At 68.2% G+C, this 57671-nt stretch carries 53 protein-coding genes and 1 tRNA gene (1 of these 54 running past the window's edge); 19 read left to right on the top strand and 35 right to left on the bottom strand.

Annotated features, from left to right (window positions below; translation table 11 throughout):
* The 4 genes from Aph01nite_RS07665 to Aph01nite_RS07650 all read right to left on the bottom strand — a co-directional run.
* Positions 1-163, bottom strand: partial view of a hydrogenase maturation protease gene (locus Aph01nite_RS07665; RefSeq protein WP_239161474.1) — the start only. Its footprint begins 563 nt before the window's first position; the window shows 163 of its 726 coding nt (coding positions 1-163); it begins with the start codon at positions 161-163; the stop codon falls past the left edge of the window.
* Complete coding sequence (locus Aph01nite_RS07660; protein ID WP_204040058.1) at positions 160-1770, bottom strand: hypothetical protein; 1611 nt, start codon at positions 1768-1770, stop codon at positions 160-162. Before Aph01nite_RS07660 ends, Aph01nite_RS07665 begins: the two co-directional genes overlap by 4 nt.
* 316 nt (positions 1771-2086) lie before the next feature.
* Entirely contained in the window at positions 2087-3046 is a 960-nt protein-coding gene (locus Aph01nite_RS07655; protein ID WP_204040057.1) for a pentapeptide repeat-containing protein, read from the bottom strand.
* A 228-nt stretch (positions 3047-3274) separates the two neighbouring features.
* The gene (locus Aph01nite_RS07650; protein WP_204040056.1) at positions 3275-3928 is read right to left on the bottom strand and encodes a class I SAM-dependent methyltransferase; all 654 of its coding nucleotides are present in this window, start codon (positions 3926-3928) and stop codon (positions 3275-3277) included.
* A gap of 110 nt (positions 3929-4038) precedes the next feature.
* Between Aph01nite_RS07650 and Aph01nite_RS07645 the strand changes: the two genes are divergently transcribed.
* Positions 4039-4671 carry a class I SAM-dependent methyltransferase gene (locus Aph01nite_RS07645; RefSeq protein ID WP_204040055.1) on the top strand — a complete coding sequence of 211 codons (633 nt, stop codon included), beginning with the start codon at positions 4039-4041 and terminating at the stop codon, positions 4669-4671.
* Positions 4672-4708: 37 nt separating this feature from the next.
* Here the strand turns inward: Aph01nite_RS07645 and Aph01nite_RS07640 are convergent, their stop codons facing one another.
* The 6 genes from Aph01nite_RS07640 to Aph01nite_RS07615 form a co-directional block, all read right to left on the bottom strand.
* Positions 4709-5260 (bottom strand): dihydrofolate reductase family protein, encoded by a 552-nt coding sequence (locus Aph01nite_RS07640; protein WP_204040054.1) that lies wholly within the window; start codon positions 5258-5260, stop codon positions 4709-4711.
* A gap of 73 nt (positions 5261-5333) precedes the next feature.
* Entirely contained in the window at positions 5334-6290 is a 957-nt protein-coding gene (locus Aph01nite_RS07635; RefSeq protein ID WP_204040053.1) for a nucleoside hydrolase, read from the bottom strand.
* Complete coding sequence (locus tag Aph01nite_RS07630) at positions 6287-7186, bottom strand: ABC transporter permease (protein WP_204040052.1); 900 nt, start codon at positions 7184-7186, stop codon at positions 6287-6289. Before Aph01nite_RS07630 ends, Aph01nite_RS07635 begins: the two co-directional genes overlap by 4 nt.
* Entirely contained in the window at positions 7183-8196 is a 1014-nt protein-coding gene (locus Aph01nite_RS07625; protein ID WP_204040051.1) for an ABC transporter permease, read from the bottom strand. Before Aph01nite_RS07625 ends, Aph01nite_RS07630 begins: the two co-directional genes overlap by 4 nt.
* Positions 8193-9677, bottom strand: a complete 1485-nt coding sequence (locus Aph01nite_RS07620) for an ABC transporter ATP-binding protein (RefSeq protein WP_204040050.1) — start codon at positions 9675-9677, stop codon at positions 8193-8195. Before Aph01nite_RS07620 ends, Aph01nite_RS07625 begins: the two co-directional genes overlap by 4 nt.
* Before the next feature lie 3 nt (positions 9678-9680).
* Positions 9681-10709, bottom strand: a complete 1029-nt coding sequence (locus tag Aph01nite_RS07615; protein WP_204040049.1) for a BMP family ABC transporter substrate-binding protein — start codon at positions 10707-10709, stop codon at positions 9681-9683.
* 259 nt (positions 10710-10968) lie between these two features.
* Here Aph01nite_RS07615 and Aph01nite_RS07610 point away from each other — a divergent pair, with 259 nt between their 5' ends.
* Together Aph01nite_RS07610 and Aph01nite_RS07605 are read left to right on the top strand one after the other, a co-directional pair.
* Complete coding sequence (locus Aph01nite_RS07610; RefSeq protein WP_204040048.1) at positions 10969-12174, top strand: glycosyltransferase; 1206 nt, start codon at positions 10969-10971, stop codon at positions 12172-12174.
* An 83-nt stretch (positions 12175-12257) separates the two neighbouring features.
* Positions 12258-12569, top strand: a complete 312-nt coding sequence (locus tag Aph01nite_RS07605; protein WP_204040047.1) for a hypothetical protein — start codon at positions 12258-12260, stop codon at positions 12567-12569.
* A 52-nt stretch (positions 12570-12621) separates the two neighbouring features.
* Here the strand turns inward: Aph01nite_RS07605 and Aph01nite_RS07600 are convergent, their stop codons facing one another.
* On the bottom strand, positions 12622-12915 hold the full coding sequence (locus Aph01nite_RS07600) for a hypothetical protein (RefSeq protein WP_204040046.1): 294 nt from the start codon (positions 12913-12915) through the stop codon (positions 12622-12624).
* Positions 12916-13963: 1048 nt separating this feature from the next.
* Between Aph01nite_RS07600 and Aph01nite_RS07595 the strand changes: the two genes are divergently transcribed.
* Positions 13964-14263, top strand: coding sequence for a hypothetical protein (locus tag Aph01nite_RS07595; RefSeq protein WP_204040045.1), 300 nt, complete (start codon positions 13964-13966; stop codon positions 14261-14263).
* Between the two features lie 192 nt (positions 14264-14455).
* Positions 14456-14887 carry a tyrosine-type recombinase/integrase gene (locus Aph01nite_RS07590; protein WP_239161473.1) on the top strand — a complete coding sequence of 144 codons (432 nt, stop codon included), beginning with the start codon at positions 14456-14458 and terminating at the stop codon, positions 14885-14887.
* 6 nt (positions 14888-14893) lie between these two features.
* On the opposite strand, the gene Aph01nite_RS07585 is transcribed toward Aph01nite_RS07590, so the two are convergent.
* The 10 genes from Aph01nite_RS07585 to dnaA form a co-directional block, all read right to left on the bottom strand.
* Complete coding sequence (locus tag Aph01nite_RS07585; RefSeq protein ID WP_204040043.1) at positions 14894-15316, bottom strand: hypothetical protein; 423 nt, start codon at positions 15314-15316, stop codon at positions 14894-14896.
* Between the two features lie 208 nt (positions 15317-15524).
* Positions 15525-15598 (bottom strand) — tRNA-Ile (locus Aph01nite_RS07580).
* Positions 15599-15721: 123 nt separating this feature from the next.
* The gene (locus tag Aph01nite_RS07575) at positions 15722-16444 is read right to left on the bottom strand and encodes a DUF3566 domain-containing protein (protein ID WP_239161472.1); all 723 of its coding nucleotides are present in this window, start codon (positions 16442-16444) and stop codon (positions 15722-15724) included.
* Positions 16441-18960 carry a DNA gyrase subunit A gene (gene gyrA / locus Aph01nite_RS07570; RefSeq protein WP_204040042.1) on the bottom strand — a complete coding sequence of 840 codons (2520 nt, stop codon included), beginning with the start codon at positions 18958-18960 and terminating at the stop codon, positions 16441-16443. The genes Aph01nite_RS07575 and gyrA overlap by 4 nt, the downstream gene beginning before the upstream one ends.
* A 33-nt stretch (positions 18961-18993) precedes the next feature.
* Positions 18994-20937, bottom strand: coding sequence for a DNA topoisomerase (ATP-hydrolyzing) subunit B (gene gyrB / locus Aph01nite_RS07565; RefSeq protein ID WP_204040041.1), 1944 nt, complete (start codon positions 20935-20937; stop codon positions 18994-18996).
* Positions 20938-21280: 343 nt separating this feature from the next.
* Positions 21281-21802 (bottom strand): DciA family protein, encoded by a 522-nt coding sequence (locus Aph01nite_RS07560; protein WP_239161471.1) that lies wholly within the window; start codon positions 21800-21802, stop codon positions 21281-21283.
* Positions 21795-22958, bottom strand: a complete 1164-nt coding sequence (gene recF, locus Aph01nite_RS07555) for a DNA replication/repair protein RecF (RefSeq protein WP_204040040.1) — start codon at positions 22956-22958, stop codon at positions 21795-21797. Before recF ends, Aph01nite_RS07560 begins: the two co-directional genes overlap by 8 nt.
* A gap of 49 nt (positions 22959-23007) precedes the next feature.
* Positions 23008-23952, bottom strand: a complete 945-nt coding sequence (gnd, locus tag Aph01nite_RS07550; RefSeq protein WP_204040039.1) for a phosphogluconate dehydrogenase (NAD(+)-dependent, decarboxylating) — start codon at positions 23950-23952, stop codon at positions 23008-23010.
* A gap of 82 nt (positions 23953-24034) precedes the next feature.
* Entirely contained in the window at positions 24035-25171 is a 1137-nt protein-coding gene (gene dnaN, locus Aph01nite_RS07545; RefSeq protein ID WP_204040038.1) for a DNA polymerase III subunit beta, read from the bottom strand.
* Positions 25172-25842: 671 nt separating this feature from the next.
* Positions 25843-27489 carry a chromosomal replication initiator protein DnaA gene (gene dnaA, locus Aph01nite_RS07540; RefSeq protein WP_204040037.1) on the bottom strand — a complete coding sequence of 549 codons (1647 nt, stop codon included), beginning with the start codon at positions 27487-27489 and terminating at the stop codon, positions 25843-25845.
* A gap of 531 nt (positions 27490-28020) precedes the next feature.
* Between dnaA and rpmH the strand changes: the two genes are divergently transcribed.
* The 8 genes from rpmH to Aph01nite_RS07500 all read left to right on the top strand — a co-directional run bounded on the left by rpmH (position 28021) and on the right by Aph01nite_RS07500 (position 33607).
* A complete protein-coding gene (gene rpmH / locus Aph01nite_RS07535; protein ID WP_155353559.1) occupies positions 28021-28158 on the top strand; it encodes a 50S ribosomal protein L34 in 138 nt (45 codons plus the stop codon).
* 112 nt (positions 28159-28270) lie between these two features.
* Positions 28271-28612 carry a ribonuclease P protein component gene (gene rnpA / locus Aph01nite_RS07530; RefSeq protein ID WP_204040036.1) on the top strand — a complete coding sequence of 114 codons (342 nt, stop codon included), beginning with the start codon at positions 28271-28273 and terminating at the stop codon, positions 28610-28612.
* Positions 28613-28623: 11 nt separating this feature from the next.
* On the top strand, positions 28624-28929 hold the full coding sequence (yidD, locus tag Aph01nite_RS07525) for a membrane protein insertion efficiency factor YidD (protein WP_204040035.1): 306 nt from the start codon (positions 28624-28626) through the stop codon (positions 28927-28929).
* 49 nt (positions 28930-28978) lie between these two features.
* Positions 28979-29887, top strand: a complete 909-nt coding sequence (yidC, locus tag Aph01nite_RS07520; RefSeq protein WP_373872271.1) for a membrane protein insertase YidC — start codon at positions 28979-28981, stop codon at positions 29885-29887.
* A gap of 52 nt (positions 29888-29939) precedes the next feature.
* Positions 29940-30434 carry a Jag family protein gene (locus tag Aph01nite_RS07515; protein WP_239161469.1) on the top strand — a complete coding sequence of 165 codons (495 nt, stop codon included), beginning with the start codon at positions 29940-29942 and terminating at the stop codon, positions 30432-30434.
* Between the two features lie 172 nt (positions 30435-30606).
* A complete protein-coding gene (gene rsmG / locus Aph01nite_RS07510) occupies positions 30607-31344 on the top strand; it encodes a 16S rRNA (guanine(527)-N(7))-methyltransferase RsmG (RefSeq protein WP_204040172.1) in 738 nt (245 codons plus the stop codon).
* Positions 31345-31736: 392 nt separating this feature from the next.
* A complete protein-coding gene (locus Aph01nite_RS07505) occupies positions 31737-32513 on the top strand; it encodes a ParA family protein (protein ID WP_204040032.1) in 777 nt (258 codons plus the stop codon).
* Between the two features lie 47 nt (positions 32514-32560).
* On the top strand, positions 32561-33607 hold the full coding sequence (locus tag Aph01nite_RS07500) for a ParB/RepB/Spo0J family partition protein (RefSeq protein ID WP_204040031.1): 1047 nt from the start codon (positions 32561-32563) through the stop codon (positions 33605-33607).
* A gap of 335 nt (positions 33608-33942) precedes the next feature.
* Here the strand turns inward: Aph01nite_RS07500 and Aph01nite_RS07495 are convergent, their stop codons facing one another.
* From Aph01nite_RS07495 to Aph01nite_RS07485, 3 genes are all read right to left on the bottom strand, one after another.
* Positions 33943-34968 carry a threonine aldolase family protein gene (locus Aph01nite_RS07495; RefSeq protein ID WP_239161467.1) on the bottom strand — a complete coding sequence of 342 codons (1026 nt, stop codon included), beginning with the start codon at positions 34966-34968 and terminating at the stop codon, positions 33943-33945.
* A gap of 71 nt (positions 34969-35039) precedes the next feature.
* Positions 35040-35990, bottom strand: coding sequence for a D-alanine--D-alanine ligase family protein (locus tag Aph01nite_RS07490; RefSeq protein ID WP_204040030.1), 951 nt, complete (start codon positions 35988-35990; stop codon positions 35040-35042).
* 61 nt (positions 35991-36051) lie between these two features.
* Positions 36052-37284, bottom strand: a complete 1233-nt coding sequence (locus tag Aph01nite_RS07485) for an aminotransferase-like domain-containing protein (RefSeq protein ID WP_204040029.1) — start codon at positions 37282-37284, stop codon at positions 36052-36054.
* A 431-nt stretch (positions 37285-37715) separates the two neighbouring features.
* Between Aph01nite_RS07485 and Aph01nite_RS07480 the strand changes: the two genes are divergently transcribed.
* Positions 37716-38264, top strand: a complete 549-nt coding sequence (locus Aph01nite_RS07480; RefSeq protein ID WP_239161466.1) for a GNAT family N-acetyltransferase — start codon at positions 37716-37718, stop codon at positions 38262-38264.
* A 103-nt stretch (positions 38265-38367) separates the two neighbouring features.
* Here the strand turns inward: Aph01nite_RS07480 and trxA are convergent, their stop codons facing one another.
* From trxA to Aph01nite_RS07440, 8 genes are all read right to left on the bottom strand, one after another.
* Entirely contained in the window at positions 38368-38691 is a 324-nt protein-coding gene (gene trxA, locus Aph01nite_RS07475) for a thioredoxin (RefSeq protein WP_275418756.1), read from the bottom strand.
* Positions 38692-38722: 31 nt separating this feature from the next.
* Entirely contained in the window at positions 38723-39655 is a 933-nt protein-coding gene (trxB, locus tag Aph01nite_RS07470) for a thioredoxin-disulfide reductase (RefSeq protein ID WP_204040027.1), read from the bottom strand.
* A gap of 319 nt (positions 39656-39974) precedes the next feature.
* Positions 39975-40796, bottom strand: coding sequence for an anti-sigma factor family protein (locus Aph01nite_RS07465; RefSeq protein WP_204040026.1), 822 nt, complete (start codon positions 40794-40796; stop codon positions 39975-39977).
* The gene (gene sigM / locus Aph01nite_RS07460) at positions 40786-41442 is read right to left on the bottom strand and encodes an RNA polymerase sigma factor SigM (RefSeq protein ID WP_373872270.1); all 657 of its coding nucleotides are present in this window, start codon (positions 41440-41442) and stop codon (positions 40786-40788) included. The genes Aph01nite_RS07465 and sigM overlap by 11 nt, the downstream gene beginning before the upstream one ends.
* A gap of 118 nt (positions 41443-41560) precedes the next feature.
* A complete protein-coding gene (locus Aph01nite_RS07455) occupies positions 41561-43075 on the bottom strand; it encodes a protein kinase family protein (RefSeq protein WP_239161465.1) in 1515 nt (504 codons plus the stop codon).
* Between the two features lie 113 nt (positions 43076-43188).
* Complete coding sequence (murJ, locus tag Aph01nite_RS07450) at positions 43189-44802, bottom strand: murein biosynthesis integral membrane protein MurJ (protein ID WP_204040025.1); 1614 nt, start codon at positions 44800-44802, stop codon at positions 43189-43191.
* A 106-nt stretch (positions 44803-44908) separates the two neighbouring features.
* Complete coding sequence (locus Aph01nite_RS07445; RefSeq protein ID WP_204040024.1) at positions 44909-46969, bottom strand: DUF6049 family protein; 2061 nt, start codon at positions 46967-46969, stop codon at positions 44909-44911.
* 37 nt (positions 46970-47006) lie between these two features.
* Entirely contained in the window at positions 47007-47510 is a 504-nt protein-coding gene (locus Aph01nite_RS07440; protein WP_204040023.1) for an aminoacyl-tRNA deacylase, read from the bottom strand.
* 95 nt (positions 47511-47605) lie between these two features.
* On the opposite strand from Aph01nite_RS07440, the gene Aph01nite_RS07435 reads away from it, so the two are divergent.
* Both Aph01nite_RS07435 and Aph01nite_RS07430 read left to right on the top strand, forming a co-directional pair.
* Positions 47606-49042 (top strand): CCA tRNA nucleotidyltransferase, encoded by a 1437-nt coding sequence (locus Aph01nite_RS07435; protein ID WP_204040167.1) that lies wholly within the window; start codon positions 47606-47608, stop codon positions 49040-49042.
* Positions 49035-50273, top strand: a complete 1239-nt coding sequence (locus Aph01nite_RS07430) for an adenosylmethionine--8-amino-7-oxononanoate transaminase (RefSeq protein WP_204040022.1) — start codon at positions 49035-49037, stop codon at positions 50271-50273. Before Aph01nite_RS07435 ends, Aph01nite_RS07430 begins: the two co-directional genes overlap by 8 nt.
* On the opposite strand, the gene Aph01nite_RS07425 is transcribed toward Aph01nite_RS07430, so the two are convergent.
* Positions 50260-51546 (bottom strand): MFS transporter, encoded by a 1287-nt coding sequence (locus Aph01nite_RS07425; protein WP_204040021.1) that lies wholly within the window; start codon positions 51544-51546, stop codon positions 50260-50262. The two genes, Aph01nite_RS07430 and Aph01nite_RS07425, sit on opposite strands and share 14 nt — an antisense overlap.
* A gap of 105 nt (positions 51547-51651) precedes the next feature.
* Between Aph01nite_RS07425 and idi the strand changes: the two genes are divergently transcribed.
* Positions 51652-52236, top strand: coding sequence for an isopentenyl-diphosphate Delta-isomerase (idi, locus tag Aph01nite_RS07420; RefSeq protein WP_204040020.1), 585 nt, complete (start codon positions 51652-51654; stop codon positions 52234-52236).
* A gap of 84 nt (positions 52237-52320) precedes the next feature.
* Here idi and Aph01nite_RS07415 read toward each other — a convergent pair whose 3' ends face one another.
* Complete coding sequence (locus Aph01nite_RS07415) at positions 52321-53400, bottom strand: inositol-3-phosphate synthase (RefSeq protein ID WP_204040019.1); 1080 nt, start codon at positions 53398-53400, stop codon at positions 52321-52323.
* Positions 53401-53416: 16 nt separating this feature from the next.
* Positions 53417-54007 carry a PadR family transcriptional regulator gene (locus Aph01nite_RS07410; protein ID WP_239161464.1) on the bottom strand — a complete coding sequence of 197 codons (591 nt, stop codon included), beginning with the start codon at positions 54005-54007 and terminating at the stop codon, positions 53417-53419.
* A 38-nt stretch (positions 54008-54045) separates the two neighbouring features.
* Here Aph01nite_RS07410 and Aph01nite_RS07405 point away from each other — a divergent pair, with 38 nt between their 5' ends.
* On the top strand, positions 54046-54570 hold the full coding sequence (locus tag Aph01nite_RS07405) for a DUF5318 family protein (protein WP_307836765.1): 525 nt from the start codon (positions 54046-54048) through the stop codon (positions 54568-54570).
* Positions 54571-55023: 453 nt separating this feature from the next.
* Positions 55024-57516: a transglycosylase domain-containing protein gene (locus tag Aph01nite_RS07400; protein ID WP_204040017.1), complete on the top strand. Its 2493-nt coding sequence runs from the start codon at positions 55024-55026 to the stop codon at positions 57514-57516.
* The last annotated feature ends 155 nt before the right edge of the window (positions 57517-57671 follow it).

Below are 57671 nucleotides of genomic sequence, written 5' to 3'. Positions count from 1 at the left end.
GTTCGTAGGCCAGGTGTACGCCGCGGATGCCGTAGTCGGTGACGTCGACGGATGGTGGCAAAGCGGACGCGTTGATCCGGTTGACCACCTCGACGCCGAAGCCGTCGTCGCCGAGGAAGATGTTGCCGATGCCGGCCACGAGGACCCGCTGGATGTCGGTCATGCCGTTTCCCCTTCGGCCAGGGGTTCGGCCTCTTCCGGGGAGAAGTAGCGGAATCGTCCGTACCACTGGTGGAGGTCGGCTCCTGGGTCGTCTTCGATGACCACGGCAAGGTGGTGGGAACCGTCGACGTCCAGCAGGACCGCTTCGACCCGGGCGGCTTTGCCGTCGAGGAACATGTCCTGGGGGTCGGTTCCGCGCAGCCGAGGGCGCAGGCGTACGCGACTGCCCCGGCGCACCAGCTCACCGCCGACCATGACGCTGTTGTTCTCCGGAGCCACCGCCGCATCCGCCTCGGGATTCCACCACGGAACCTGAGCCGCGGAAGCCCGGGAGGTTCGCCCACCTGCTCCCGTTTCACGAGCCCGCTCGCGGGCTGGATCCTCGGGCCCTTGCTCATCGGCGGGAGTCGCGGACGTCGGGTCGCTGGCCAGCAGCACGCGCGTCTGCTCGCTGACTGGAGTCGTGCGAGATGCTGGTCCGGGCACGCGGGTGGTTCCGTGGAGGCGGGCCAGCACGTCTGGTGGCATCGACTCGATGCGGTCCAGGATCGCGGCGGCACGGGGATCGGTGGCGCGTGCTTCTCTCTTTTCGGCGTCGGTCAGGGTCAGCGTGCGCAGTGAAAGGATCTCGTCGATTTCGGCCGCGTCGTGCAGGTCTCCCGGGCTCTCCGGAGCGACCCGGGGGTGGTCGTAGAGCAGGATCGGCGAGGACAGAACCACTTCGGTCCCACCCTGAACACCAATCTGGGCACCGGTCTCAGCACCAACCTGAGCGCCGGGCTGACCACCGATTTGGGCACCCGCGAGTACGGGGAAGGCGCGGACGTTTGCGCAGGTGCGGGCGGCTGCCTCGGCTTCTTCTGGGGGTTCGAGTAGGGAGACGAAGCAGCCGCCGGGGACGGCCAGCAGGAGGTGGGTTGCGATTAGGGCGTGCCGGAGAGCCTCGTCACGGGGGGCTTCTGGTGGCGGTGTGAGTCCGGCGTTCTCGACTCGCGTACGCAATTTGAAGAGGGGACCCGGGACATCGCAGGGGGCCATCGACAGCGTGAGCGACGCGTGCAGGGGCCATGCCTCCCATCGGATACGGCCAATGGGAGAGCCCTGGTCGTCGAGGAGCGGTTCCATGTCGGAATCGCCGGGCAGTTCGACCTCGAATCGCCGTCCGCCGGACAGCAATTCGCCGACGGACACCTGGACGTCGAACTCGCGGGGAATCGCCTCGTCGAAGCTGAGCGCGGTCCGCGCGCCCGTCTCGACCTGATCGACCGCCCGATGCCCGCCGTCGGGAAGACGTTCCTCCACCGACCTGTGGCGCAGGTGCAGAAACCGCAGCCGACAGTGCACGATCACCTCAGACGAGGCTCTGAGCAGGCATTCGGTCTGCTGCCACCACGATTCAGCCGACCCCGCAACGCCCTTGTCGGTGTCGCCCAGCCCATGCGCCCGCGCCCACGGCTCCGGCAGAAGCACGCCGAACTGCCACCGGACCCGGTTCTTGGCCGAGGATCGGCGGTACGGGTACAGCAGGTAGCCCTCGTACAGAATCGCGTCGGCGACCGCTTGGGCGTCCTGGAAACCAGGGACAGAATCGATGCGCTCCGGAGCCACGACCGCCTCGCCCTTTCTCCCTCACGCGTACGGGTCCACACCACGCTCGCGAGTTTGCGGCGCAGCCCATTGCATGGACCTGGCGTACGTGGCTCTTCCTGGTATAACGACCCGATCACGGACCAGGTAAGTGGAATCCGCCCTTAGGTGACGACCGCATGTAGCCAGAGGTAGATCAGTCGTGTCAGCCCGCATTCCCCTGCGGACGCAGGAATTCCATCGCCCCTACGCACGGCGTCAGAGAGCACTTGCTCCAGAACAGCCCATCAAAACTTACCCCCGCCTTTAATCGGGGAGCCGCCCGGCACAGGACGTTTCAATCCGACTTGAAGATGACCCCATGCGCTTCCGGGTCGAAACCCTCAGGCCACACGGTGCGGGAGTCCGCCGACACCTTGCTGAAGAACGCATCATCAAAGCGGGCTTCTTCCAGATTCGCTCCCGTGAGATCGGTCTCCACCAGGATCGCACCCGAGAAATCCGAGGCCGCTAAATTCGCTCCACTGAATTTCGTTCTCTGCAGAACCGCGCGCCGGAAACTCACGTTGTAGAAGTGCCCGCCATCACAACAAGCATCGTGAAGCCAGACGCCGGAGAAGTCCGCGCCGTTCGCGATGACCTCGCACAGGCTCGCGTACATCATATCCGCATGCGACAGATTCGCTTTGAGCAGGTCAGCTCCATCCAAGCAGATGCCGGACATGCCCGAGCCCGCGAAATTGAGATCGCCGAGATCGGCTCGGTGGAGATCAGCTCTACGGAAATCGAGCAGTCGCACATCCTTCTCGGCGAGCAGGGCCAGATCCGTGAATCTCCCCCTCCCCAGCACTGTCAGGGCGGCCTGAACCCCCGGCAACCGCACCTGCATAGATCGATCATTCATCAGATCGTCCTCAGGGGATCGATCATCCAGCAGCGCGAACTCACCCGAGTGATGCCGAACATAAGCGGTCAAGATTTCTCCGATGCTGCGACGATCCCCAGGAGAATCCCGCGCCACACGCTCCAGACCATAGATCCCGCCCAAGGTGATCTCGAAACTACTGTCCTTCTGCCCCATCTGATCGATGGCCCGAATGAACCGATCAGTGGCGTGACTTTCCCTCGATACGGCGATCTGCCGCCACCCCAAGAAGGCTCCCACAAGAACCGCAAGCCCGGCCAGCCCCTGCAACAAGGCCCCCCGCGCCTCATTCTGGAGCTTGTACCGGTCATTCTCAACCTGAAACCTCGCCTGACCGCTCACTTTCTCCGCACGCAACTGCTCCTCAGTCACCGACGGATAAAGAATATGCGGCCCAAAGAGCACCAATCCCACAGCCACCAAAACCGCAGCCGCACCCAGAACAAGCGACCCCGACCGACCCACAAACCGCCGCACAGACTTAAACGAACGCGGTAACCAGGAAAGAATCTTTCTGTCCAAAGAGAGCGTCCCAAACCTCGGAGGATCAACCCGGTGCCCTGTTACATCTGATCATGACTCGCCCGGCGTTACAGCCCTCTAGGTATAAGCGATAAGTGCATAACGCTCATCACCCACCGGCCCACCCCACAACTCAGAATCTTGGCTGAGCCGCTCAACACGCAGGTCAAAGACAAGCGGACGCACCGCGGAAGCCAACTCGGAGGCCCTCACTCCACCGCCCCACACCAGTGTTTCCGCCCCCGGCACATAAGGCACGACCGGCCCGGCCTCACCCCAGCATCCCTCGACCAACACCAGCCGACCGTTCGGCCGAAGCCGAGCAACCCATTCGCGCAGCGCGAGGTGAGGATCAGGCAGCGTCCACACCAGATGCCGGCACAGCACCATGTCGAACCGTTCGTCCCCGGTGGGTGGCACGGCGGCATCGCCCACCAGAAACCGACCCGCCAGTTCCGCGGCCGCCATCTTGCCCCGAGCCAGCTCGATCATCTGCGGTGCGAGGTCCACACCCGTGACCCGATGTCCTGCCGCAGCCAGCAACACGGCCAGGGAACCGGTTCCACAACCCACATCCAGCACATCCGCCGGCCCGGGCGGAGCCCACGCGCGCAACCGGCGATCCCACGCGGCCCGCGTGACCTCGGCTCGCAAACCATGGTCCGGCTCGTCATCGAACGCGTGCGCCACGGCATCCCAGTAGCCAACGATCGTGGCAGTGAGGTCGGTCACGGCGACGATCCTCTCAACCGCCACCGACAATCCCGTCGGCGGAGACGTCCGCACTGTCCGGGCTTGTGATTAATGATGGAGGCACATCGTCTGCGGGAGGGGATCGCAGCATGCGGGCCAGTACCGAGAACGACGTGCGCCGGGTGTTCGATCGGGTCGCCGATGACTACGACCGGCAGATGGCGGTATGGGAGCGGCGGCTGTTGAAGGGCGCCCGGGAGTGGGCGGTTGGGCAGGTCCGGGGTCATGTCGTCGAGATCGGGGTTGGTAGCGGGTTGAATATCCCGCTTTATCCGGGCGATGTGACGGTGGTCGGGGTCGAGTTGTCCGAGCGCATGCTGAGTCTGGCGCGGCGCCGGGCCGTACGGGCGGGGCTTGGCGACAGGGTGGAGTTGGTGCAGGGGGACGCGCAGCGCCTGTCGCTTTCGGATGGGGTCGCGGACACGGTGCTGTCCACGTTCACGATGTGCACGATTCCGGACCCTGCCGCGGCGGCCCGCGAGGCCCATCGAGTGCTGAAGCCGGGTGGGCGGTTTGTCCTTGCCGAACATGGGCCGTCCAGCAATCCCCTTCTCCGTACGGCCATGCGGCTGATCGAACCCCTCACGGTACGCAAGGACGCGGACTATCTCACCCGCGACCCCCGGCCATACTTGGAGGAGGCGGGTTTCCGGATCGAGGAGGTCAGACGGTCGGCGGCCGGCGTCTGCTTCCGGGTACTGGCCGTCCGGCCCCTGACGTGAACCCCACGACGGCGATCGCTGTCGTGGGGTTCACCGTTCACACCGGGCGGTGATACATAAGGACGTTTCCGCACGCGAAGGTCCTGGTCTTCAGCAGTTCCAGGCCGGCGCGTTCGCCGAGGCTTCCGAGGAAGGACTTGCCGCCGCCGAGCACGACCGGGGCCACCATGGTGCGTACCTCGTCGAGCAGGCCCGCACGCAGGAGGCCGGCCGCGAGCACGGAGCTGCCGAAGATCGCGATGTCCTTGCCCGGCTCCTGCTTGAGGCGGGCGATCTCCGCGAAATCACCCTTGACGAGCCTGGAGTTGTTCCAGTCGGCCGACTCCAGCGTGGTCGAGACGACGATCTTGGAGATGCTGTTCATCTTCTCCGTGATGATCGGGTCCTCCTCCTTCGCCATGTCGGTCGACCACCACGACGCCATCCCCTCGTACGTGATCCGGCCGAACAGGAGGGTGTCGACCTCGTCCAGCTGCTCGGCCGCGAACACGTTGAACTCGTCGTCCACGTTGTGCCAGTCGATCTCGTCGTTGGGCCCCGCGTAGTAGCCGTCAAGGCTCGTCATCATGAACACGAAGATCTTTCTCATCACCGACTCCTCGGATTGGCTGCTTTCCCAGTTAGTCGGAGCGGACGCCCGCTTCTCTACACGTCCGCCACCATCAATTTCCTCGAGTCAGCACATCCACGAAATCGGCGACGAACCGCGCCGAGTCCACCGCGGTGACGACCTTGGTCGGCGGAGCAGCCCGGTACGGGAAGGCCGGCGGCAACCCGTCATGGGTACGCATCAGCCGCGCCCTCGACATGAACCCGTTCGTCCGCACGTTCACCGGACCCTCCATCCAGGCCGTCGCGAACCCGGGATCGAGCAGAATGCCCGCCGCCAGCGGATCATGCAACGGAATGACCCGACGCCCCCACTCCTCCTGATAGAAGTCCAGGTACGCATCCAGAATCTCAGTCGCGAACCGGGCATTCGACGCAGCCCGCAGAGCACCGATGGCCACTTCGTCCAGAATCGTGGTCGCGGTGACGTTGACCCCGACCATGACCAGCTCCCGGCGCGGCGCGGCGAACACCGCCTCTGCGGCTTCCGGATCGTTGTTGATGTTCGCGTCCACCATCAACAGCGTCCCCGGCGGCGCGTACGGCCCCGAACCGCCCATCAGCACCACCGACCGATACCGGGTGAACAGCTCGGGATCCAGCCGCAACGCCAGCCCCAGATTGGTGAGCGGCCCGAGCGCCAGCAGATCGAGCTCACCCGGATGCTCCCGCCCCAACCGGACCAGCAGCTCAGCGGCGCTCTCACCGGTCACGTCCGGCAGAGGCCGCTCGTAACCGACATCGCCGAGCCCGTCCTTGCCGTGCACATACCCGGCGATGTGGGCGGTCCCGGTGAGCGGCGCCGAGGCACCCCGGGCGATCGGCACGTCCAAGCCGAGCAGCCGGGTCACGTAGCCGATGTTGCGCGCCGCGTCCGGTTCGACGCAGTTGCCGAAGACGGACGTGATCGCGGCGATCTCCGCGTCCGCCCGGCCGGCCAGATAAAGCAGGGTATGGGCGTCGTCGATCCCGGTGTCGGTGTCGACCACGATCCGCCGGACCTCGGTCACAGCGCCTCTCCTTCGTTCCCGCGCCGCTTCCGCCCGGCCACCGCGGCCAGAACCAGCGCCACCAGCGTGATCACGTACGGCGCGGCGTCGGCCGCCTGCTGCGGCAGCCCCACGCCCTGAAGGCGGAATCCGATCGCCTCCGCCACCCCGAACAGCAGGCAGGCCAGCAGCAGCCGGCCGGGCCGTACCCCGCTCAGCATCACCGCCACCACCGCGATCCACCCCCGTCCCGCGCTCATGCCCTCACTGAACAGCGTCACATTGCCCAGAGCCAGCTGCGCCCCGGCCAGCCCGCACAGCCCGCCCGCGACCAGCGTCGCCCCGTGCTGATATCCGCCGACCCGCAGCCCGACGGCCTCGGCCGCCTCCCGATGCTGCCCGACGGCACGCACCCGCAGCCCCGACCGCGTCCGCCCCAGCCACCAGGCCGCCGCCGCGACCAGCGCCAGGGCCACCGGCACCAGCGGCGACTGCGGCCCCACCACGGGCAGGTCCAGCCCCAGCTCCGCCAGAGTCGGCAGCCCCGCCAGATCCGGCGAGCTGTACGTCCCGCCGACACCGAAGATCTGCCGCATCAGAAACGCGGTCAGCCCGAGCGCCAGCAGGTTGAGCCCCACCGCGACCACGATCGGGTCGGCGCGCAGGCTCACCGAGGCCACCGACAGCAGACCGGCGAACAGCAGAGTGGCCGTGATCGCACCCAGGACACCGGCCCACGCGCTGCCGGTCAGATCGCTGACGACCACGGCCGTGAACGCGCCCCACAGCAGCTGGCCCTCCAGCGCGATGTTGAACACGCCCGCGACCTGGCAGATCAGCCCGCCGAGCGCGGCCAGCAGCACCGGCGCCGTGGCGGTCAGCACCCCGGCCAGCAGGGACCATTCGACGATGTTCACGCCCGTGCCCCCCGCCGCGCCCGTACGGTGGCCAGCACGGCCACGATCACGATGATCAGCCCCTGCACGATCTGGGTGAGCTGGCTGGGCACGCCCGCCTCCCGTTCCATGCCCTGCCCGCCGACCTGCAGGAAGGTCAGCAGAGCCACCGCGACCGGCACCACGACCGGCCGCGCCGAGGCCAGCAGCACGGCCGCCACCGCCGTGAACGTGTACCCGGGCGCGGTCAACGCCCCGTCCACGAACCGGTACGGCGGCCCGAGCACGATCAGCCCGCCCACCAGCCCGGCCACCCCGCCCCCACCGGCCAGCGCGTACGCGGCGACCCGGTTGACGCGGACCCCGCCGTACCAGGCGAACTCGCGGTTCTGGCCGGTGGCCCGGATCTCGTACCCGAGCACGGTACGGCTGTCCGCGTACAGCCAGAGCCCGGTCAGCAGCACGATCAGCGGCAGGCCGATCGTGACGTAACCGGCTTCGGTCAGCGCGGGCAGATGGGCGTGCTCGGGCAGCCGCGGCGTCTGGGCGATGCCCGTACCCTGCTCGGCCAGCGGGAATCGGGCGAGGTAGGAGGCGAGCGAGACGGCCGGGGCGCTAATCAGCAGCGTGCTGACGATGGCCGGGATGCGCAGTCTGGTGCTGAGCGGCGCGGCCAGCGCGGCGACCAGGCCGCCCGCCAGTGTGCCCGCGGCCAGCGGCACGACCACGGCCAGCACCGGCGGCAGCGGCACCAGCAGCGCGAACGCCGCCGCCGTGATCCCCCCGGCGGCCAGCTGGCCGTCCCCGCCCAGGTTGAACTCGCCCGCGCGCAGGGGGAGCGCGAACGCCAGCGCCATGCCCAGGGTCGGCACGAACGCGGCGATCGTGTACTCCAGGTTGCCGTCCGCGACCGCGCCCCGCACCAGGGCGGGATAGGCCAGCGCCGGGTCGACCCCGACCGCCAGCATGACGAGCGTCGTCAGCGCGAGCGCGCCCGCGACCGCCACGACGGACGGCGACAGAACCTTCACGCGCTCACTCCGGTCATGGCCTGGCCCAGCTGCGCCTCGGTGGCGTCGCCGCCGAACTCGGCGACCAGCCGGCCCTCGAACAGGACCAGGACCCGATCGGCCAGCTCGCGCAGCTCGGCCAGCTCGCTCGACTGGACCAGCACGGCCGCGCCCTGGTCGCGGGCTTCGATGAGCAGGGCGTGGACGCGGCTCCGCACCGCCACGTCCACGCCCTGGGTCGGCTCCTCCGCCACGATCACCCGGGAGCCCCGGGACAGCTCGCGGGCGAGGACCGCCTTCTGCGCGTTTCCGCCGGACAACGCGGAAATCGGCACGTCCACGGAGGCGGCGCTGATCGAAAAGCGCGCGACCAGGTCCCGGGCCCGCTCGCGCACCGCCGCCCTGGGCAGGCCGGACCTCGTCGCCAGCGTGCGCTGCTCGCCCATGAGCAGGTTCTCGGCCAGCGACATCTGCGGCGCCGTGCCACGGGCGTGCCGATCTTCGGGCACGTACGCGACACGAGGGTCGCGGCCGGGATGAATCGGCGTGCCGTCCAGGAGGACGCGGTCACCGCCGTCACGCAGGCCGGTGATCGTGTCGATGAGTTCGCGCTGGCCGCTGCCCGCCACTCCGGCCAGGCCGACGATCTCGCCGGGGCGTACCGAGAACGAGACGGACGACAGGCGGGTCACGCCGTCGGCGTCGCGCACGGTCAGGTCGCGTACGTCGAGCGCGGGGGCCGCGTCCGGCGTCGCGCGCCGGGGCACGGGCGTGGGGAGGGAGCGGCCGACCATGGCGTGGACCAGGTCGTCGGCGGTGGTGTCCGCCGTGGTGAAACGGCCGGTCACGCGGCCCTGGCGGAGCACGGTGACGCGGTCGCCGGCGGCCAGCACCTCGGTCAGCTTGTGGGTGACCAGCAGGATGGCGACCCCGCCGGCGGCGACCGTACGGAGCACCTCGAAGAGGCGGTCGGCCTCGCCGGGGGTGAGCACCGCCGTCGGCTCGTCGAGGATCAGGACCTCCGCGTGGCGGTAGAGGGCACGCAGGATCTCCACCCGCTGGCGTACGCCGACCGGGAGGGTGCCCACGAGAGCCGCGGGGTCGACGCGCAGGCCGTACCGGTCGGAGAGGTCGGTGACGGAGCGGTGGGCGGCGGCGCGGTCGAGGCGAGCGCCGGTGACCGGTTCGGCGCCGATGACGATGTTGTCGGCGACCGTGAGGCCGGGGAAGAGGCGGAAGCGCTGGTGGACCATGCCGAGACCGTGGCGGATCGCGTCGGCGGGGGAGCGCAGCCTGATCTGGGTTCCGGAGCGCAGGATGTGGCCCGCGTCGGGGCGGTGCAGGCCGTACAGGATGGACATGAGGGTGGATTTGCCTGCCCCGTTCTCGCCGACGACGGCGTGCACCTCGCCCCTGGCGACCGCCAGGTCGATGCCGTCGTTGGCGAGAACGGGACCGAACCGTTTGCTCACGCCGACCAGTTCGGCGGCGAACTCGCTCACCCGCTAGCCCTGGAGCGGGTCCGCGACGGTGATCTTCCCGGCCACGATGTCGTCGCGGACCTGCTTCACCTTGGTGATCACCTCGGGGCTCGCGGCCACCGTGCAGCCGGAGGTCGCCACGTCGTCGGCCAGCGCGTTCACGCCGACGCCGCCCTCGGCCAGGCCGTAGACCTTCACGCCGCCGGTCTTGCCGCCCGCGATCTCCTTGACGGCCGCGGTCGTCGCCACGTCCACGTGTTTGAGCACGTTGTCGATGATGGCGCCCGGGCTCTGCGCGCACTGGTTGACGTCCACGCCGAAGCCCTTGCCGCCCGAGGAGGCCAGCGCCTCGAAGACGCCCTGGTTGCCAGCCGAGGCCGCCGCGGCGACGACGTCCACACCGCGCCCGGTCAGGGTCTGCGCCTGCGACTTGGCCCTGGCGGGGTCGCTGAACGGGTTGGCGCCGCCGACGTAGAGCGGGGTGCCGGTGACGCCCGGCTTGACCGAGGTGGCCCCGGCGAAGAACGGTTCGATCCAGCGGTGGATGAACGGGGTGTCCAGCGCCGCGACCACGCCGATCTGGCCGCTCTCGCTGAGCAGGCCCGCCTCGACACCGGCCAGGTACGCGGCCTCGTGCTCCTTGAAGGAGACGCAGGCCAGGTTGGGGGCCTGCTCCTTGGCACACGAGTCGACCTGCAGGAACTGCTGGCCGGGGTGCTGCTTCGGGACGGTGGTGAACACGTCGTCGAAGGAGAAGCTGATGCCCACGATGACCGTCGGCTTGGCCCGTACGGCCGCGTCCACGTTCTGGGCGATGGAGGTGGGGTCCTTGCTCTCGTACAGCTTGAAGGAGGCGCCGAGTTCCTTGGCGGCGGTCTCGGCTCCCTTGACGCCCAGCTGGAGGAAGCTGTTGGTGCCGACCGGGTTGGGGGTGATGAGGATGACGGACTTCGCCGGGGCGTCCTCGGGGGCTGCGGTGCCGCTCTCTCCGGTGCCGCAGGCGGCGAGGGTGAGGAGGGTGGCGGCGGCCGCGAGAGCTGGGGTGATTCTCATGGGTCCTGGTTCCGTGGTGCTACAGGTGCCCTGAGAGCATATCTACACTTTTCCTACCAAAACAACATGATTTTGGTCGAGGCTGGCACGCGGATCACCTCGCCACTTTCAACGTATAGCGGAGGGTGGGGCTTGCGGCAAGGCCCCGGTGGTGGCCCACAATCAGGGCTCGTGAGCTGAACCGGCCCTGATCTGCCTGGGCTCACGTTCACCATGCCGTCATTCGACCATGGTCCAATCCCCCCACCGGAGAGTTCAGATGCGCTTGCTGCTGTCCACAATCGGAACGCGTGGCGACGTCCAGCCGCTCGTGGCGCTGGCCTTGGAGTTGCGCGATCTCGGACAGGATGTGCGACTGTGCGTACCGCCTGATTTCCGCGACTGGATCGACGGCCTCGGCATGCGGGTCGTCACCATCGGCCCCGAACTGCGGAAGGCGACCGCCGCCGTACCGTCGGCCGCGTCGGGGCCGCCCTCGCCCGAACAGCTGCGCCTGGCCGCGCAGGCCACGGTCACCGCCCAATTCGAGACGCTCACGGCGGCGGCCGAAGGGTGCGACATGATCGTGGCCGCGACCGCCCTGCAGATCGCCGCCCGTTCCGTCGCGGAACTCAGGGGAATCCCCTACGTTTTCGCCGCGTACTGCCCGGCGGTCCTGCCCTCACCCCATCACGCGCCGCCGCCCATGCCGGGACAGCCGCCGGCGACGGCTGACAACCTCACTCTCTGGGCCGAGGACGCGGCACGCTTCAACGCCATGTTCGGCGACGCCCTCAACACCCATCGGGCCTCGCTCGGCCTGTCCCCGGTCACCGACGTACGCAGCCACGTCTTCACCGACCAGCCCTGGCTCTCCGCCGACCCCACCTTGGGGCCGTGGCCCGAACCGGCCGATCCGGCCGTCGTCCAGACCGGCGCCTGGATCCTGCCGGATTCCCGTCCGCTCCCTCCCGAACTGGAGGAATTCCTCGAAGCCGGCGAACCACCCATTTACTTCGGCTTCGGCAGCATGCGCGTACCAGGAGATCTGGCTCAGGTGGTGGGCAAATCGGCCCGAGCCCTCGGCCGCCGCGCCATCGTGTCCCGCGGCTGGGCCGACCTGCCACCTGTGGACAACGACCTCGACTGCCTCACCATCGGCGAGATCAACCAGCAGTCCCTCTTCCCCCGCGTCGCCGCCATCGTCCACCACGGCGGCGCCGGCACCACCACCGCGGCCGCCCGATCCGGAACCCCCCAGGTCATCGTCCCCCAGCTCTACGACCAGCACTACTGGGCCCACCGCATCCACACCCTCGGCATCGGCACCGCCCACGCCCCCGGCATCCCGACCCCCGACTCCCTGACCACCGCACTCACCCAAGCCCTCCACCCCGAGACAACAGCCCAAGCCCAAACCCTCTCCACCCAGGTACGCACCGACGGCACCAAAACCACCGCCCAACGCCTACTGACCCTGAAGTAGCCAACCCCCGGCCGACGCAAAGCGAAAACCCCGGACCTTGATCGGCCTTGTCGTGATCGCTCGCTCATGCTTACGTGTTCGGGATGAACCCTGATTCGGGTACGAACAGGCGTCTGGAACCCGTTCCAGCAGAGATGAACCCGGCAAACGGCAAGGCGCTCGCCCTCGTCCTGGGCGCGGTCCCTCTTCTGCTCGCCAAATGGTTCATCGTCGCCACGATCCTGGGACACGGCTGCGTCGTGCCATACGAGGGCGGCAACATAACGGAATGCGGCGGCGGGCTCTCGGAGGAAGCGACATCCGCGGCATCGGGACTGCTCGCACTGGTGATGCTGGTCATCCAGATAGGGCTGATCGTCCTGGCAACCCGACGCACCCGCTCCCGCCCCCACTGAGGTCGTACAGCCACCGCCTGGCCAAGTCGGGCGCGCTTGGTCTGGGTCTACGTCATTTGGTTGGAGTCTTGTGACGGCGGCTCCGCATCAGGCTTTGGGCAGACGCGTAGACGATGGCGCACCAACCCACGATCACAACGAGCTGCCCCACCCACCACCATGAACCCATATCCCACACGAGTAGCCACTCCAAGGCGGCCGGGCGTCGAACCCGGATCAGGTCGGCCGTAAAGCCGATGAGGGCAAGCAGGCCGACGCCAATCAAAACCACATTGATCCAAACGGAACCGGGCCAGTCGCCGCGCTTGGGACGGAAGCCCTCTACATCATCAAGTTCATCTGCCATGCGATGACCTTGACACACTAGTGGATCACCTGAAAAGTCCCCTTTGATACGACAACCACCGCATCCTGCGGGGGAGCGCGAGGGGGCGAAAGCCCTCTCGCCCCGGGGGGCTCGGGGGGTCGTCCCCCCGTACAAACGACGAAGGAGACCCGAGGAAGGGGCCCCAAAGGACCTCAACCACAGATCTCCCATCTCCGAGTGGGGCCGGGGCCCGCGAAAACTGCATGAAAGCGCTACGCACGTTCCTTCTAAGCCGTGCTTCGCACGGAGAGTGCCGCAACATGTCAACGGGCGACGGCCGTGATGGAGTAAAGGTAGACGGCTTTGTCCGGACGTTGTCCGGCATTGGCCGCAGAGGGTTGCCGGACAACGTCCGCCCGCACTACACCGGGTCGTAGCAGCAGGGGCAGGCAACCGCCGATCACCTGCTCGTACAACGGGGGCACATCGCAGGACCGGCTCAGTGCGTCGTGCATGGACCTCCAGACCAAACCCACTGTTTCAAAGGGATGGGATCACCATGCGTAGAATCTCGACGCTGTTCGCCGGCCTCACGTTAGCGGCGGCCGCTCTCGTGGGGTCGGCCTCACAAGCGGCGGCAGCGGACATCGCACCCTGTTCGAGGGTCGCCACGGGTGACGAAAGCAGCGCTGCCTGGACATGCCACGGCGGGGATGTCTGGTTCGCCGCCAGGGCCACATGCAAGAGCTACAGCACTGGCGACGAGTGGCCGGCGTACGGGCAACTCCGAAAGGCCACCGGCCAGACCTCCTACGTCTACTGCCGCTACGCGAAGGTCATCGAGAGCGGACCTGCCGCACTCTGAGCTGACCTGCCGCGCTCTGAGCTGACCCGCGTCCCGACAGGCTCAATCCTGAATCGTCTCGGAACTCCCGCCACCGCGGCGCGGCAGCTGGTTCGCCCAACCGTCACTGACGAGCGCGCGGACCTGCTGGGGCCTTTGTGGAAGTGTCGCATCTATCACATAGGGGGAATGTCCATGAATCCGGCAAGCCGACGACTGCGCTCGTTAAAACGAGCCCTGATTATGAGCATCACGGTACTCGCCTTCGGCGCCATCAGCCCTGGACCAGCTCATGCTGGGACCCATTGTCAGCAACACGGCAACCTGGCGAATACATGGGTAGAAAACCGTTGTACCACGGATTACAGCTGGGAGGCCTTCAACTACCAGACAGCTGCGATATGCGCCGACGAAATCAGTGGAGAAAATCGCTACTGGGATTACGGCAACATCTACAACTCGCGCACCAATCCGGGTTGGTCACGAGCGGAGTGCGGATGGGGATACGTCATCTCTGACCACTACCTCAATACATGGCCGTGATCTGGAGCCGTGTGCCGTCGATAGCGGGCTTCGGAAGTAATCACACGACAGCGGCCAACTCCGACGCTGGTACGGACCTCGCATCAAGAGAGATCAACGCCCTCAAGCGGCGGACAGGTAATTCCCATGCCTCTGCGCGACCAGGGGAGTACACGGCAAGCTCGACGGCGAACACAGTCTAAGCACTATCCCGTGGCGAGCTGGGCTGCAACATTATCCAGGAACGTTGCAGCCCAGCAAAGACACGAGCTAGTAGCGCAGCGGGATCCTGTCCCCGGTGTCGAGCGACAGGCGCTCGCACGGGAGAAGGCGGGTGACCTGTGGCAGGAGAACGATCTCGTCTCCGCCAGCAAGTACGGGACCGAACTGGACGCGGCCAATGTACGCCGCGCTTTCCGGGTGGTCCTCAAGAGGACCGACCTGAATGAGGATGAGTGGACGCCTCGGGAGATGCGGCACAGCTTCGTCTCGCTGCTCTCCGACTCCGGAATGGCTCTGGAGAACATCTCCCGGCTGGTCGGCCACAGGGGCACGGTCGTGACGGAGAAGGTCTACCGCAAACAGCTCCGCCCCGTGCTACTGGAAGGCGCCGAGGCGATGCATCAGATCTTTCCGCAGGCTTAACGCTGTTCATGACCGCGTCTCGGCCTCCGCGTTGGGCTTGTCTTCGGCTCGTGGCACGCCGGCGATCAGGACAAGCGCAGCAATAGCGCCGTAGAGCGGGAGCACGAACCCAGGCCCCTGCGAACCCTCCGGACAGTAGGGGGAGAAGAACGCAACGGTCGATAGCGCGTAGTAAGCGGCTGTCAGGAGCGCTCCGCCCACCCCTACCCAGACCAGAAGTCGGCCCCTTTGGGGCAGTGATCGCCGTGCGGCCACAGCCAGCGCTATCAAAGCAAGGGGAAGAAGAGTGGCCATCGCGCCGAAGCCCAGGCCGAGCACATCACGACCGGTGTATCCGCCTTCTGTGTCCAAATAGGCGCAGATGTAGATCTCTGTATCTACTGGCAACAAAGCCCAGTTAGGAAGGGTAGACAGCAGGATGGCACCCATCCAGCACAACAGTGCGCGGTGCTTCATCGCCTATATCCCCCAGGACCCCACAACCGCTCATCCTCCGGGCGAGCCTCGGGACGGGAGGCTCCTCGTTCCGGCTGTAGCTCGTGACCTTCGGACGAGATATGACCCTAGTCACTCACTTAGTCACTCGGAAGATCAAAAAGGCCACTCCCTCTAGTGGGAAATGGCCTTTGAGCTGGGGTGGGGCTACCAGGACTTGAACCTGGGACCTCTTCCTTATCAGGGAAGCGCTCTAACCGTCTGAGCTATAGCCCCCAGCCGCAACCAGGACCCGCGGGTCTCGGCTGGACGAGGAAAAGCTTACCGTGTCCGAGGGGTTCCTCGCACCGTGGTTCCTGTACGGCCGCGCCGCCCGGCGGAGCCGTACAGGAACGGGGCTTACTCGGCTTCGCTGAACGTGACTTCGACGCCGCCGACCAGGTCGGCGGAGAGGTTGTAGATGACCGCGCCCAGTGTCGCCAGCGCGGTGATCAGGACGACGTTGATCGCGCCCAGCAGGGCGGTGTAGCCCAGGATGCGGACGGGCTCGAACCAGCTGGCCACGTTGAAGGACGGGGTCGCGCCCTCGCCGACGGTGAGCTGGTTGACGGCCTTGACGATCTCGTCGAAGACGCCCATGGCGGAGAGCACGCCGTACAGGACGGCGACCGCGACGAACAGGACGACGAAGCAGACCAGGGAGACGACGAAGCTGAACTTCATCGCCGACCAGGGTTCCACGCGGCGGAGGACGAGGTGGGCCTTCCGGGGGGCACGGATGGCCGATTTCTTGTCTTCCGCCGGTTTGGTCTTGAGTATCGGCCGGTCGGCGGGCGCGGGTGTGGTCAGGTCGGCCGCCGTGCCGACGGACGGGACCGCTGGGGGGCGAGGGTTGGTCTCGTTCAGGTCGGGCGCGGCCGGCGACCACGGCTTCGGGTCCGGACCCGTGGTGCGGATGCGCACCGTGGAGTCGTCCGTCTTCGGCTCCTCCTCGGCGGGACGAGGAGAGTCCGGTCCCTCGTCGTCGATCCGCTCGGACACCCCGTCACGCATGGCGAAGGACGTCGGCTTGGCGGCCGAAGCCTTCGTTGTTCTGGCGCTGGCGCTGCCCGAGTTGCTCATTCCTCGTCTCCTGCCCCATTCTCCACTGTCTCCAAAGCTTCGGCTGTCGCCAGCGTTTCGGCATTCCGAGCGAGTGCCACGACGCTGTCGCCCTCGGCGAGGTTCATCAGGCGGACCCCCATGGTCTGGCGGCCCGACTGCTTGATCTCGCCCGCGCTGGTACGAATCACTCCCCCGGCGGAGGTGATAGCGAAGACTTCGTCCTCGGGTCTCACCATGACCGCTCCGACCAGCTTGCCACGCGCGCTCACGATTTTCGCAGTCAGCACGCCCTTGCCGCCCCGACCTTGAAGCGGATAGTGGTCGACCGGGGTCCGTTTCGCATACCCGCCCTCGGTCGCGATAAGCACATCGTCGCCGTGGCTCATCACATTCATGGCGAGAAGTTCGTCACCGTCGATGAACCGCATGCCGATGACACCGCTGGTGGCGCGGCCCATCGGGCGCAGCGCCTCGTCGGAGGCGGTGAAGCGGATCGACTGCGCGCCCTTGGAGACGAGCAGCAGATCGTCCTCCTCGGAGACGAGTCTGGCGGCGATCACCTCGTCATCCTCGCGCAGGTTGATCGCGATCAGGCCACCGGAACGCGGCGAGTCGTACTCGGAGAGCCGGGTCTTCTTGACCAGGCCGCTGCGGGTGGCGAGCACGAGGTATGGGGCGACCTCGTAGTCGCGCAAATCGAGGATCTCGGCGACGCGCTCGTCGGGCTGCATGGCGAGCAGGTTGGCCAGGTGCTGCCCGCGCGCGTCCCTGCCGGAGTCGGGCAGCTCGTACGCCTTGACCCGGTAGACCCGGCCCTTGTTGGTGAACGCCAGCAGCCAGTGGTGGGTGGTGGTGACGAAGAAGTGCTCGACGATGTCGTCCTGGCGCAGCTGGGCGCCGCGCACTCCCTTGCCGCCGCGCTTCTGCGCCCGGTAGAGGTCGGTGTTGGTGCGCTTGGCGTACCCACCGCGGGTGATCGTGACGACCATGTCCTCTTCGGCGATCAGGTCCTCGATGGACATGTCGCCCTCGTAGGCGATGATCTCCGTCTTCCGGTCGTCGCCGTACCGAGTGATGATCTCGCCGAGTTCCTCGCTCACGATGGTGCGCTGGCGCGTGGGGGAGGCGAGGATGTCCTGGTAGTCGATGATCTGCGCCATCAGGTTCTCGTACTCGTCCTGGATCTGCTGACGCTCCAGGGCGGCGAGCTTGCGCAGCTGCATGTCCAGGATGGCCTGCGCCTGGATCTCGTCGATCTCCAGCATGCTCATCAGGCCCTGCTGGGCGGCCGACGCCGACGGCGACTGGCGGATGAGCGCGATCACGTCGTCGAGCCGGTCCAGGGCCTTGAGCAGGGCCCGCAGGATGTGCGCCCGCTCCTCCGCCTTGCGGAGCAGGTAGCGGGTGCGCCGGACGACGACCTCGATCTGGTGGCCGATGTAGTACTTGACGAACTGGTCCAGCCGCAGCGTGCGCGGCACGCCGTCGACCAGGGCCAGCATGTTGGCGCCGAAGGTGGTCTGCAGCTGGGTGTGCTTGTACAGGTTGTTGAGGACGACCTTGGCGACGGCGTCGCGCTTGAGCACGACGACGAGGCGCTGGCCGACCCGCGAGGAGGATTCGTCCCGGACATCGGCGATGCCGGTGACCTTGCCCTCCTTGACCAGTTCGGCGATGGACAGCGCGAGGTTGTCCGGGTTCACCTGGTACGGCAGCTCGGTGATGACCAGGCACTGCCGCGCCTTGTTGTCCTCCTCGACCTCCACCACGGCCCGCATGGTGATCGAACCGCGCCCGGTCCGGTACGCCTCGTCGATGCCGCGCTTGCCGACGATCAGCGCGCCGGTCGGGAAGTCGGGGCCCTTGACCCGCGCGATGAGGGCCTCGAGCAGTTCCTCCTCGCCGGCGTCCGGGTTCTGCAGCGCCCACTGCACGGCCGCGCCGACCTCGCGCAGGTTGTGCGGCGGGATGTTGGTGGCCATGCCGACCGCGATGCCGGCCGAGCCGTTGACCAGCAGGTTCGGGAACCGCGACGGCAGCACGACGGGCTCCTGGGAGCGGCCGTCGTAGTTGGGCTGGAAGTCGACGGTCTCCTTGTCGATGTCGCGGAGCATCTCCATGGCGATCGGCGCGAGCTTGCACTCGGTGTACCGCATCGCCGCGGGCATGTCGTTGCCCGGGGAGCCGAAGTTGCCCTGCCCGTCGACCAGGGGGTAGCGCAGCGACCAGGGCTGCGCGAGCCGTACCAGAGTGTCGTAGATCGAGGTGTCGCCGTGGGGGTGGTAGGAGCCCATGACGTCGCCGACCACGCGGGAGCACTTGAAGTACCCCCGGTCGGGCCGGTAGCCCCCGTCGAACATCGCGTAGAGCACCCGCCGGTGCACGGGCTTGAGCCCGTCCCGAACGTCCGGCAGCGCGCGCGACACGATGACCGACATCGCGTAGTCCATGTAGCTGCGCTGCATCTCGGACTGGATGTCCACCGGTTCGATGCGATCGGCCGGCGGGCCCGGAGGCAGGTTCACTTCCGTCACGTCAATCCTTTTCTGCTCTGTACGGCAGGCCGATTACACATCCAGGAATCGCACGTCGCGCGCGTTCCTGATGATGAACTCGCGGCGCGGCGCGACCTCTTCGCCCATCAGCACGCTGAACATCTCGTCGGCCTGGGCCGCGTCGTCGAGGGTGACCTGAAGCAGCAGCCGGGTGTCCGGGTTCATGGTGGTCTCCCACAGCTGGGCGGCGTTCATCTCGCCGAGACCCTTGAAGCGCTGCACGTTGTCGCGCGGCCGCGGGTCCGGCTTGCCGGCGTCGATGCCGGCCTGGATGACGGCGTCCCGCTCCCGGTCGGAGTACGCGTACGACGCGTCCTCGCCCTTGCGGTCCCACTTGATCTTGTACAGCGGCGGCTGGGACAGGTACACATGCCCTGCCTCGATCAGCGGACGCATGAAACGGAACAGCAGCGTCATCAGCAGCGTGGTGATGTGCTGGCCGTCCACGTCGGCGTCGGCCATCAGGATCAGCTTGTGGTAGCGCAGCTTGGACAGGTCGAACTCGTCGTGCACGCCGGTGCCCAGCGCGGTGATCAGCGACTGGACCTCGGTGTTCTTGAGGACCTTGTCGATCCGCGCCTTCTCCACGTTGAGGATCTTGCCGCGGATGGGCAGGATGGCCTGGAAGCGCGAGTCGCGGCCGCCCTTCGCGGAACCGCCGGCCGAGTTGCCCTCGACGATGAACAGTTCGCAGCGCTCCGGCTCGCTCCACTGGCAGTCGGCCAGCTTGCCGGGCAGGCCGGAGCCGCTCTCCAGCAGGGACTTGCGCCGGGTCAGGTCGCGCGCCTGGCGGGCGGCGATCCGCGCCCGGGAGGCCTGCAGCGACTTGTTGATGATCTCCTTGGCCTCGCCGGGGTTGCGCTCGAACCAGTCGCGCAGGTGGTCGTTGCAGGCCTTCTGGACGAACGACTTGGCCTCGGTGTTGCCCAGCTTGGTCTTGGTCTGGCCCTCGAACTGCGGTTCCGCCAGCTTCACCGAGATGATCGCGGTGAGGCCCTCGCGCACGTCGTCGCCGGTGAGGTTGTCGTCCTTGCCCTCTTTGAGGATCTTCTGCTCGCGCGCGTACCGGTTGACGATCGTGGTCAGCGCGGCCCGGAAGCCCTCTTCGTGGGTGCCGCCCTCGGCGGTGTTGATCGTGTTGGCGAAGGTGTAGACCGACTCGGAGTAGGAGCCGTTCCACTGCATGGCGATCTCGGCGGAGATGCCCTCGCTGTGTTCCTCGAAGTCGATGATCGAGTTGTGGACGGTCTCCTTCTTCGAGTTCAGGTGCGCCACGAAGTCGGACAGGCCGCCCTCGTAGCAGTACCTGACCTCGACCGGCTCCTCCACGATGTGGTCGGGGCGCTCGTCCCTGATCGTGATCGTGAGGCCCTTGTTGAGGAAGGCCATCTCCTGGAACCGGCGGCTGAGCGTCTCGAAGTTCCAGGTGGTCGTCTCGAAGATGGTCTCGTCCGGCCAGAAGGTGATGGTGGTGCCGGTCTCCTCGGTGGCCTCGCCCTTGATCACGTCGGTGGTCGGCTTCGACCCCACGTACGACTGCCGCCAGTGGAACCCGTCGCGCATGATCTCCGCCTCCAGGCGGCTGGCCAGCGCGTTCACCACCGAGACGCCCACGCCGTGCAGGCCACCGGACACCGCGTACGACTTGCCGTCGAACTTGCCGCCGGCGTGCAGCACGGTCAGCACGATCTCCAGGGTCGGCTTCTTCTCGACCGGGTGCATGGCCACCGGGATGCCACGGCCGTTGTCCACAACCCGGACGCCGCCGTCGGCGAGCAGTGTGACCTCGATGTTGTCGCACACGCCCGCCAGGGCTTCGTCCACCGAGTTGTCCACAACCTCGTAGACGAGGTGGTGCAGGCCGCGCTCGCCGGTCGAGCCGATGTACATACCCGGGCGCTTGCGGACCGCCTCAAGTCCTTCGAGAACGGTGATAGAGCTTGCGTCGTAGGACAAGTGTGAAATCCTCCTGCCGCGGACACGCGGCAGGAGACATCCGAGGATGGCTGTCCTGCCTTGCCCGTCACCGTCGTGAGTGCCCCGATGCGCTCACCCAGGGGAGTCGGCTCGTCAGGCCGGGGTGACACGCAAACGGACGTGTCCTTAAGTCCGCTTTCATTCTACCGGTCTTCGGGACCTCAGGTGGCATTGACGGGGGCTGTGATGCCCGCTAATGCGATGATCTTGTTTTTAATGTCAACACCGCGAGACCGGGGGTTCTCGCGTCAGACGCGATTTCGGGCCACTGCGAGCTTTTCCACAGCCCGTTTTCGATCTGGTACGGACGGACGTCAGCCCTTTATCCGTAGGTGTCCCCCGGCCCCTTGCTGCCGTGAACACGCAGGCCACCGCCGGGACGCGGGCCGGCGTTCGGCCCGTGCACCTTGACCCGGTGGACCGTGCCCTCGCCCAGCTCCTCGTTCAGGCGTCTGACCAGGGAGGCGGCCAGCAGGCGCACCTGGGTGGCCCAGGCCGTGGAGTCGGCGGCGACCAGCACCTCCCCGTCCTCGAAGCTCTCCGGCCTGGTGTGCGAGGCCAGTTCCGGGCCGACGATCTCCCGCCAGCGGCCGAACACCCCGCCGACGGCGACCGACTGCTCCCAGCCCCGGGCGGCCAGCAGTTCCCGGATGGCCCCGCCGAGCAGCTGGGGATCACTGGAATCCCGCCGGACGCCGTTCTTGCGGCGGCGTGGCTCGCTGCGCGGCAGCTGGCCTCGGCGCAGCGCGTCGGCCTTGGCCTGGGCGAGCTTCTCCCTGGCCAGGGCGGCGCCCTTGGCCGCCGAGTTCTGGGGGGACTGCCCGCCCGCGGGGGGTTCAGACACGGGTGACGCTCCCTTCGGTGACGTCGAAACGGGCGCCGGCCAGTTCGGCGGGCACGTCGTCGGGGACGGCCGCGGTGATCAGGACCTGCTCGGCCGGCGCCACCATCTCGGCCAGCCTGCGCCGGCGCTGGGTGTCGAGCTCGGCGAACACGTCGTCCAGGATCAGCACGGGATCGCCGCCGTCGGCGCGGAGCAGGTCGTAGGCGGCCAGCCGGAGGGCGAGCGCGAACGACCAGGACTCGCCGTGGCTGGCGTAGCCGCGGGCCGGGAGCTCGCCGAGGCGGAGCTGGAGGTCGTCGCGATGCGGGCCGACCAGGGTGACGCCGCGTTCCAGCTCGGACCTGCGCGCCTCGGCCAGGGCGGCGTGCAGCTGCCCGGCCAGATCGTCGCGGGTTGTCCCCAGGGCTGTGGACAAGTAGTCGAGCTGGGCGGCCCCGGAGGCGGGGGCCAGCGAGGCATACGCCTTGGCCGCCAGCGGGCGGAGCTCGTCGACCAGGTCCAGCCGGGCGGCGAGCAGCTCCGCGCCGTGGCGGACGAGATGGCTGTCCCAGACCGCCAGCGTGCTCTGGACGTCTCCGGCGCCCGCCTCGGCGAATCCGGACTCCTCGTCCTGCCTGCGGGCGCTACGGCGCTTTCCAGGGCGCGCCAGGACCCCCGTGCGGAGCAGGGCGTTGCGCTGTTTGAGCACCCGGTCGTAGTCGGCCCGCACCCCGGCGAAACGGGGATGCCGGGCGACGAGCAGATCGTCCATGAACCGGCGGCGCTCGGCCGGGTCTCCCTTGACCAGGGCCAGGTCCTCGGGGGCGAACAGCACGGTCCGCAGCAGGCCCAGCGCGTCCCTGGCGCGGGAGACGGGGGACCGGTTGATCCGGGCGCGGTTGGCCCGGCCCGGGTTGAGCTCCAGCTCGATCAGCGCCCTGCGGTCGTCCTTGACGATCACCGAGCGGATCACCGCCCGGCTCGCGCCGTGCCGGACCAGGGGGGCGTCGGTGGCCACTCGGTGGCTGGCGTGGGTGGCGACGTAGCCGAGCGCCTCGACCAGGTTCGTCTTGCCCTGCCCGTTCGGGCCGACGAGCGCGGTCACGCCGGGGTCGAGCGCGAGCTCCACCCCGGGATAGGACCGGAAGTCGGTGAGCGAGAGATGGGCGACGTGCATGCCGCCACGCTAGCGGTACGCACCGACATCTTCAGCGCCCTCGGCCTTCTCAGCCTTCGGCCTCCACGGGCGGCACGGTGTCCGCACCGGGGGCGTCCGCGCCCAGCCCCGTCTGGCCTTCCGCGGCGCTCACCGCGTGGCCGCCGAACTGGTTGCGCAGCGCCGCGACCATCTTCATGGCCGGCGAATCCTCCTGCCGGGAGGCGAACCGGGCGAACAGCGCCGCGGTGATCACCGGCAGCGGGACCGCGTGGTCCACAGCCGCCTGCACCGTCCACCGGCCCTCGCCGGAGTCCTGTGCATAACCCTTCAGCTCCGACAGCTCCGGGTCCTCCTTGAGCGCCCGGACCAGCAGGTCGAGCAGCCAGGACCGGATCACCGTGCCGTGCCGCCAGCTGGCGAAGGCGCCCGGCACGTCGGTGACGATGTCGGTGGCCTCCAGCAGCTCCCAGCCTTCGGCGAAGGCCTGCATCATGCCGTACTCGATGCCGTTGTGGACCATCTTGGCGAAGTGGCCCGCGCCGACGGAGCCCGCGTGGACGAAACCGTCCTCGCCCTCCGGCTTGAGCGTGTCGAAGATCGGCATCAGGCGCTGGACGTTCTCGGCCGTGCCGCCCGCCATCAGGGCGTAGCCGTTCTGCAGGCCCCACACGCCGCCGCTGACGCCGACGTCCACGAAGCCGATCTCGCGGGCGGCCAGCTCCTCGCCGTGGCGCTGGTCGTCCCCGTAGTGTGAATTACCGCCGTCGACGACGGTGTCGCCGGGGGCGAGCAGCTCGCTCAGCGCGCTGATCGTCGCCCGGGTGGGGTCACCGGCCGGAACCATGATCCACACCACCCGGGGCGCGGCCAGCCGCTCGACGAGTTCCTTGAGGCTTCCGACGTCGCTGATCTGGCGATCGCGGTCGTACCCGACCACGTCATGGCCGCCGCGGCGGAGCCGCTCGGCCATGTTGCCGCCCATCTTCCCGAGCCCAATCAGGCCGATCTGCATCGAGGCCACCCCCTAGTAGATCCATCGTGATCGCCCTACCCGGCACGGGGTCAGATCATACGGTCCGTCCCCGTACGTGGCGTCAGGAGCTCAGCCGGATCGGCATGATCAGGTAGCGGTAGTCCGCGATCGCGTGTTCATCCACAGGTTTTCCACCGGTGAGGATGGCGGGCTTGGTGGAGGTGGTGAAGTTCAGCCGGGCCACGTCGGAGTCGATCGCGCCCAGGCCCTCCAGCAGGAACTGGTGGTTGAAGGCGATGTTGATGTCCTCGCCCTCGAACTCCACCGGCAGGACCTCCACGGCCTGCGCCTCGTCGCCGCTGCCGGCCTCCAGCACGACCTCGGCGCCGCGGAAGGCGAGCCGCACCGGCGTGTTGCGCTCGGCGACCAGGGCCACGCGCTTGACGGCCTCCACGAAGGAGCTGGTGGGGATGTCGGCGTGGGCGGAGAACTCGGTGGGGAGCAGGGAGCGGTACTTGGGGAACTCGGGGTCGAGCAGGCGGGTGGTGGTACGGCGGCCGGAGCTGGAGAAGCCGATCATACCCTCACCGGTGCCGCCCACCGAACTGAGCGCGATCTCCACCTCGGCGCCGGTCACCAGCGACTTGGCGGTGTCGGCCAGCGTACGCCCCGGGATCATCGCGATCGCCTGGAAATCCGGCTGGTCAGGCTGCCACTTCAGCTCCCGTACGGCCAGCCGGTAGCGGTCGGTCGCCGCCAGCGTGACCGTGTCGCCCTCGATCTCCATCCGCACGCCGGTCAGCATCGGCAGCGTCTCGTCCTTGCCCGCCGCGGTGGCCACCTGGGCGACGGCGGCCGCGAACACGTCGCTGCCCACCCGGCCGGCGGCGGGCGGCATGGCCGGCAGCGAGGGGTAGTCCTCCACCGGCATGGTCAGCAGGGTGAAGCGGGCGCTACCACAGGTGACGACCGCCTTGGCGCCCTCCACAACGAGATCCACAGGCTGTGCGGGAAGCGCGCGGGTGATCTCGGCGAGCAGCTTGCCGGAGACCAGGACCACACCCGGCTCGCCGGTCTGCAGGTCGAGGGTGACCTCGGCGGAGACCTCGTAGTCGAAGCCGGAGAGCTTCAGCTGGTGGTCTTCTGTCACTTCCAGCCGCATACCCGCGAGCACGGGCACGGAGGGCCTGGCGGGCAGGCTACGTGCCGTCCACGCGACCGCCTCGGCGAGCACGTCTCGGTCGACCCGGAACATCACGGGGATCAGCCTCCTGTGGATTTCTTGGCTTGTTGCTGTGTCTGCGGTCGCATGTCCGGCGAACGCGGTTCATCCCTGGCGGGAGTGGGCAGTACTCGGGGTGTGGTGCTCGAGGTGGTGCTCTCTGCGGTCTGCTCGGCGGACGTAGCAGCGAACGCCCATCCTCGTCGCTCGCCCACAGGTGTCAACTCTCCCGCACCTTGGCGCTCCGCGGAGCCCTTCTGTTGCTCTTGATTTCCCTTGTGAGAGAGAACGTAGTCACATTCATAGGGGCTGTGGATATGTGGATGAACCCCTGTTTCCGCAGCTCAGCCCGGCCGCCGTCATCCACCGTGCCTGTGGGTAAACAGTGGATGACGAAGCGTGGCCTGTGGGGAACTTTCGGTTGTGCACAGGGCATCCCCAGGAAAACGGTGCGTCATCCACCGGTTACCCACAGGTTATCCCCAGGTTATCCACGGGAGACACGCCCACCTCGGTTGGTGATTTTTCCACTGTGCACAGAGCGTCCACAGACCGTACACAGGTTGTCCCCAAGTTATCCCCAACTTGTCCCCAGAGTTATCCACAGGGTGTGGGGAAAACGCCTCGTGAAAAGATCTTCAGGGCGTCGCTAACACGGCTCTGACGTGTAGTGGCGGTGATCCACAGAGATATCCACAGCCTGTGAATCAAGCTTGGCGACCGCGTTGCTTGATGCGGGTGGTGAGCTCGTTCACCTGGTTGTACATCGAGCGGCGTTCGGCCATCAGGGACCGGATCTTCCGCTCCGCGTGCATGACCGTGGTGTGGTCGCGACCGCCGAACTGCTGGCCGATCTTCGGCAGCGACAGGTCGGTCAGCTCCCTGGCCAGATACATGGCGATCTGCCGGGCCGTCACCAGCGCCCGCGAGCGCGAGCCGCCGCACAGGTCCTCGAGCGAGACGCCGAAGTACTCGGCCGTCGTCGACATGATCAGCGCGATGGTGATCTCGGTGTCCGCGTCCTCGCTGATCAGATCCTTGAGCACGATCTCGGTCAGCTGGATGTCCACGGACTGCCGGTTGAGGCTGGCGAACGCCGTCACCCGGATCAGCGCGCCCTCCAGCTCACGGATGTTGGTGGCGATCCGGCTGGCGATGTACTCCAGCACGTCCGGCGGCGCGGCCAGGCCCTCCTGGATGGCCTTCTTCCGCAGGATCGCGATCCGCGTCTCCAGCTCGGGCGGCTGCACGTCGGTGATCAGGCCCCACTCGAACCGGTTGCGGAGCCGGTCCTCCAGCGTGACCAGCTGCTTGGGCGCGCGGTCGCTGGAGATGACGATCTGCTTGGAGGAGTTGTGCAGGGTGTTGAAGGTGTGGAAGAACTCCTCCTGCGTCTGCTCCTTGCCCTCCAGGAACTGGATGTCGTCCACGAGCAGGATGTCCACCGCGCGGTAGCGGGCCCGGAAACCGTCGGCCTTGTGGTCGCGGATGGAGTTGATGAAGTCGTTGGTGAACTCCTCGGAGCTCACGTACCGCACCCGGGCGCCGTCGTACAGGCTCTGCGCGTAGTGGCCGATGGCGTGCAGCAGGTGCGTCTTGCCCAGCCCCGAGTCCCCGTAGATGAACAGCGGGTTGTACGCCTTCGCCGGCGCCTCCGCCACCGCCACCGCGGCCGCGTGCGCGAACCGGTTGCTGGCCCCAATAACAAAGGTGTCGAAGGTGTACTTGGCGTTCAGCCGCGCCGGCTCCCCGCTGGTACGGCTCCCGCGGCTCTCCCACCGGTTCTGCCCCTGCTCCGGCTTGGGCGGCTCGGTCGGAAACGCCGGCTTCTGCCCCCCGGCCGGGTACGGCTCCGCCGCCGGCTGTGGCTCCTCCTGTGGAAAGGGGAAACCGGGCTTGGCCTGTGGACCACCCTGTGGATAATCGGTGGACGGCGCTGTGGACTCCTGGCGAAAGCCCTGGTTGAAGCCTGGTTGAGGCCCTCCCTGCTGGGGATATGCGCTGTCCACCGGCTGGGGATACCCGGGCGGCCTGGGGAAGTTCTGCCCAGGGGCCTGGGGATAACTTTCGCGCTGCTGCTGACCTTGCTGCTGCTGGTTGGTCGTGTCGACCATCACCGCGATGCGTACCGGGCGGCCGAATTCCTGGGAAAGGGCGTGCGCGATCAGCGGGCGGAGCCGTACTTCCAGGACTTCCTTGGCGAAATCGTTGGGGGCGGCCAGCAGGATCGTGTCGTTGATCAGGCCTGACGGGGTGGTCATCTGCAGGAAGGCGCGCTGCTGCCCCGAAACGCCCTCCTCGGTGAGGGTGGCCAGCGCGCGGGCCCATACCGCGTTGAGGTCGATGCCGTCCACGGCCGAGCCCTCCTCCCTAACGCGGCCCCCGCTCGCACGCCGCGATCCGTTATCCACATCCGCTTCCGGCCGGAGTCCTCCCGGCGGCGCCAATCCCCGCTTCTTGATCCACAGGGGATCCACAAGTTGTGCACAGGTCGTGCACAGCCCTCAGGATGAGGAGGGAAGGTCTGAACGCCTGACAGTAGCGGTGCGTCCGACCGGCGTTCAAGACGTTGTCCACAGCCTAGTGGTTGTCACGACCCACAGGTGTGGACAGCTGAACCACCGGTGGAAAACCAGGTCACGAGCCTGGGGACAACTCCGCTGCACGCTGATATGGTCACGCTCTGCTCTGATGATCAGGTAGACGCCCAAGTCCTGATGTCCCCAGTCCGCCGGTTTGACCATTGGGCGGATCCCCCGTAACGTGTTGCGGTCGGCTTATCCGTGACGGCTATTTCGCATGCCCTGCGACGGTGAGCCGTAAAATCGTGCACCGTACCGCGCCCGAGGACCGTCCCGGGTGTCACACAAGCCTGGAGCCCACTCGTGAGCAAGCGTACTTTCCAGCCGAACAACCGCCGTCGCGCGAAGACCCACGGCTTCCGGCTGCGGATGCGCACCCGGGCCGGGCGCGCCATCCTGGCCGCGCGTCGGCGCAAGGGTCGCGCCGAGCTGACCGTCTGACCCACCGCTGAAGCCTGAGGGAAAGCCCGCCGTCGACCGCGGCGGCGGGCCGGCCCTTTGAGTCGGCTGAATCGGCCCGGGAGACCGGGCCACTTTTGTAAGGAAGTAGCCGGTGCTACCGTCCGCTTCCCGCATGCGGCGGGGTGACGAGTTCGCCGAGGCGATTCGTCGGGGACGCCGCGCCGGACGCCCGTCGCTTGTCGTACATTTCCGACTTGGTGAGGGGGATTTGCCCCCGCTGGTGGGATTCGTCGTCAGCAAGGCAGTCGGCGGCGCCGTCGTCAGAAATCAGGTCAAGCGGCGGCTCAGACACCTGATGCGGGCACGTATACACCTACTTCCGAGAGGTAGCCTGCTGGTGGTACGCGCCAATCCTCCGGCCGCGTCCGCGAGCAGCGAGCACCTGGCCGCCGATCTCGATGTCGCGTTAACGCGACTCCTGCGGCGGCCCTGAGATGGACGGTCATGACAGCCGAGCAGCCCGCACCGGTGACCACGGGATCCACGGGTACGACACCCGTCCCGACGTCGCCCGCTGCCCGGATTCTGGTGGCTCCGATCAAGTTCTACCGGGCCTTCATCAGCCCGTTGTTCGGGCCACGCTGCCGATTCTTCCCCTCCTGCAGCGCATATGGTGTGGAGGCGATCGCCGTTCACGGGGCGTTGCGCGGGGTGTGGTTGACCATCAGGCGTATCGGCCGATGCCATCCTTTCCACCCCGGCGGGTTTGATCCCGTGCCCCCTCGACCCCACAACAAGCAAGGGAGCTAGCTCGGTGGAGCTGTCCTGGCTGAATTGGCTGTATACGGCCATCGCTCACGTGATCACATGGATCCACACGGGCTACAGCACCTTCATAAGTCCTGACAGCGGCCTGAACTGGGCGCTGACCGTCATCACGCTCACCGTGCTGATGCGAATCCTGATCTTCCCGCTCTTCCTCAAGCAGATGCGCTCGTCGAAGAAGATGCAGGAGCTTGCTCCCAAGATCCAGGAGCTGCGCAAGCGGTACAAGAATGACAAGCAGCGCATGAACCAGGAGGTCATGCGCGTCTACCAGGAGGGCGGCGCGAACCCGCTCGGCGGTTGCCTGCCCATACTGGCCCAGTTCCCGATCTTCATCTCGATGTTCACCGTGCTGAACGCAATGGCGCACGGGCAGCCCAAGTTCGGCATGACCCAGGAGCTGGTGGACAACGCCCGGGACGCGCACATCTTCGGCGCCCCCTTTCCGGCGACCTTCTTCACCAGCGACCTCGACATTGCGAAGTACGGCGCCGACCCCGTCCTCGCCAAGATCGTTCTGGTGCTCTTCGTCGCGATCAGCTCGCTGACGACCTTCCTGACCGTGCGGCAGAGCGTGACCCGGTCGATGGCGCAGATGCCGGACAACCCCATGGCGCAGCAGCAGAAGATCCTGATGTACATCTCGCCGCTGTTCGCCGTCTTCTCCCTGAACTTCCCGCTCGGCCTGATCCTGTACTGGGTGACCACCAACGTGTGGACGCTGGGCCAGCAGCACTGGTTCTACAGCCGCAACCCGATGCCGCAGTTCGACGCGAAGGGCAACCTGATCCCGCCCAAGCCGCCGGCCAGCCTGCTGTCCCGGTTCCGCAAGACCAAGGAGACGGCCGAGGAGCCCGTGGCGGCCCCGCCCGAGCCCAAGGTCGTCCGCCAGCAGCCGACCCGCCAGTCGCGGAGCAAGCGAACCGGCAGCAAGAAGTCGTAGCGTGGTTTATACCGAGCGTTAGCTAATGAGCAACGTGAGAAGGAGTTCGGACGTGACCGAAGCTGAGGAGACCGTCAAGGCGGCTCCCGATGTCGCCGCCCTCGAGCAGGAGGGTGAGATCGCAGCCGACTACGTCGAGGGTCTGCTCGATATCGCCGACCTGGACGGGGACATCGACATGGACGTCGAGGGCGATCGCGCGATGGTGTCGGTCGTCGGCCTCAAGGGCGGGGACCTGGTCGGTCCCAGCGGCGAGGTGCTGGAGGCGCTCCAGGAGCTGACCCGGCTGGCGGTCCACCGCCAGACCGGCGAACGGTCCCGGCTCATGCTCGACGTCGCCGGCTACCGCGAACGCCGACGCGCCGAACTGACGAAGATCGGTACGGCTGCCGCCGAGGACGTCAAGGCCAGCGGCGAGCCCAAGGCGCTCCAGCCGATGACCCCGTTCGAACGCAAGATCGTGCACGACGCGGTCGCCACCGTGGGCCTGCGCAGCGAGTCGGAGGGCGAGGAGCCCCGGCGCTTCGTCGTCATCCTCCCCGTCTGAGTCCCCCATCGAAAGCCGTCGATCTCCATCGGGATCGGCGGCTTTCCTGTTGCGTACGACAATCGCCTACGGCACCGCATCAGACAGGGGACGGTTCCACCGACCACCGCCCCCGCACGCCTGGCCGGTGGTTTCGCCACCGGCCGATACTCTACGAGAGATGACCGGAGAGATGAGCGAGCAACTACCCCCCGCCCCCGAGGTGGCCCACGAGGTTTTTCACGGCGCGGCGATGGGCCGGGCCGAGGCATTCGCCGACCTGCTGGCTGGACCCGGGGTGGTTCGGGGGTTGCTGGGTCCCCGGGAGGTGCCCCGGATCTGGGACCGCCATCTGCTCAACTGCGCGGTGATCGCGGAGGCCGTGCCGCCGGATGTGCGCCTGGTCGACATCGGTTCCGGCGCCGGACTGCCCGGCATCGTGCTGGCCATCGTGCGCCCGGACATCCGGGTGACCCTGCTCGAACCGCTGCTGCGCCGCACGGTTTTCCTGAACGAATGCGTGGACGCGCTGGAGCTGCCCAACGTCGAGGTGCTGCGGGCCAGAGCCGAGGAGGTCGCCGGTGAGCGCGAGTTCGACGTGGCCACCGCGCGGGCGGTGGCTCCCCTCGACCGCCTGCTGACGTGGGCGATGCCGCTGCTGGGCACGGGCGGCATGCTGCTCGCGATGAAGGGGGAGCGGGCCGCCGAGGAACTGGACGGAGCCGAGTCCCAATTGCGCGCCTCCGGGGCGCGAACGGCCGAGCTTGTCACGGTCGGGCACGGTAAAGTCGAGCCACCCGCAACTCTTGTCCGAGTCATCGCCGGGCCCAAGCCTCAAACGGGACGTCGGCACGAGGGCGCGAGAGACGGTGATCTCAGAGGTCGGCATGAGGTCGCGAAGCGAGGTGCACGGCGCCGACGAAAGAGGTGACGGTCGTGCCTGGTGCGGTGACGGGCTTGGGATGGCCGGAGAAGTTCACGGACGCGAGATCGGGACAGTCGTCGGGGGTCGGCTGGCCACGTCTCTCCGTCTCGCCGGATGTGCCGGCCACTCCGCCGGTGGCACTGTCGGAAGAGCACTCGCACCTAGCAGTATGGGGAGCACTGTCCGATGGATCGCCGGATGCACAGCCGGATGAAAGGACGACAGTCGTGTCCCAGCCCCCGCTTAACCCAGGTGATTCCCCGCTGGTTCGAGAGGCACTGAGTTCTGTGGTTTCACGTGAAACAACCGCACCCGCTGCGGCACCTACGGCGGCTGCGCCGGTCGGATATTCCGCTCGTCGTGAGGAAGGCTGGCCGCGGCCGCCCAAATGCCGGGTGATGACGATTGCCAACCAGAAGGGCGGCGTCGGCAAGACCACGAGTGCCGTCAATCTGGCCGCTTCGCTCTCCATGCACGGGCAGCGGGTGCTGGTGGTCGACTTGGACCCGCAGGGCAACGCGTCGACCGCCCTGGCGACTGAGCATCGCGCCGGAGTGCCGTCGATTTACCAGGTTCTGGTGGAGGACCTGCCCCTTGAGTCGATCGTGACCCAGGTCCCGGACATGCCCGGCCTCTATTGCGCCCCGGCGACCCTGGACCTGGCCGGCGCCGAGATCGAGCTGGTGCCGATGGTGGGCAGGGAGACCCGGCTCAAGCGGGCGTTCGCCGCCTTCGAGTCGAAGATGAACTTCGACTACATCCTGATCGACTGCCCGCCGTCGCTCGGCCTGCTCACCGTCAACGCGATGGCGGCCGCGCAGGAGGTGCTGATCCCGATCCAGTGCGAGTACTACGCGCTGGAAGGGCTGACCCAGCTCCTGCAGAACGTCGAACTGGTCCGGGCGCACCTGAACCAGAACCTCAATGTCTCCACCATCCTGCTGACGATGTACGACGGCCGGACCCGGCTGGCCTCCCAGGTGGCCGATGAGGTGCGCTCCCACTTCGGGGCCACCGTGCTCGACGCGGTCATCCCCCGGAGCGTACGCGTGTCCGAGGCGCCCAGTTATGGGCAGTCGGTCATGACGTACGACCCGGGTTCGAGTGGCGCCATGGCGTACATGGAGGCGGCTCGGGAGATGGCGTATCGCGGTGCGGCGGTTGCCGACGCGTGAACCGGTAGCCTCGTAGGGTCCTGCGGTTCGGTCGGTAAGGAGCATCGTTGAGTCAGCAGCGTCGGGGACTCGGGAAGGGCCTGGGCGCCCTGATCCCGACCGGGCCGATCGTCGAACCGGGTGCCACCGCGGGGAATCCCGGAAGCCCTGGAACGCCCGGCGGTCCGTCCGCGCCCGGGGGAACGTACGGGGGCGGGGGAGCCGGAAGCGTCGTGGGAGTCGCGCAGTCTCCCCCGGCGGACACCGACGGTGGGCTGCGGCCGGTTGCCGGGGCGTACTTCCAGGAGATCCCCCTCACGGCCATCGTGCCGAACCCGCGTCAGCCCCGGGACGTGTTCGACGAGGACCGGCTGGACGAGCTGGCCGCGTCCATCAACGAGGTCGGCCTGCTCCAGCCGATCGTCGTACGGGCCGCGGGGGCCGGACAGTTCGAACTCGTCATGGGGGAGCGGCGGTGGCGCGCCTCCCAGCTCGCCGGGCTGGACCAGATCCCGGCGATCGTCCGCAGCACCGACGACGACGAGATGCTCCGCGAGGCGCTCATCGAGAACCTCCAGCGGGAGCAGCTCAACTCGCTGGAGGAGGCGGCGGCCTACCAGCAACTGCTGGACGACTTCGGGGCGACCCACGAACAGCTGGCCAAGAAGGTCGGCCGGTCGCGATCCCACATCACCAACACGCTCCGGCTGCTGAACCTGGCGCCCGAGGTGCAGACGCGCCTGGCGGCAGGGACGATCACGGCCGGGCACGCCCGTGCGCTCCTCCCGCTGGAGGACCACGCCGCGCAGGTACGGCTCGCCGACCGGATCGTGGCCGAGGGCATGACGGTGCGGACGGTCGAGGAGATCGTCTCCATCGGGGACGTGAAGTCCGGCCCGGCTCCCCGGAAGCCGCGGGCGAAGCAGCCGACGGCACCCGCTCTCCGCCATCTGGCCGATCGGCTCTCGGATCACTTCGAGACGCGGGTGAAGGTCGATTTAGGGCGTCGGAAGGGGCGGATCGTGGTGGAGTTCTCCACGATCGATGACCTTGAGCGCATCATCGGCACCATGGCCCCGGATACCGCCAACCAGATGCGCTCCTTCGAGGAGTAGCTTTACGGGTCCGCTCGCATGGCTTTGCGGATCACGATGTTTCACGTGAAACAGCCCCCGACCGGGATCCGGTCGGGGGCTGTTTCGTTGGTGTCGCCGTTGCCGATCTCTTGGCCGTCATGGACTCGTCGTCGAAACGCCCAGGCGATGTTTCACGTGAAACACGGAAGCCGGGACTCCGCCGTCGGGCCGTCTTCATCCACGCGGCTGCCGCCAACTCCCCCGGTGTTTCACGTGAAACCAAGACTCCGGCGATCACCCGATGACGCTCCCCCGGGCTTCAGGTGAGACACCGACGCTCTCCGTGTTTCACGTGAAACCGAGCAGCGGGGGATCTAGCCGCCGAGGGCGTGGAGGTCGGCGATGAGGGTGTCGACGTCTTCGGGGGTCGTGTCGAAAGAGGTGACCAAGCGGATGACGCCGGTCGGGCGGTCCCAGATCGAGAAGAGGTGGCGGTGGCCGAGTTCGACGATCGCCTTCTCGCTGAGAATCGGGAACACCGCGTTGGACTCGACGGGGTAGCGGAATGGGAACCGCCCGGCGAGCCCGTCGGCCAGGCGGTGGGCCATGGTGTTCGCGTGGGCCGCGTTCCGGCGCCAGAGGTCGTCCGTCAGGAGGGCGGTCAGCTGGACGGAGACGAAGCGCGTCTTGGAGGCGAGCTGCATGCCCTGCTTCCGGAGGAAGAGCGCGCTCGCGTCCAGCTCCGGCCGGAGGATGACCAACGCCTCCGCGCCGAGCGCGCCGTTCTTGGTGCCGCCGAAGCTCAGCACGTCCACCCCGGCGTCCGTGGTGAGCGCCCGCAGCGAGCAGTCCGCCTCGGCGGCGGCGTTGGCCAGCCGCGCGCCGTCCATGTGGAGGTAGAGCCCGTGCGCGTGGGCGACCTCCGCGAGCGCGGCCACCTCGTCGGCCGTGTAGAGCGTGCCGCACTCGGTCACCTGTGAGATGGACACCACCTTCGGCTGGCTGTGGTGCTCGTTCCCCAGCGCCTCCAGCTGCCCCAGCACATCCGCCGGCCGGAGCTTGCCGTCCTCGGTCCGTACCGGGAGGAGCTTGGTGCCCAGCACCCGCTCTGCCGCGCCTGCCTCGTGGCCGTTGATGTGGGCGCTGTCCGGGCAGATCACGCCGTCGAAGGAACGCAACATCAGACCGAGGCCGACCACGTTGGCGCCGGTGCCGTTGAACATCGCGTACGCGGTGGTGTGCTCGCCGAACGCGGTGCGGAAGGCGGCCTCCATGTCCCGCGTCCACGGGTCGGCGCCGTACGCCACGGCGTCGCCCACGTTCGCCGCCGCGATGGCGGCCATCACGTCCGGATGCACTCCGGCGTGGTTGTCGCTCCCAAAACTCTTCCCATGAATCACGCGGCTCAGCCTAGCCAGCCCCGCTGAAGACCCCTGACGACGGTCACCGCATCAACATGGGCGGCCTTCGGTCATGGACGACCGGCCGCGATCTCCAGGAGGCCGCGGCAGAGCGCGCCGAGATCCCGGCCCGCCGCCTCGGCCGCCATCGGCAGCAGGGACGTCTCCGTCATGCCGGGGGCGACGTTGACCTCCAGGAAGTACGGCCGTCCCGAGCTGTCCACGATCAGGTCGGTGCGCGAGACGTCCCTCAGCCCGAGGGCCGAGTGCGCGGCCACGGCCATCGCCTCGCACGCCTGGGTGGCCTCGGGGGAGAGCCGGGCGGGGGCGAAGAACTCGGTGTGGCCGGCGGTGTAGCGGGCGGCGTAGTCGTACACGCCGGCGTCGGGCACGATCTCGACCGGGGGCAGGGCGATCGGTCCCTCCCCCAGGTCGACGACGGAGACCGCCACCTCGACGCCCGCGACGTACTTCTCGATCAGCGCGGTGTCGCCGTACGCGAAGCAGCCGACCATCGCGGCCGGGAGCTCCTCGGCGGAGCGCACGATGGACGCGCCCAGGGCGGAGCCGCCCCGGGACGGCTTCACGAAGAGCGGCAGTCCGAGGCTGGCGACGATCCGGGCCAGCACCGCCGACGCGCCCAGGTCGTGGAAGGTCTCCTTCGGGAGCGCCACCGAGTCGGGCGTGTTCAACCCCCAGGAGCGCACCACGGCCTTGGCGGTCGGCTTGTCGAAGGCCACCCGGCAGGCGTCCGGCGCCGCTCCCACGTACGGCACGCCGAGCAGCTCCAGCACCGAGCGGATCGCGCCGTCCTCCCCCGCGCCGCCGTGCAGGGTCACGAACACGGCGTCCGGGGGATCGGCGAGCACCGACGGCACCAGCGAGGAGTCGGTGTCGCGGGTCTCCACGTCCACCCCCGCCGCGCGCAGCACCTCGGCGACCCGGCGTCCGGAACGGATGGAGACCTCCCGCTCGTACGACAGGCCGCCCGCCAACACCAGGACGTGTCCGAGATCGCTCATCTCCAGGGCCTTTCCAAGGATCGCTGTACGGCTAGCCCGAACAGGCTAGCCGTACCCGATCTCAGGCGAGGTCCGGACCCGGTGTGTCGACGCCGGCATGGCCGGGCGCCCGGCCGGTGCCGAACATCTCGCGGGTGCGCAGTTCTTCCTCGATGACTCCGGCCAGCCGGCGCACCCCTTCGCGGATGCGGTCCGGCTGCGGATAGCAGTACGACAGGCGCATCTGCCTCTCGCCGCCGCCGTCGGAGAAGAAGCCGGTGCCCGGCACGAAGGCGACGCGTTTGTCCACCGCCTGCGGCAGCATCGCCTTGGAGTCCAGGCCCTCCGGCAGCGTCATCCAGACGAAGAACCCGCCGCCGGGGCGGGTCCACGAGCAGCCGGGCGGCATGAGCTGCTCCAGCGAGCTGAGCAGCGCGTCGCGGCGCTCCCGGTACAGCTCGCGGAAGGTCTTGATCTGCTCACGCCACGGCTGGGTGGCCAGGAACTGGCCGACGGCCAGCTGGGTGAAGGTCGAGTGCGAGAGCACCGCGGACTCCATGGCCAGCACGAGCTTGTCCCGCACCGCGTGCGGGGCCAGCGCCCAGCCGACCCGGAAACCCGGGGCGAGCGTCTTGGAGAACGACCCCAGGTAGACGACGCCCTCGGGGTCGTCGGCCCGCAGCGCGCGCAGTGGCTCCCCGTCGAAGCCGAGCAGCCCGTACGGGTTGTCCTCGACGATGAGGATGCCGGCGCGCTGGCAGATCTCCAGGACCTGGCGGCGGCGGACCTCGTTGAGGGTGACGCCGGCCGGGTTCTGGAAGGTCGGGATGGTGTAGAGGAACTTGATCCGGTTGCCCGCGGACTTCAGGGCGTAGATCGTCTGGGCGAGGGATTCCGGGATGAGCCCCTGGTCGTCCATCGCGATGTGCACGACCTTGGCCTGGTAGGCCGCGAACGTGCCCAGCGCCCCCACGTACGAGGGTCCTTCGGCGAGCACGATGTCACCGGGGTCGACGAAGATCCGCGTGATCAGGTCCAGGGCCTGCTGCGAGCCCACGGTCACCACGACGTCGTTGGCGCCCGCCTCGATGCCCTCTTCCCGCATGACCTCGCAGATCTGCTCCCGCAGCGCGGGGTCGCCCTGGCCGGAGCCGTACTGCAGGGCCTCCGGACCCCGCTTGGCGACCAGGTCCGCGACCAGTTCCCCCACCACGTCCAGCGGCAGCGCGGTGACGTACGGCATGCCGCCCGCGAGCGAGACCACCTCGGGCCTCGACGCGACGGCGAAAAGAGCTCGGATCTCGGAGGCGACCATCCCGGTAGCTCGTGCGGCATACCGATCGACATAAGCGTCAATGCGCGACCCCTGCGCCGCGGGCGTCCGACCGTGATCCGATTCGTACGTCACGGTCCACCTCCATTTCGTAGCCGGAAATCCAGACTAAGGCAGCCCACCGAACCCCAGACACCCCGGTCTCATCCCTTGAGTCCCTAATTACGCGAGATCTCCCGGTTTGAAATTACTTGTGGCATTGGCCCGACCTTCTGCGGGCCGCGCTGTGACACTGGGCTCGCCGCGCCGGGGGTGCGGCTTTAGACGCAGTACTATGCCAGTTTGGGGCCGCGGGTTTCGCGTGCTTTCTGGTCACGACTCCTGGGTGGGGATAGGGGTTTCACGTGTCGCGTCGGCTGGCCAGTATCACCTTGGACAACCTTGACGATCTGCCGCGACGGTGTCGGCGCTGTGTGTTCTGGGAGCTGGATCCGGTCAGCGGGGAGCGGGCCGCCAAGGTGGGGGATCCGGGGCTGGAGAAGGAGGCCTGGATCTCGGCCACGCTCCTGGAGTGGGGGAGCTGCGGGAAGATCGCGTACGTGGACGGGGTGGCGGCGGGGTTCGTGCTCTACGCCCCGCCGTTGTACGTCCCGCGGTCGGTCGCCTTTCCGACGTCGCCGGTGAGTTCGGACGCGGTGCTCCTGATGACCGCGCACATCATTCCCGAGTTCTCGGGGGGCGGCCTGGGGCGCATGCTGGTCCAGGGAGTGGCGAAGGATCTCACCCGCAGGGGCGTACGGGCGATTGAGGCGTTCGGGGATTTGAAGTGGGAGCAGCCGGGGTGCATGGCCCCGGCCGAATATCTACTTTCGGTGGGTTTTAAGACGGTTCGTCCGCATTTGCGGTTTCCTCGGCTCCGGCTCGAATTGAAGACGGCCGTCTCGTGGCGCGAGGACGTCGAGGTGGCGCTGGAAAGGCTCCTGGGCTCCATGAGTCCAGAGCGCGCCCTGCGTCCCGTCTGAGCCGGTCTCAGCCCCTTCTACGGCCAATAGGGAACCATTCCCGGACAAGCAGAAAGCCTCCTCGGTTGCCGAGGAGGCTTTCCTGTGGCGGAAGACGCCCGGGTCAGATGATCCCGTCGAGCTCGCGGAGCAGCATCGCCTTCGGCTTGGCGCCGATGATCTGCTTCACGACCTCGCCGCCCTTGTAGACGTTCATGGTCGGAATCTGCATGACGCCGTAGTCACGCGGCGTCACCGGGTTCTCGTCGATGTTGAGCTTGACCACGGTCAGCTTGTCCGCGTGCTCGGCCGCGATCTCCTCGAGGATGGGGGCGACCTGACGGCACGGCCCGCACCACTCGGCCCAGAAGTCCACGATGACGGGCTTGTCGCTCTTGAGGACCTCGTTGCCGAAGTCCGCGTCGGTCACGCTCTTGATGGCGCCCACTGTTGTCTCCCCTTCGTGATGTTTCGATGAATCAGTCGTCGAGTTCGGTGAGCCAGCGCTCCGAGTCGAGCGAGGCGGAACAGCCCGTGCCGGCGGCGGTGATGGCCTGGCGGTAGGTGTGGTCCACCACGTCCCCACAGGCGAACACGCCGTCCAGGTTGGTCCTGGTGGTGGGCGAATCGACCTTGATGTAACCCTCGTCGTCGAGGTCGACCTGGCCCTTGACCAGCTCGGTACGGGGATCGTGGCCGATCGCGATGAACAGGCCGGTGGCCGGCAGTTCGCTCTCCTCGCCGGTCTTGAGGTTGCGCAGCCGTACGCCGCTGACCTTGTTCTCCCCCAGGACGTCGACGACCGTGCTGTCCCAGACGAAGCGGATCTTCTCGTTCGCGAACGCGCGATCCTGCATGATCTTGCTGGCGCGGAGTTCGTCGCGGCGGTGCACGATCGTGACCGAACGGGCGAACCGGGTCAGGAAGGTGGCCTCCTCCATCGCCGTGTCGCCGCCGCCCACGACCACGATGTCCTGGTCGCGGAAGAAGAACCCGTCACAGGTGGCACACCACGAGACGCCGTGGCCCGACAGCCGCTTCTCGTTCACCAGGCCCAGCTCCCGGTAGCCGGAGCCGGTCGCCAGGATCACGGACTTGGCGTAGAACGTGTCGGTGTGGGTCTTCACGACCTTGGGCGTGACCGTCAGGTCCACCTCGACCACGTCGTCGGCGACCAGTTCGGCGCCGAAACGCTCCGCCTGCTTGCGCAGGTTGTCCATGAGGTCCGGGCCCATGATGCCGTCGGGGAAGCCGGGGAAGTTCTCCACGTCGGTGGTGTTCATCAGCGCGCCGCCGGCCGTGACCGAGCCCTCGAACACGAGCGGCCGGAGGTCGGCACGGGCCGAGTACACGGCCGCCGTATAGCCGGCGGGCCCCGACCCGATAATGATCACGTTACGGACGTCGCTCAACGCATTCGCCTCTCTCTGCATCTGCCACGGGCGTCAACAGATCCTAGGCTCTGTTTATTGCCTACCCCCCGAACCCACGGCCCTCGCCCCCGCCCGGCACCCTCAGCCGGAGCCGCTGCTCGTGATTTGGGCCACTTTCGCCAGCCAGCGCTGGGTCAGCTCGTCGTAGGCGAAGATCGTGGCCCAACCGGCGCTGTGAGTCGGCGCGGGTCGCGTAGGCGTGATACCCGGCCAAGCTGCCCTCAAGACGGTCGCCGACTGGACGGAGAGCCGAGCGCCAGCTCAAAAAAGGTGGGTGGGTGGGAGAACCACCAACGGCCTAGTTCCAGGTAGCCAAACCGTCTTGCCGAAGCTCGCGGCAGTTGTCATCCACAACCACGACACGAACCTTGTCGAGACTCTGGTCTTCCCAGAACGCCATCACCGTGGCTTCGCTGCCGTTGTACTGCGCCCGATCCACCGCGATCGGCGGCCGATCGAGCTCATTGGCCTTGTCCTGCACGCAAGCATCCAGCTGCTCGTCGTTGTTGCTCCCCGTACCAGGCTCAGGCCCGAAGTACCCCACGAGCGGCCCGGACAGCTCCCGCGACGTGTAGTTGTGCCCACTGGCCCGAACGGTATAAGCCAGCGTCCGCTGCGGAGACCTCTCCGGCGTCGACACACTCGTAGCCGGCGGCTCCGCGAGCGTCCCTCCCGGCGCGGACATCAGACTGCTCGCCAGCACGGAAGCCCCGAAAACCCCAGCAGCGGCGGCCGCCATCCCCAGCGTCGCCACCCAGACCCGCCGCCCCCGCCGAATCGGCGTGACAGTCGCAAGCTCCTCCGAGTCCACCTCGGCAGACGCATCCAGAGCGGGAACGAGGGACAGCTTCGACAACCCGTTGGCACCCACCGGCACGGAGGCGAAGGGGTTCGGCTCGTCGGCGAGCGCGCGGTCGATCCGCATCGCAACCCCCAGCGGCATGGCCGGAACCGGCACCGCCGCCAGCATCTCCCGCACGGCAGCCAGATCGGCCAAGCTCTCCCCGCAGGGATCACAGACCGCCAGATGCTCCCGAACCCGGCGAGCGGTCGCGTCGTCTAGCAACCCCTCCGCCAGCTCTGCGAGGATCTCCAGGTCGTAATGCGTATCACCCGTCACGAAGTTCTGCTCCCTTCGCGGATGAGACGCGAGTGAGGTCTGTTCGGTTCCGCAGATGCGAAAGAATCGGGGCGAGTTTCGCACGACCTCGCGCACAGCGGCTCTTCACGGTCCCCGCGGGCACCCCAAGCACAGACGCCGCGTCCTCCACTGAATACCCCATCATGTCCACGAGCACCAGAGCCGCCCGCTGGTCCGACGGCAGCAGTTTGAGCGCCGCCGTAACCTCCATGGACACTTCGCGTTCGGCGGTCTGGTCGGGCAGCTGGGTGTCCCGCTCGGCCGCCTCGATCAGCTCGTCGTCGGCCACGGGCCGCACGGACTTGCGCCGCATCCGGTCCAGGCAGGCGTTCACCACGATCCGGTGCAGCCAGGTGGTGACCGCCGCGTCCCCCCGGAAGCTGTCCGCCTTCCGATAAGCGGACATGAACGCGTCCTGTACGGCATCCGCCGCCTCATCCGGATCACCCAGCGTACGCAGGGCGACCGCCCACATACGGTCCCGGTGCCGTTTGACGATCTCACTGAAGGCCTGCGGATCACCGCCGATGTGACGGGCGAGCAGGTCGGCGTCCGTCACCGACGCCCGGGCGCCCGCGACTGCGGAGTGCTCGGGCGTTGCCGGCTGTTCTGGAGGAGGGGTCACGTCGCCGATCCCAGGGTCTTCAGGTCCACGATGGTGCCACCATACTTCCCCTCAGCGGCTACAAGGCGCTCAAACCAGATCAAATGGCTTGGTCGCGCTTGTGGACAACCCCACTCGACTACTCTTCCGTCGCCGTGATCTCCAGATCCAGCACCGTCCCACGGAACCGGCTCTGGTACGGCGGCAGCTCCGTGAACCACACCATGAGATACCGGCTCGGCTCGCTCCCGCCCAGGTCGAAGCTGACCTTGCCCATGGCCTCCTTGGTGGACGCGGCCGTGGTGAGCGCCTCCGGCGTGGGCTCGGCGCCCAGCTTGAGCTCCGCGGCCCCGCCGGGCACGTCCCCGAAGTCCACGGTCACCTTCGTTAACCGCGCGTCCCGCCCGAGGTCGATGAGGAGCCCGACCCCCTTCTTCAGGCCGCCGAACTTGGCGTCGTTGTAGGACTCGGTGTGCCAGTCGGTGCCGTACGAGCCGTCGATGGCGCGCGGGGCGAGTTCGTTGCGCTCCTCGCCGTCCCCGAGCGGGTCGAAGCCGATGGCCCCGGCGGGGGTGAGGGCGACGGTCTTGGCGGGTTCCGCGCCGGGTGTGGTGGGCGCGCTGGTGCTGGGCGAGGCCTCGGTGCCGAGGCTCTTGCCCAGGCTCCAGGCGCCGATGCCGACCACGGCCATCACCAGCAGGACCACGATGGTGACGATGAACCGGCTGAACAGGCCGGGCGGGCGGGCCGGCTGCGGCCGGGGCACGGCCACCGGCCGGATGTTGAGCGTGTCGGGCGCCTCGGCGCGCAACTCCACCGACGGCGGCACGGTCGAGGCGGGGGCGGGCACCGGGCGGGGGACCTGGGCCAGTTCCTCGGCCACGGCGGCGGGGGTCTCCAGCGGAGGGGCCCCGCGTTTGACGCCGAGGGCGCGGCTCGCGATCGTGTCCAGGTAGCCGGGCACTCCGGCGGTCACCTGGCGCGGCGTGCAGATCTTGCCGTCGTCCAGGGGCGCGGGCGGCAGGCCGCAGTCGTCCTCGCCGGGCCAGTGTCCGGTCAGCGCCGCGTACAGCAGCCGCCCGAGACCCTCCGCGTCCCGCCGCTGCGAGTCCTCGGGGGATTCGGCCTCCAGGCCGAGGATGGCCGCGTCCACGCCCACCCCGAGCAGCTTGACCGTGCCGCCCTCGGTCCACATCAGCCGGCCGGGTGTCAGGTTCAGGTGGCACATGCCGGCTTCGTGCGCGTGGGCGAGGGCCTCGGCGGCCTCGGCGACCAGCACGGCGCCGCGCTCCGGGTCCATCGGCCCGGCTTCGAGCAGGTCGAGCAGGGAGTCGCCGGTCACCCACTCGCTCACCACGTAGGCGGTGCCGTCCTCGTCGGCGGCGTCGAACACCTGGGTGAGCCGGGGGTCGTGCAGCCGGCTCGCGGCCCGCGCGGCCAGGACGACCTCGGACTCGCGGGGGAACTCGGGGCTGAAGGTGTGCACGGCGACGGGCCTGGCGAGGATCTCGTCGATGGCCTTCCACAGGGTGGCGCCGGCGGATTCGCTCACCCGGTCCTCAAGCCGGAAGCGGTTGGCGAGTCGGGTGCCGGGTTCTACGGCGGACATGCTCACCGGGCCGCTCCCGCACCAGGCCGGGGACGCAGTGTGCATCCGCCCACGCTTTGCCTCCGCTCACCGGTTTTTACCTCTGCCACACCATGCTAGTGCCGTGACAGAGCCGCACCACGCCCGTCCGGACCACAGATCCGGGGTCGGGAAACCGTTTAGCGTCCTACCCGCCTCGTCACCATTCCAATGATGGAACCGACCTCGTCGATGCGGAGCCGGTGCGCGACGAACAGGTATACCGCGCCGCCGAGCCCGCCGCCTACCGCCAGCACCACCGCGGAGGTGATCGCCGTGATCTCGGCCAGCCGTACGCTCCCCCACAGGACCAGCAGGGCGACCAGGGCGGCCGGGATGGCGGCCAGGTACATCCGGGACAGGCCGGAGGCCACCAGCCGGCCGCCGAGGCCGCCGATCCTGCGGCTGGCCAGCAGCCAGGTGAGCGCGCTCCCCGCCACGTACGTCACGGTGAACGCCCCGGCCAGCCCCATCACCACCATCTCCGGCGGCAGCGTGAAGTACAGCGTGATCCCGATCGCCGCGTTGACCAGCACGTTGAATCCCGCGATCAGCGCCGGGGTCCGGGTGTCGCCGAAGCTGTAGAAGACCCGCAGCAGCAGCTGGAAGATCGAGAACGGCACCAGGGCGACCCCGAAGACCTGGAGCACGTGCCCGATGTAGATCGCCTGCTCGGTGGAGACCGCCCCCCGCCCGAAGATCAGTACGGTCACCGACGGCCCCAGCACCATCAGCAGCAGCCCCGCCGGCACGATCACCGAGCTGACCATGCGCACCGCGGACGCGAACTCCGCCCGCGCCGAGTCGAACTCCCCGTCCCGGACGAACACGCTCAACCGCGGCAGCATGGCCGTGATCACCGAGACCGCGATGATCCCGTACGGCAACTGGAACAGCTGGAACGCGTACGAGTACGGCGTGAGCCCCCGCCCGTCGACGCCGTCCGCCGCCGCGAGGCTGCCCGCCCCGGTGGCCAGCCGGGTGGTCACCACGAACCCGACCTGGTTGATCGCCACGAACGCGAGCGTCCAGACCGCCAGCCGGGTCAGCTCCCCCAGCCCGGCCCGCCAGATGTCGAATCGCGGCCGGAACCGGAACCCGGCCGCGTGCAGCGCGGCGATCAGCACGATGGCCTGGGCCACGATGCCCGCCGTCGTGCCGAGCCCGAGCAGCAGCAGGTCCGACCTGGTCACCGTGTCCACGTCGTGGGTGCCGTCCCGCAGCAGGTAGGCGACGCCCACCCCGATGACCACGATGTTGTTGAGCACCGGCGCCCACATCGGCGCGCCGAACCGGTCCCGGGTGTTAAGGATCGCCCCGGCCACCGCGCCCACGCCGAAGAAGGCGATCTGCGGCAGGATCAGCTGGGCCAGCGTGACCGCCGTGTCCAGGCCCCTCGGCGCCAGGTCGTCGGCGTACAGCACGACAAGAGGCCGGGACAGCAGCACGGCCACGACGGCGACGAGGGTGAGCCCGACGACGGCCGCCGTCAGCAGTCGCTGCTCGTAGGCCCGCCCACCGTCCGCGTCCTCCTTGTGGTGCCGCAGGATGGCCGGCACGATCACGCTGCTCAACACCCCGCCGATGAGCAGGTCGAAGAGCACGAACGGAATCGTGTACGCGACGTTGTACGCGTCCCCGAGGATGGTCACGCCGATCGCGGAGGCCAGGATGGCGGTCCGCAGAAAGCCGGTCAGCCGCGAGACGAGCGTGCCCGCCGCCATGATCGCGCTGGCCCGCAGCAACCGGCTCATATCACTCCTCAGTCCAAGAGATTCACGAGGTTACTGGGGAGCATCCCCGCAGGCACACCCCGGCGCCCGCCCTCTTAGTCGTATGTGGGGCGCGGCCAAGCCATGTTCACGCCTCGCTGGGTTCCCGGATGGGGGACGGCAGAATCGGTCGTTTGGTGGAGCGGCGGCGTAGGACGCGCATCACCACGGCCGCCAGCATGATGACGACGGCGGCGCCGACGATCACCAGGGCGATGCCGCCGTAGCCGGTCGCGGAGACCGTCAGTTTGGCCGCCTTGCCGAACACGCGGCCCTGCGGCGTGACCAGCTGCACGTTGAGCGTGGCCTGGCCGCCGTCGCCGCGTACGGTCACCGGCACGTCGAAGGACTGCGTCTTGCCGCCGGGCACCACGACCGTGTCGGTCTGGTAGACGCCGTCGCGGGCTTCCACCGCGAGCAGCTGCGGATGGCTGGAGCGCACCCGGATGGCGACCTTGGCGTCCTCCGCCATGTCGTTCTTGACGGTGACCGGGATCCTGCCGTTCTCGCCCGCGATCGAGCGCGGGTCCTCCGGCCGGGCCACCGACACCTTGGCGATCCGCTCGTCCACCGCCCGCTCGACCTGGGCGACGTAGGCGGCGGCCTCCTTCTCGTTGCGCTGGCCGCGCCAGGCGGCCGAGGCCAGCCGCAGCACGGCCGTCTCGAACACCCGTACGCCGCTGGTGGGCACCTGGGTGGCCGTGTCCACCTTCCTGGACAGCTTGCGCAGCGTGGTCATGTACGCCTTGGACAGTTCGCCCTGCCGCGCCTGCGGCGAGTACACGAGGTCACCCCGGGCGGTCTTGTCCGGCTTGATGCTGTCCAGCCGGACCGACCGGGTCCACGGCAGCGGCTTGAGCAGCCCGGCCACGAAGTCCGGGTCGGGGTTCCACAGCCGGGCGGGGGGCGCGACGATCACGCTGGCCACCCGCTTCGGCGGCTGGGACAGGGAGATCATGGCGGTCTCCGCCACGAAGCGCTGCCGCGCGGTCAGCGCCGCCCCCGGCGACCGGGTGTCGGTGCTCAGCAGCTGGCTCAGGACCGGATCGGCCAGCTGCGCGGTGAGCTGGCCGTTGACCGTGTCCACCGGCGCGGCCGGGGCCGCGGTGACCGCCTCCGCGGGGTTGACCGGCGGCAGCGCCGACCCGGTCAGCAGGACCGAGCGGGCGCCGCTGATGGCCAGCTCGTCCAGGGCGTCCCGGTCGATCACGCCGCCCACCGGCCACACCGTGTTGGACGGGATCTGCCGTTTGAGGAGCTGGCTGGCGATGGCCGAGCCCTGGCTGACGGCCTGCCCGGTCGCGTCGTCCAGCCCGTTGTGCACCAGCGCGGTCAGATCCGCGTCCCCGTACGGCGTGGCGACGACCGGGTTGTCGGTCAGCGCGGCGCGGACCCCCTCCAGCCAGGCTCCCGCCTCGGCGTCGGCCGACCGGTCCAGCTCGTCGCCGCTCTCGCTGTTCCTGTGCGCCTGGGAGAGCCGGTGGGCGTCGTCCAGCAGGGCCGGGTCCACGAACCAGGTGACGTTGCCGTCCACGGTCTCGGCCAGCTTGCGCAGCCCGGCCAGGCGGCCGTCGCCGAGCAGGTCCTCGTTCATGAAGACGCTGTCGTCGGCCTGGTGCTGCCGCCCGACCAGAGGCAGCGCGGCGGCGATCCTGGTCCTGCCGATCTGCGTGCCCGCCGGCAGGTAGGTCAGGAAGGTCCGTACGGCCGACAGGGGCTGCTCGGTGAGGCCGTCCAGGGCCTCGATGGTCAGCGGGTACACGCCCGCCCGGATGAGGCCCAGCTGGGCGGGGGTGAAGTCGACGGTGAAGGAGAGCTTGCCGGCGGCGTCCAGCGCGGTGCCGCCCTGGATCCTGGTGTCGAAGCCGCTGGTGTAGTCGGCCTGGCCGGTGGCGTGGGCGTCCATGTCGGCGCGGCTCTGGAAGGGACCGCCCAGGCCGTACCGGAATCTGACCTTGATGGGGGCGCGGGGGGTGCCGGTGACCTCGCCGGAGATCGTGATGGGCGCGCGGGGGTCGGTGGGCGCCTCGGGGGAGATCTCCGTCACCACCAGCGCGTCGGCCAGCACCGAGGCGCGCGCGCTCGCCGGGTGCGCCAGGCCCGGCGCGACAAGCCAGGCGGCGGTCAGAAGGGAAACCAGGCGACGCACGCCCTGAATGCTATAGGCCTTCGATATGTGGCCGATGTCAGCTGGTGCGTCCGTTACCAGTGAGATCCACTGGCTTGGCGTCGACGAGGGCGAACAAATGGATGGCCCGTAGCCGCAAGACGGTGCTGCGCTCTCCGGTGGCGGTGTGGAGGAATTCGTCCGGATCGGTGTGATCGATCAGGCGCTGATCGATGAGCGCGGTGAGGCGTTCGGGCAGCAGCAGCGGCCCGACCAGACCGGCCGCGTAGTCGGTGACGGCGTTCACGAGGAAGGCCGAGGCGAGCCGGACCCGCTGCGCGCCCAGCAGCGCGCCCACCGCGGCGGGCTTCGGCGGTTCCGCGACCGAGCCGATGACGGCCACCGCGTCCCGGACGGATCGCACGGTCACCTCGAAGACGGTGACCCCGACACAGGTCCGCGCGGGGACCCCCAATACCTCCGGCAGGTCGTCGAAGCAAGTCAGGACACGAGGAAGCCGTACGATCTCATGGTGGATCTGGTGGGCGAGGAGCCGGCGGTGGATCGCGAGGGCGTCCTGCATTGTCTGTGCTCCTTCGTCGGCCCCCGACAGATCTGCGACTGACCGTAACCTGGTGATCGCCAAAGGTGTACTAGCTCAGAGGCACCTGTTCCGTAATCGAAGGACTACCCCGCTTGTCCCCAACAAATCGTGTAGAGAGCGCCGTGACCGACCTGTTCCGCCGCGTCGAGCCCGTCGTGGACGAGCTCGGCGAGGTGTTCGCCAAGCGTGGCCACGAGCTGGCCCTGGTCGGCGGTCCGGTGCGTGACGTGCTGCTCGGCCGGGCCGGCCACGACCTCGACCTGACCACCGACGCCCGTCCCGAGCAGGTCCTGGAGATCGTCCGGGACTGGGCCGACGCGTTCTGGACGATCGGCATCGAGTTCGGCACCGTCGGCGCGCGCAAGGGCGACTGGCAGCTGGAGATCACCACCTACCGCAGCGAGGCGTACGACCCGAAGTCCCGCAAACCCGAGGTCCAGTACGGCGACTCGCTCGAAGGCGACCTGGCCCGCCGCGACTTCGCCGTCAACGCCATGGCGGTACGGCTGCCGAGCCACGAGTTCGTGGACCCGCACGGCGGCCTGCGCGACCTGGCCGACCGCGTGCTGCGCACCCCGGGCACGCCCGAGCAGTCCTTCGGCGACGACCCGCTGCGCATGCTGCGCGCCGCCAGGTTCGCCTCCCAGCTGGGCTTCACCGTGGACGAGGCCGCGGTGGCCGCGATGCGCGACATGGCCGAGCGGATCGAGATCGTCTCGGCCGAGCGCATCCAGACCGAGCTGGACAAGCTGATCTGCGGGGCGAACCCGCGCGCGGGCCTGAGCCTGCTGGTGGAGACGGGCCTGGCCGCGCACGTCCTGCCCGAGCTGCCGAAGCTCCGCCTGGAGATCGACGAGCACCACCGGCACAAGGACGTCTACGAGCACACGCTGATCGTGCTGGAGCAGGCCATCGCCCAGGAGAGCGCCGGCCCCGACCGGGTGCTGCGCTGGGCGGCCCTGCTGCACGACGTCGGCAAGCCGAAGACCCGCAGGAACGAGCCCGGCGGCCGGGTCTCCTTCCACCACCACGAGGTGGTCGGCGCGCAGCTGGCCAAGCGGCGGCTGTCCGAGCTGAAGTTCCCCAAGGAGGTCGTCTCCGACGTGGCCCGCCTGGTGGAGCTGCACCTGCGCTTCCACGGCTACGGCGACGGCGAGTGGACCGACAGCGCGGTCCGGCGCTACGTGCGCGACGCCGACCACCTGCTGGACCGGCTGCACAAGCTCACCAGGGCCGACTGCACGACCCGCAACAGGCGCAAGGCCGCGGCCCTGTCGCGCACCTACGACCAGCTGGAGGAGCGCATCGCCCGGCTGGCCGAGGAGGAGGAGATCGCCAAGATCCGTCCCGAGCTCGACGGCAACGAGATCCAGGAGATCCTCGGCATCGCGCCGGGGCCGATGGTCGGGCGCGCGTACAAGTTCATGATGGACATCCGCATGGACGAGGGAATGATCGGCAAGGAGGCGGCCAAGGAGCGGCTGCTGGCCTGGGCCGCCGCCCATGGATGACCTGCTCCGGCTGGACCGCGAGCACGTCTGGCATCCGTACACGTCGTTCCCGCCGGCCGTGCCGGTGCACGCGGTGGCCCGCGCGGAGGGCGTACGGCTCACGCTCACCGACGGGCGGGAGCTCGTGGACGGCATGTCGTCCTGGTGGGCGGCGATCCACGGTTACCGGCACGCCAGGCTGGATCAGGCGATCAGGGCGCAGCTGGACGACATGGCGCACGTCATGTTCGGGGGGCTGACGCACGAGCCCGCGGTCCGGCTCGCGGTCCGGCTGACCGAGCTGACCGGGCTCGACCGGGTGTTCCTGGCCGACTCCGGCTCGGTCGCGGTCGAGGTGGCGATCAAGATGGCCGTCCAGGCGACCGGGAGGACCCGGCTGTTCACGGTCCGGGGCGGCTACCACGGGGACACCTTCGCGTGCATGTCGGTGTGCGACCCGGTGAACGGCATGCACCATCTGTTCACGGGCGCGCTGGCGCAGCACGTGTTCGCGCCCCCGCCGCCGCTGGGGTACGAGGCGGTTCCGGACCAGGACTACCTCGACGAGGTGGCCGGGCTTCTGGCGCGGCACGCGCACGAGCTGGCGGCGATCATCGTGGAGCCCGTGGTCCAGGGCGCCGGGGGCATGCGTTTCTACCATCCCGGCTATCTCCGGAAATTCCGGGAGCTGGCCGACGAGCACGGGCTGCTGCTGATCGCGGATGAGATCGCGACCGGCTTCGGGCGCACCGGCGAGATGTTCGGCTGCGACCACGCGGGTGTGCGGCCGGACATCATGTGCGTGGGGAAGGCGCTGACCGGGGGCTATCTCACGCTGGCGGCGACCCTGTGCACGGCTGAGGTGGCCGAGCGCATCGGGGTGCTCATGCACGGGCCTACGTACATGGGCAATCCTCTCGCCACGGCCGTGGCCGGCGCCTCGCTGGAACTGCTGGCGGAGCGGCCCTGGCGGGAGGAGGTCAAGGCGATCGAGGCCGCGCTGGTCGACGGGCTGGCGGCGGCGGAGCCGTACGCGGAGGATGTGCGGGTGCTGGGGGCGATCGGGGTGATCGAGGCCCACGAGCCCGTCGATGTCCAGAGAATTCAGGACGTCGTGATGGAGCACGGGGTCTGGTTGCGGCCGTTCGGGAAGCTGATCTACACCATGCCGCCGTACGCCTGCGGCCCGGAGGAACTGGCCATGGTCACGGAGGCCATGGTGGCCGCCGCCCGGACGCTCAGGACGCCGTGACCGGCACGCGGGGACGCGCGATCAGGCGGTAGCCGAGGGCGGACACGCCGTACAGCGCGCAGATCAGGGCGAGCACGCCGACCGAGCGGCCGTTCGGCGGCAGCAGCAGCGCGGCGATGGAGACGCCGACCACGAACATGCCGTTGAACAGGAAGTCGTAGATGGAGAAGATCCGGCCCAGGTAGGCGTCCTCGATGTCCCGCTGCACCACCGTGTCGGTGCAGATCTTGATGCTCTGGCCGGTGATGCCCAGCACGAACCCGGCCACCAGGAAGCCCGGCTCCCGGAACGGCACGCACAGCGCGAACTCCAGCACGCCCGCCGCCAGCAGCATCATCGGGATCCAGGTCTCGATCCTGAACCGCTGGGTCGCCCACGGCGTGACCAGGGCCGCCAGGAAGTAGCCGACCCCGGAGGTGGCCACCACGCCGGTGATCTGCTCCAGGCCGGCTTCCGGGTTGTCGGTGAAGTAGTAGCGGTAGAGCAGCAGCACTAAGCCCATCGACATGCCGTAGAGCAGCCGGTGCGCGGCCATGCTGCCGAGCGCCGAGGCCGGGGAGCGCCGGTGCAGGACGTGCCTGGCGCCGTCCCGCAGGCCGGTGACGACGTTCCTGAGCGCCTCCCTGGTCTGCGGGCGCGCCGGGTCGTAGGCCGGGCCGAGCAGGTCCCGCGCCATGGTGGCCGCGATCAGGGAGCTGGAGCCGAAGATCAGTCCGGAGATGACCAGGATGGCGGCGGTTCCGCCGTACCCGGCGCCGAACGCGAACCGGAACACGAAACCCGCGCCCGCGCCGATGAACGTGGCCACCGTGCCCGACGTCGGGGTGACCGCGTTGGCCATCATGAGCTGGTCGGCCGGCACCACGTGCGGCAGCGAGGCCCCCAGCGCGGCCAGGAAGAACCGGTTGACGCCCAGCACCCCGAAGGCCGCCGCGTAGAACACCCAGTCGGGCGCGTGCACGGCCACCGCCGCCGCGGCCCCGAACAGGAACACCCCGCGCACCAGCGGCCCGATGACCAGGATCTGCCGCCGCGACCAGCGGTCGATGAACACCCCCGCGAACGGCCCGATGATCGAGTACGGCAGCAGCAGCACGGCGAACGCCGCCGCCACATCCGCCACCGAGGTCTGCTTCTCCGGGCTGAAGAACGCGTAGCCGGCCACCGCGAACTGGAAGATGCCGTCGGAGAACTGCGAGACCAGGCGGGTGCCGAAGAGGCGCCGGAAATCCCTGCCTCGCAGGACGACGCGCAGATCTGAGACGTAGGGCACGCCGACAGCCTAGTCGGCAGGGCAACGCGATCCGCCAAAACAGGACATCAGGGTGATCTCGGATACAGGTCCCCCCACGGGTCATGATCTCGTACTCTCGATCGCGTGACCTCAGACGAACATGTCGTGCTGGTCGACCGCGAGGGAAACCCGATCGGCACCGCCCCCAAGTCCACGGTTCACGGCGCCCACACCCCGCTCCACCTGGCGTTCTCCAGCTACGTCTTCGACGGTGAGGGCAACGTGCTGCTCACCACGAGGGCCGCGCACAAGATCACCTGGCCTGGGGTGCTGACCAACAGCTGCTGCGGCCATCCCCTGCCCGGGGAACCGCTGGCCGCCGCCGTCGTCCGCCGCCTGTCCTTCGAGCTCGGGCTCACCGTCGAATCGGTGGACCTGCTGCTGCCGTCCTTCTCCTATCGGGCGGTCATGGACGACGGCACGGTCGAACACGAGCTCTGCCCGGTCTACCGGGCGCTCGCGGCCGGGCGCGCGGAGCCGAACCCGGAGGAGGTGGGTTCGGCGCGGTGGATGCCGTGGAAGGAGTTCGCCGACCGGGTGCTCGGCGGCGAACTGGAGATCTCGCCGTGGGCCGCGGAGCAGGTGCCCCTGCTGGCCGCCCTCGGCTCCGACCCGCTCAGCTGGCCGGTCGCCGACCCGGCCACCCTGCCGAAAGCCGCGCAGCTCTGACCATGAAGAAACGCCCCGGGCCGGCGCCCGGGGCGTTCCATATATCTCACGCGGCGCGACCGGCCGCGCTGAGGGGAGGAGAGCTCAGCGTTCGACCTCGCCGCGGATGAACTTCTCCACGTAATCCCGGGCCTCGTCGTCGGAGTACTGCTCCGGCGGCGACTTCATGAAGTAGGACGACGCGGACAGGATCGGCCCGCCGATGCCCCGGTCCAGGGCGATCTTGGCGGCCCGGAGCGCGTCGATGATCACGCCGGCCGAGTTGGGCGAGTCCCACACCTCCAGCTTGTACTCCAGGTTCAGCGGAGTGTCGCCGAAGGAACGGCCTTCCAGCCGCACGTACGCCCACTTGCGGTCGTCCAGCCACGGCACGTGGTCGGACGGGCCGATGTGCACGTCGGCGCGGCGCATCTCGTGCGGGATCTGCGAGGTCACCGACTGGGTCTTGGAGATCTTCTTGGACTGGAGGCGCTTGCGCTCCAGCATGTTCATGAAGTCCATGTTGCCGCCGAAGTTGAGCTGGTACGTGCGCAGCAGCTCGACTCCGCGGTCCTCGAACAGCTTGGCCATGACCCGGTGCGTGATGGTCGCGCCGACCTGCGACTTGATGTCGTCGCCCACGATCGGCACGCCCGCCTCGGTGAACTTCTCCGCCCAGACCGGATCGGAGGCGATGAACACCGGCAGTGCGTTGACGAACGCCACCTTGGCGTCGATCGCGCACTGGGCGTAGAAGCGGTCGGCCTCCTCGGAACCCACCGGCAGGTAGGAGACGAGCACGTCCACCCGGGCGTCCTTGAGCACCTGGACGACGTCCACCGGCGTCTCGTCGGACTCCTCGATGATCTCCCGGTAGTACTCGCCGAGCCCGTCGAAGGTGTGGCCGCGCTGCACGGTCACGCCCAGCGGGGGCACGTCGCAGATTTTGATGGTGTTGTTCTCCGAGGCCACGATCGCCTCGGACAGGTCCCGCCCGACCTTCTTGGCGTCCACGTCGAACGCGGCCACGAACTCCACGTCGCCGACGTGGTAGTCGCCGAACCGCACGTGCATCAGGCCCGGCACCCGTGTCGCCGGGTCGGCGTCCCGGTAGTAGTGAACACCCTGCACCAGCGACGCGGCGCAGTTCCCCACACCAACGATGGCCACACGAACCGAACCCATCGCTCTCGCTCCTTTGCTACTGAGAATCGGGATCTTCATCCCGATCTGCTTGGTTTTGTACGGCTTGCGCCCGTTCTGTGTTGATCAGCTCGTTCAACCAGCGGACTTCGCGCTCGACCGATTCCAAGCCGTGCCTCTGAAGCTCCAGCGTGTAACTGTCGAGTCTTTCCCGGGTCCGGGCGAGGGCGGTGCGAACCGCTTCCAGGCGCTCTTCCAGGCGGCTGCGACGGCCTTCCAGGATGCGCAGGCGCACTTCGGCTTCGGTATGGCGGAAGAAGGCGAAGTGGATGCCGAAGCTCTCGTCCTCCCACGCGGAGGGGCCGGCCTGGGTGAGCAGGTCCTGGAGGCGTTCCTTGCCCTCGGCGGTGAGCTTGTAAACGATCTTGGATCGGCGGCCGAGCACGACGTCTTCCGGCGGCTCCTCCTCAACGATGAGCCCGTCGTTGAGGAGACTTTTCAGACAGGGGTAAAGCGAGCCGTACGAGAACGCGCGGAACATGCCGAGCAGCGTGTTGAGCCTCTTGCGGAGCTCGTAGCCGTGCAGGGGAGTCTCGTGGAGCGAGCCCAGGACGGCGAGCTCCAGGACGTTGCCGCGGGGGCCGGTCACTGGAACCACCTCCCTGTATGTCTGAGTGTGTCTGACCGATGTATCGAACTGATACATCACGAGGATACGTCGCCCCGCTACATCACGCAACGAGGGGATCTACGTCGGGTCTCAGACAGGACTCGCCATCAATGCGCCATGATTTGGTAAAGGGTCGTAATCTGGCCCACATGTGGTCACAGCGGTCGGTCGTGGATTACGGCCTCGCGAAGCGGGCGGCGATCCAGTCGATCCGCAATGGCCACGTGGAGTCGCGGGACGTTTGCGACGCTCACCCCCATCTGCTTCGTGCGGCTCGGGTGCTCGGGGAACCCACCAAGCACGGCTGCCCGATATGCGAGCGTCAGAACGTCACGCACGTCACCTACGTGTATGGGGACGAACTGGGGCGTTGTGCCGGCCGTGTAAAGGCTTCGTCAGACCTTGTTGGGATGGCCCATGAATACGAGGAATTCAGGGTCTACGTGGTCGAGGTCTGTCAAGGTTGTGGCTGGAACCACCTGGCGGTCTCGTTCCTTCTCGGAACAGGTGACCCCCCTGCGCGGGGCGGGCTTCCAGGTTGAGTACGCACTCCTGTACGCCGCTGAGGAAGCCGCCGAACCCCCGCCCACCTGCCGAGTAGACGTTGACGAGCAACCCCAACGACCGATCGAGGACGCGTGAGTAACAGCAGCAGCTATGGCCCGGAGTCGGCCGGCAGCCCCCGTGAGGGCGCCGGCGGGGCCCCTCGCCCAGGGCGGCGCCGTCGTTCTCCGGGCGAACCCCCCGCCTCCTGGGGAGAGCCTCCAGCGCCTCCTGGACCCGCCCGCCCGGGCGGCTACCAGAGCGGGCCCCGGTCCGGGGCCACCTCGGGCAGCGAGCCACGTCGTGGCGAGGCCGCCTTCGAAGACACCGCCGCCATGGGGGCCGTGCCCCCGGAGCGGCACCTCTCGGCCGTGCCGAACCCGGCGCCGAACCACGGTCCGAATCACGGCCCTAATCACGGCCCCAACCCCGGGCAGCGGCCTGGGGCGCCGATGGGGCGGGGATATGAGCGGGAGCGGGGCGGCAACGTGCCGTACCCGAGTGGGCCGGCCGACCGCACCCAGGCGCTGCGTCCGCCGACCGGCGCCTTCCCCGGGGGGCATCCGGGTGCGCGTCCCGGTCAGCCCGGCCCGGGAGACCGTACCCAGCACATCGGCGGGCCGCCAGGGCCGGGGGACCGTACGCAGATCGGCGGGCCGCCCACGGGGTTTCGGGCGGAGGCGGGGGAGACCCAGGCGATGCAGCCGGGACGGCGCAGGCGCGCGTCCGGCCCTCCGCCCGGCGGCCCTGGTGGTCCTGGTGGTCCTGGTGGGCCCGACGACTTCGATGAGAAGAAGCCGCGGCGGGGCTGGAAGAGGTTCCTGCCCAACTGGAAGGTCGTGATCATCGGGTTCACGGTGCTGACCGCGGGTGTGTTCGGCATGATCGCCGTCGCGTACGCCAACACCCCGGTGCCCACCGTCCAGCAGGCCGAGGCGCTCGCCCAGGGCAGCGTCATGTACTACAGCGACGGCAAGACGAAGATCGCTCATCTGGGCACCAAGCGGACGATCGTCGGGATCGACAAGATCCCGGTGCATGTCCAGGACGCGGTCATCGCGATCGAGAACGACACCTTCCGTGAGGACTCCGGCATCTCGCTCTCGGCCATGGCGCGTTCGGTCTGGATGACGGCCACCGGCCAGCAGCTCCAGGGCGCCTCCACCATCACCCAGCAGATGGCCCGTAACTACTACGACGGCCTGAGCCAGGAGGTCTCGATTAAGCGAAAGATCAAGGAGATCTTCGTCGCGGTCAAGATCAACAAGGAGATGGACAAGGACGAGATCCTCGCCAACTACCTGAACACCATCAACTTCGGCCGCGCGTACGGCATCGAGGCGGCCGCCCAGGCGTACTTCGGCAAGAGCGCGATGAAGCTGTCCGTCGCCGAGGGCGCCTACCTGGCGGCACGAGTGCAGACGCCCAGTTGGGAGGCCGAGGCGCCGGAACTGAAATACCGCTTCAACAACGTCATCGCGGCCATGGCCAAGCTCGACCCCGCCAAGTACGGCAACCTCCCCACCACCGCCAAGTTCCCCAAGCCCAAGCCGGACAGCAACGTGGACGAGCAGGGCGGCCTGAAGGGCTACATGGTCATCCAGGCCCTGGAGGAGCTCAAGACCCGCGGCATGACCCCCGACATGGTGCGCAGCGGCGGCTACAAGATCGTGACCACCTTCGACCGGCGCCTCATGCTGGCCGCCAAGAAGGCCGTCACCGGCGTCACCTCCAACATGTCCAAGGAGTTCCACACCGGTCTCGCCGCGGTCAACCCCAAGAACGGCCGGGTGATCGCCTTCTACGGCGGCAACGACTACGTGAGCGACCCCTGGAACGAGCCCTGGGACTCCAAGAAGCAGGCGGCGTCCGCGTTCAAGCCGTACGTGCTGGCCGCCTGGCTCGAAGCCGGATACAGCCTGAGCAGCTTCGTCCCCGGCAACAAGACCTTCCCGTCCGACCCGCTGGACGGGACCACCCGCATCACCAATAGCCACCGGGAGAAGGACTCGATCGACGTCATCCGCGCCACCGCGCAGTCGATCAACACCGCCTACGCCTCCATGGCGTACGCGGTGCCCGGCCAGCTGGAGACCGTCAAGGCCATCGCCGTCGACGCCGGTCTCGACGAGAAGCGCATGACCGACGACGTCGCCGAGCACAAGTACCTGTTCTCCATCGGCACCGCCCCCGTCACCGCAGTCGAACAGGCCGCCGGCTACTCGATCTTCGCCAACGGTGGCAAGCACATCGACGCGCACGTGATCGTCGAGGTCAGCCAGATGAAGGACGGCAAGCGCCAGGTCGTCCTGCCCGAGCGCAGATCCGTCAAGCAGGTGATCTCCCCCGAGGCCGCCGCCGACTCGGTCGTCGCCCTGAAGGCCGTCATCACCGGTGGTACGGCCTCCGGCAACGGCAACATCGGCCGTCCCGCCGGTGGCAAGACCGGCACCAACACCGGCGAGGAAGACGCCTGGTTCGTCGGGTTCACGCCGCAGCTGTCGACCGCTGTGGGGATGTACCGCGAGCAGTGCAAGACGAAGAACGGCAAGATCGTTCAGCCGAAGCACTCGAACTGCCCGAAGAAGACGACGGCCATCGAGGTCGGTCTGGGCTTCCAGGGTGCGGACGCGCCGACGCGGATCTGGCGTGACTTCATGATCGAGGCTCACAAGAGCTGGGAGGTCCAGGACTTCCCGCCGCGGGCCAACGCGGGCGCTCCCGAGAACATCGTGCCCAGTCCTTCGCCCAGTCCGACGCCTGAGGTGGAGGGTGACTTCCCGCCTGACTTCCCTGAGGGTGACGGGAACGAGGATTGTTTCCCCGGTGGGGAAGGCTGCGACATCGACTTCCCTGAGGATGACGGGAACGTGGATCCGTTCACGGCGCCGGCGGCTCCTGGGACGGCTCCGTTGCCCCAGCCGACGGCTGCCCGTCGGGAGTGACCTCACGGGTGTCGGCCCGTTGCGAGTGATCTCACGGCTGTTTTGGCCCGGCGTCCCTTTCTTGGGGCGCCGGGCTTCTGCGTTTCTCCGGGGTCTTTGTGTGTTCCCTTGCGGCACATGTATGTGGTCGTTCTTGTTGTGGCTGGGGTTCGTGG

The sequence above is a fragment of the Acrocarpospora phusangensis genome, from assembly GCF_016862995.1.
In the GTDB taxonomy this organism is placed as follows: Bacteria; Actinomycetota; Actinomycetes; order Streptosporangiales; family Streptosporangiaceae; genus Acrocarpospora; species Acrocarpospora phusangensis.
Note: the sequence above shows the minus strand (reverse complement) of the source record. Positions and strands in the feature narration are given on the sequence as shown.

Bases quoted from the DNA above. Each gene is read 5' to 3' on its own strand.
- Aph01nite_RS07610 (WP_204040048.1), top strand. From the start codon at position 10,969: ATGCGCTTGCTGCTGTCCACAATCGGAACGCGTGGCGACGTCCAGCCG.
- yidD (WP_204040035.1), top strand. From the start codon at position 28,624: ATGACAGCCGAGCAGCCCGCACCGGTGACCACGGGATCCACGGGTACG.
- Aph01nite_RS07645 (WP_204040055.1), top strand. From the start codon at position 4,039: ATGCGGGCCAGTACCGAGAACGACGTGCGCCGGGTGTTCGATCGGGTC.
- Aph01nite_RS07585 (WP_204040043.1), bottom strand. From the start codon at position 15,316: ATGGGTGCCATCCTGCTGTCTACCCTTCCTAACTGGGCTTTGTTGCCA.
- Aph01nite_RS07600 (WP_204040046.1), bottom strand. From the start codon at position 12,915: ATGGCAGATGAACTTGATGATGTAGAGGGCTTCCGTCCCAAGCGCGGC.
- recF (WP_204040040.1), bottom strand. From the start codon at position 22,958: ATGCACGTCGCCCATCTCTCGCTCACCGACTTCCGGTCCTATCCCGGG.
- Aph01nite_RS07400 (WP_204040017.1), top strand. From the start codon at position 55,024: ATGGGGCGGGGATATGAGCGGGAGCGGGGCGGCAACGTGCCGTACCCG.
- Aph01nite_RS07485 (WP_204040029.1), bottom strand. From the start codon at position 37,284: ATGGTCGCCTCCGAGATCCGAGCTCTTTTCGCCGTCGCGTCGAGGCCC.
- murJ (WP_204040025.1), bottom strand. From the start codon at position 44,802: ATGAGCCGGTTGCTGCGGGCCAGCGCGATCATGGCGGCGGGCACGCTC.
- Aph01nite_RS07430 (WP_204040022.1), top strand. From the start codon at position 49,035: ATGGATGACCTGCTCCGGCTGGACCGCGAGCACGTCTGGCATCCGTAC.
- Aph01nite_RS07455 (WP_239161465.1), bottom strand. From the start codon at position 43,075: ATGCACACTGCGTCCCCGGCCTGGTGCGGGAGCGGCCCGGTGAGCATG.
- gnd (WP_204040039.1), bottom strand. From the start codon at position 23,952: ATGCAGATCGGCCTGATTGGGCTCGGGAAGATGGGCGGCAACATGGCC.
- Aph01nite_RS07605 (WP_204040047.1), top strand. From the start codon at position 12,258: ATGAACCCTGATTCGGGTACGAACAGGCGTCTGGAACCCGTTCCAGCA.
- rsmG (WP_204040172.1), top strand. From the start codon at position 30,607: ATGAGCGAGCAACTACCCCCCGCCCCCGAGGTGGCCCACGAGGTTTTT.
- Aph01nite_RS07405 (WP_307836765.1), top strand. From the start codon at position 54,046: ATGTATCGAACTGATACATCACGAGGATACGTCGCCCCGCTACATCAC.
- Aph01nite_RS07615 (WP_204040049.1), bottom strand. From the start codon at position 10,709: ATGAGAATCACCCCAGCTCTCGCGGCCGCCGCCACCCTCCTCACCCTC.
- Aph01nite_RS07415 (WP_204040019.1), bottom strand. From the start codon at position 53,400: ATGGGTTCGGTTCGTGTGGCCATCGTTGGTGTGGGGAACTGCGCCGCG.
- Aph01nite_RS07490 (WP_204040030.1), bottom strand. From the start codon at position 35,990: ATGAGCGATCTCGGACACGTCCTGGTGTTGGCGGGCGGCCTGTCGTAC.
- Aph01nite_RS07595 (WP_204040045.1), top strand. From the start codon at position 13,964: ATGAGCATCACGGTACTCGCCTTCGGCGCCATCAGCCCTGGACCAGCT.
- Aph01nite_RS07575 (WP_239161472.1), bottom strand. From the start codon at position 16,444: ATGAGCAACTCGGGCAGCGCCAGCGCCAGAACAACGAAGGCTTCGGCC.
- Aph01nite_RS07440 (WP_204040023.1), bottom strand. From the start codon at position 47,510: ATGCAGGACGCCCTCGCGATCCACCGCCGGCTCCTCGCCCACCAGATC.
- Aph01nite_RS07505 (WP_204040032.1), top strand. From the start codon at position 31,737: ATGACGATTGCCAACCAGAAGGGCGGCGTCGGCAAGACCACGAGTGCC.
- Aph01nite_RS07640 (WP_204040054.1), bottom strand. From the start codon at position 5,260: ATGAGAAAGATCTTCGTGTTCATGATGACGAGCCTTGACGGCTACTAC.